Genomic DNA, 56,793 nt, shown 5'->3' with positions numbered 1-56,793 from the left:
CGGAACTGGCGGCAGGCTCTTGAGGCCGCCCATGATCCAGCGGCGCGTCTCGGCGGGATCGATGACATCATCCAGCTGTACGCCGCTGCCCTGGCTGAGCGCCTTGCCGCGGGCGTAGGCCTGGGCGACCATTTCGTCGAACTTCGCCTTGCGTTCAGCCGGGTCGGCGATGGCGGCCAGTTCATTGCGGTAGCCGAGCTTGACCGAGCCCTCCAGCCCCATGCCGCCGAACTCGCCGGTGGGCCAGGAGACGCAGAACATGGAGCCCTGATAGCTGCCGCCGGTCATGGCGATGGCGCCGAGGCCGTAGCTCTTGCGCAGCACCACCGAGAAGATCGGAATGGTCAGGTTGGCGCCGATGACGAACAGCCGTGAACAGTGGCGGATCAGGCCGGTCTTCTCGGCTTCCGGGCCCACCATGTTGCCGGGCGTGTCCGAGAGCGACACCACCGGAATGTCGAACGCCTCGCAAAGCTGCAGGAAGCGGGCGGCCTTGTCGGAGGCGTCACTGTCGATGGCGCCGCCCAGATGCATCGGGTTGTTGGCGAACACGCCCACCGGGCGGCCTTCGATCCGGATGAAGGCGGTGACCATGGCCAGGCCGAATTTCGGGCGCAGCTCCAGCACGCTGTCCTTGTCGGCGATCAGCTCGATGACCTTGCGGATATCGTAGACGCGCAGGCGGTTCTCCGGGATCGCGCGGCGCAGCAGGCGCTGGTCGGCGCAGGACCAGTCGCTGAGCGGACCCTGGAAATACGAGAGATACTTCTTCGCGACATGGACGGCCTCTTCCTCGTCTTCCACCAAAACGTCGATGGTGCCGTTTTCCTGCATCACCTTGATGGGACCGATTTCCTCGGGCCGGAACACGCCCAGGCCCCCGCCCTCCACCATTGCCGGACCGCCCATACCCAGCGCGGAGTCCTTCGTCGCGATGATCACATCACAACAGCCAAGGATCGCGGCGTTGCCCGCGAAACAGCGGCCGGAATTCACCCCCACCAGCGGCACCGCCCCTGACAGTCGCCCCCAGAATTCAAAGCCGCGCGTAAAGCCGCCGCCCTCGGTGTCCCCCGGCCGTCCGCCGCCGCCCTCGGTGAAGAACACCACCGGCAGCCGCCACTTCTCGGCCAGCTCGGCCATGCGATCGAGCTTCCAGTGGTTGTTGCCGCCCTGGGTGCCGGCCAGCACGGTATAGTCATAGCTCATCACGGCGCAGCGGGCCTTGTCCTCGGGGAACAGTGCGCCGTTGACCTGGGCCAGGCCCATGATCATGCCGTCAGCCGGGGTAGTGTCGATCAGCTCTTCCAGGGTGTTGCGCCGCCGTCGGGCCGCCACCACCAGCGGGCCGTACTCGACGAAGCTGCCGGGATCCACCAGATCGGCGACGTTCTCCCGCGCTGTCCGTTGCTTCGTCTTGCGACGCCGGGCCACCGCCTCGGGTCGCGCCTCATCCAGGGTGCGACGATGGCGGTCCAGCACCTCGGCCAGATCGGGCCGGATGAAATCGAGGTCGATCGCCTCGGCAGCGACCTCGTCGCCACCCTCGATCCCGGTTTCCTCGATGAAGGCCAGCGGATGGTCGTCAAACACGGTGTCGCCCGCCTCGACGCTGACCTGGCGGACAATCCCCGAAACCTCGGCTGTGATCACGTGCTCCATTTTCATGGCCTCCATGATCATCAGCGGCTGGCCCGCGCGGACGGTGTCGCCGACCGCGACCGAAACGCTGATCACCGTGCCCTGAAGAGGCGCGCGTAGCGGCCGGGTTCCTTCCGGGCCATCCGGCGCGTCGTCGATCTCGGCGACTTCGACGGTTTCCTTCCCCAGCGCCAGCACGGCTAGCGGATCGACCGCATCGATCTGATAGCCCGCCCGTTTCGGAGCGGCCCTGGCGCCTGAAGGCGCGGCGTCGAAGTAGAGGCGGCGGTGGGCGTCCGGCGTCACGGCCAGCTCGGCCATGTGCTCCTCGATGAAGCGGGTGTGGACCTCACCGGCAGACACCGCCGGATGGGCCAGCAGGGTCTGCAGGAAGCCGATGTTGCTGGCCGAACCCTCCAGGCGGAACTCCGACAGCGCGCGGTAGGCCTTGGCCACGGCGGCCGACAATCCGCCCATCCCCGCGTGAACGATCAGCTTGGCCAGCAGACTGTCAAAGCGGGCGCTGGTGCGATAGCCGGCGTAGCCGAACCCATCCACCCGAACCCCTGGACCGGCGGGCGGTTCGAAGGCGCTCAACTGGCCGCCGGCCGGCCTGGCCGATCCATCGGCGGCCATGGTTTCCAGATTGATGCGGACCTGTACGGCATGTCCGCGCGGCTTCGGCGTCTCGGCCTGCGTCAGGGCCAGGTCCGGCAGCGTGGCGCCGGACGCGATCCGGAGTTGCAGGGCCACCAGGTCCAGGCCGAGGATTTCCTCGGTGACGGTGTGTTCGACCTGTAGCCGCGCATTGCCCTCGATGAAGACCAGGTCTTCGCCATCGACCAGGAACTCCATGGTCCCCAGGCTGCGATAGCCCGCAGCCTGGCCCAGCGCGACGGCGTGATCGAACAGCCGCTGACGGACGGCGAGCGGCACCGTATCGGCGGGGGCGACCTCCACCACCTTCTGGCGTTGGCGCTGCAGCGAACACTCGCGGTCATAGAGATGGCTGACCATGGCGCCATCACCGATGATCTGCACCTCGATGTGGCGGGCGCGGGCCAGAAATCGTTCGACATAGAGGTCGCCGTTGCCGAAGGCCGAAAGCGCCTCGGACGCACACCGCTCAAAGGCCTGTTCCAACTCGGCCAGGGTGGTGGCTGGCCGCATGCCTCGCCCGCCACCGCCGGCCACCGCCTTGACCATCACGGGCCCATGGGCGGCGAGAAAGGCCTTCGCGGCCTCCAGAGTTGTCGGACCATCGGTCCCGGCCAGCACCGGAACCCGGCACTGCTGCGCCAGCGCCCGCGCCCTGCCCTTGTCGCCAAACAGTTCCAGCGTCTCGGGCGTGGGGCCGACGAAGGTGAGGCCGGCCACGGCGCAGGCTCGCGCAAACGCAGCGTTCTCGCTCAGGAAGCCATAGCCTGGATGCACCGCGTCGGCGCCGCTGGCCAGAGCCGCAGACACCACCTGATCAATATCGAGATAGGCCGCCGGACCGGAGCCCTTGAGGCCCACTGCAGTGTCGGTCTTGCGGGTATGTAGCGAGGCGGCGTCGTCCTCGGAATAGACCGCCATCGTGACGATCCCCAACTCGGCGGCGGTCCGCGCAATCCGCACGGCGATTTCGCCACGGTTGGCGATCAGAAGCGTCTTCACTGGTTTCATCCCCTCGGCCTCAAGGCGCCGTTGGGCCATCATGCGCATGCGGCGGCCGACGCCAAGCGCCTTTGGCGACAATTGCGCGCGGCCTGTCCAAGGGAAGCGTCTTCGGACCTGCAACAGAGCCGATGCCGGCGACGGCGCCACCATCGAAGATTCCAAACAGGCCACCGGAAAGCTGATGACAGCTTTCCGGCGCCCCCAGATCATCCTCTATCCGGGAGCCTGAACCCGGAGGTTCAGGCCTTCAGCATATCCGTTTGTATCGGCAGGCTGCGGATGCGCTTGCCGGTAGCCGCGAAGATGGCGTTGGTCAGGGCCGGAATCGCCGGCGGCAGGGCCGGTTCGCCCAGTCCCGTCGGCGGGAAGTCGGTGATCACGAACTTCACCTCCACGGGCGGCGCCTCGGAGATCCGCATCAGCTGATAGTCAGTGAAGTTGTTCTGCTCCACCCGACCGGCATCGATGGTGATCTGCTGGTGCAGCGCCTCGGACAGGCCGTCCAGCACCGAGCCCTGGACCTGGTTCAGCGCGCCGTGCGGATTGATGATCTGGCGGCCCACGTCGGCGGCCACCCAGACCTTCTTGACCTTGATGGCGCCATCCGGCGCCACAGCCACATGCGCCACCTCGGCGAAGTAGCCCATATGGCTGTAGTAACAGGCCACGCCCATGCCCTCGCCCTTGGGCAGCTTGCCGCGACCCGCCCAGCCGGACATTTCACCAACGGCCTTCAGAACGCCGACCATACGGCCCGCACCATAGGATGCCGGCGCCGTGCCGACCACGGGCTTGTCGCCCAGCAGCTTGATCTGGAAGGCGAGCGGATCGGCCTTGGCCGTATGGGCCAGCTCATCGATGAAGGACTGGAACACGAAGGCCAGCGCATTCGAGCCCGGCGCCCGCAGGGGACCGGTCGGAATGCCGGACGGCATCATGCTGATCTCGTAGCGCAGGTTGGGCACGAACTGGGCGGGATACTCCGCCGCCGCCATGCCCGCGCTGTTTGAGGCCGCTGTGCCGTTGCCGAAGGTCACGAAATGATCGTGCAGGGCCACTAGATTGCCCGACGCATCAACCCCGCCGCGGAAGGTGTGGAAGCCTGCCGGACGATAGTGGTCATGCTGCATGTCGTCTTCGCGGGTCCACAGGAGCTTGACCGGCGCGCCGGTCTCCCGCGCGATCCAGGCGGCCTCGACCATGTAGTCGTTGGCCAGGCGCCGACCGAAGCCGCCGCCGGCCCGCACCATGTGAACCGTAATGTCCTCGGGCTTCATGCCGAGCGTCCGCGCGCAGAGCTGGCGGCCCGGTTCCGGGTTCTGGGTTGGCGCCCAGATCTCGAGCTTGCCGTCCTTGAACTCGGCCGTGCAGTTCTGAGGCTCCATGTTTGCGTGGCTGAGATAGGGGTAGAAATAGGTCGCCTCGACGGTCTTGGCCGCACTGGCCAGGGCGGCGTCGACGTCACCATCGTTGCGGGTTGTACGCTGCCCCTTGCCCGCCGACAGCGCCTTCGCCTGGGCGGCAAAGCCCGTGCTGGACTGGCTGGAGGTCGGGTGATCGGCCCAGGTGATGTTGAGCTTGTTTCGACCCTTGTTGGCAGCCCACCAGGTGTCCGCCACAACCGCCACGCCGGGCAGCAGGCCCTGGCCAAGCGAACCGGGGGGCGACATGGCGTCGGCCGTCCCTTCCACCACGAAGGCCTTGCGCACGCCTTTCACCGCCAGGGCGCCGCTCACATCGGCGCTGGCCACCTTGGCGCCGAACACGCCGGCCTTCTGGTAGGTGGCGAACAGCATGCCGGGCCGCACCACATCGATGCCGAACAGCGGCTGACCGGTGACGATCTTCGCCACATCGTACTGCGGGGTCGCCTTGCCAATGATCCGGTAGGTCTTGGGATCCTTGAGCGTCAGCGACCTGGGGTCGGGCGGGGTGATCGTGGCGCAGGCCAGCGCCAGCGAGCCGTAGGTCCGCGACTTGCCGGACGCCTTGTGAAGCACGTTGCCCGGCGTTGTTGAGCATTCTCCGGGGGGGCAGTTCCAGGCTAGCGCCGCGGCCTGGATCAACATGGCGCGCGCCACAGCGCCGACCCGGCGCAGTTCTTCCCAATGCAGCGGCGTGGCCATGCTGCCGCCGGCGAACTGGCGGCCAAACGTCTTGGGATCGCTCAACGCCTGTTCGACCCGGACGTTCTCCCACGCCACGTCCAGTTCCTCGGCGATCAACATGGGCAGCATCGTCTTGACGCCCTGGCCGAGCTCGGGGTTCTTGGCCATGATGGTGACGACGCCACTGGGCGCCACCCGCACATAGGCATTGAGAGGCGTCACGCCCGCACCCTGGGCGCCGGCCTTGGGCGCCACAGCGAACGACAGGGTCAGGCCGGCGGCGCTGACCGAGGCCAGGATCTCGCGGCGGTTCGCCTTCACGTCATGATAGGTCATGGCTCAGGCCTCCTTCTGGCCGGAGGCGCGCTTGATGGCGGCGCGGATCCGCGTGTAGGTCGCACAACGACAGATGTTGCCGTTCATGGCCTCGTCGATCTGGGCGTCGGTGGGCTTTGGCGTCTTTGACAAGAGCGCCGTCGCCGACATGATCTGGCCTGGCTGGCAGTAACCGCACTGGGCCACGTCCAGCTCCATCCAGGCCGCCTGCACCCTCTTGCCAATGGCGTGGGTGCTCATCCCTTCGATGGTGCTGATCTTTGCCTTGCCGACGCTCTCGGTCGGGATCTGGCAGGAGCGCATCGGTTGGCCGTCAACGTGGACCGTACAGGCCCCGCAGGCGGCGACCCCGCATCCGAATTTCGGGCCCAGAATTCCCAGCGTGTCGCGCAGGGTCCACAGCAACGGCGTGTCACCGTCCACATCGGCGCTGAGCGCCTTGCCGTTGACGTTCAGAGTATAGGCCATGGCCCGTTCATCTCCCGATTTTGAGGAGATGGTAACGCGCGATCGGGGCGCCGCAAAGCGGCTCTGCGTGTCCAGTCGAAAAAGAACATGCGGTGCAGCGACAGCTAGGCCGGCGGCAACACCACAACCGCGTCAGAAAGCTCATTGGGGTTGTCATCAGGCCGCGCGGGGAAGCCATGCTGCAGGACGTCGGCGCACTGGCCGATGGCGGCGCGGAAGCCGCCGACGGCGTCGCCGCGCCTGAGCCCCTCGATCAGCGCCGCCATGGCGATGTCCCAGGTGCGCTCGGCGACCTGGGCGTGGATGGTCTCGTCGGCGATCAACTCCGCCATCCGCTCGGCGAAGGACACATAGATCAGAACGCCGGTGCGCTCGCGCGTGGTGTGCAGGTTCCTGGCGAGGAACTGCTCCTCGGCCCGCTGGCGCACCTGGCTTCGTTTCATACCGGGCGGGGTCAGGGCGCGGCGAATGGGCCGGATCGAGACCAGCAAGACGGTCGCGACAAACAGGAAGGCCTGGAGCACGAGGGTCCCGATCAGAGCGGCCCGGGCCGCAGCCTCGCCGACATCCTCGACCTGGGATGCGGTCCAGCCGCCCATGGAAAGCGTATCCGGCGCGCTGACCTGGAGGCCCATGGCCAGCAGGATCGCCGGCGCCAGCAACGCCACGCCCGCGCCCCAGGCGATGGGGGTGGCGTGATAGTCCGAGCTGTCCTCGGCGACGACGCAGTAGATCTCTCCGGACGTCCGGGTCTCGGCCTCGCGCACGGCCGCTTCAATCGCCGACAGATCCGCAGGTGTGAGACGATCAGTTTTCATCCTACCAGCGTCCCGACGCGCCGCCGCCGCCGCCCGATCCGCCGCGACCGGAGAACCCGCCGCCGCCGCCGCCACGTCCCGCGCTGGACATCAGGACCGAGGCCAGCCACCAGAGGCCTACGCCAGTCCGCCGCACGCCGAAGACGCGCATCAAGACGCTCAGGATCAGGAACACAACGACCATCGCGACGAGCAGGGCAATGCCCGAGCCCCGGGGCATTGCTTGCGATGCGCCCTGCGCAGCCGCCTGAGCGACAAGGGCCCGGGCTTCCGGGTCCGGAAGTTCCAGCTGCTTCACCAACGCCTCGGTCCCGGCGACGACGCCGTCCTCAAACCGGCCTTCGCGGAAAGCCGGCAACAGGGCGCGGTGGATGATCACGCTCGACAGTGCGTCCGTCAGCACCGGCTCGAGGCCATAGCCGACCTCTACGCGGACAGCCTTTTCATTGGGCGCCACGATCAGGATCACGCCATCGTTCTCGGCCTTTCGGCCGATGCCCCAGGTGCGGAGCAACTGATAGCCGTAGTCCTCGATCTCATAGCCCTGAAGGGTTGGCAGGGTGGCGACCACCAGCTGGCGGCCGGTCTTCTGTTCCAGGGCCGCAAGCTCGCCGGTCAGCTTCGCTTCGGTCTGTGGCGACAGGAGCTGGGCGTTGTCGACCACACGCCCGGTCAGCGGCGGGAAGGTCGGCGCGGCAAAGGAGATCGCCGGGAACAGAAGGATCAGGAACGCGAGGACCAGGCCCTGCGCGCCTGCCATCGCCGTCACGGCTTTGCGGGTTCAGGCGGCGCTGAGCCAGGCGCCGCGCCGGCCGGTGCGAAGTCTACGCCGGGCGCGGACTGGGCCGAGGCCGTGGCCTGGAACAGCTCCATGGGTTTCGACGAGGCGTACATGGTCTTGGCCCAGATCACCTGAGGGAACGTCCGCAGCGTGGTGTTCAGATCACGCACCGCCTCGTTGTAGTCACGGCGCGAGATGGCGATGCGGTTCTCGGTGCCTTCCAGCTGGCTTTGCAGCGCCATGAAGTTCGTGTTCGACTTCAGATCGGGATAATTCTCCTGCAGCACCCGCATCGGCGCCAGGGCCAGCGAAAGGCTGTTCTGCGCTGCTGCATAGCGCCGGAACGCCGCCGGATCGGTGGTGATGCTGGCGTCGGACTTCACCTGCATGGCGCCGGCGCGGGCTTCAGAAACCCCGATCAGGACCGAGCTCTCCTGGGCTGCGTAACCCTTCACGGTGGCGACAAGGTTGGGGATCAGATCGCTACGGCGCTGATACTGGTTCTGGACCTCGGCCCACTGGGCCTTGGCCTTCTCTTCCTTGGTGGGGATCGCGTTGATCCCGCAGGCGCCGAGCGCCAGCGGCAGCAGCATCACCAGCGCCAGGCGCTTGAGGTTCCGGGTCAGGTTGGTCATGGGCTCTCCCCTGTTAGTCTGGCGGATATGTGGACCCCGCATTGATCTGGCGCAACGGTGCGGGCACAAACAAACGATGGCGAAGACGAGGTCCTACTATGGCGACGGCGCGCTGAGCGCCGCCTACTACGACCTGATCACCGCCGCTGACCTGCGTCTGCGCGGCGACGAGGAGATCTATGCCGGCCTGGCTGAACCCGGCGCCACGATCCTTGAGCTGGGCGCAGGCACCGGGCGGCTGACCTGCAATCTGGCGCGACGGGGTTTCACGATCACCGGCGTGGATATCGCCGCCGCCATGCTGGCGCAGGCGAAGCGCCACGTCGAGGACCTGGAGCCCGAGGTGGCGGCCAGGATCTCGCTGCGTCTGGGCGACCTCACGTCTGTGGATCTGAAACAGACTTTCGATCTGGCAATCTGCCCCTATCACACGCTGGCGCATGTCCCTGCGGGCGCAGCCTGGCGAAACGGCTTTCGCAACGCGGCGCGCCATCTGGAGGGCGGCGGACTATTCGCCGTCCATCTGCCCAGGCTGGAGTTGATGCGCAGCCTCGGGCCCATTGACCCTCGCGCGATGGTGAAGGATCTGCCGCTGCAGGACGGACGCCGTCTGCGCCTCTATGTGCGGGAACGACAGTTCCGCGACGGCATCAACCGGCTGGATCAGGTGCTGGATTACACGGTGGCGGACGATTCGGGCGCGGAGCTGCAACGCTCCTCCGAGCGCCTGATCCTCTATATGCAGGACCCGGTCATCTTCGCCACGGAGGCGGGGTTCGTCCTGGATCGTCCCCCGATCGACCTGCACGGCGACGGCGACATCTGGGTGTTCCGGAAGGCCGACGCGCCAGCCGCGAGCGCGGGATAGTACCGGGGCGCGTTGGGGGCCGAAACCGAATATGGACGCAATACTGAACACCTGGCCGCTGGGCCTGATCGGCCTCCTGAGTTTTGCAGGTCTGATGGGGGCCTGGGAGTTCGGGGTCAGACTGGGCTCGCGATCAGCGGACGATCCGCATCGTGACGCGGCGCACGGATACATCCTCTCCGGCGTGTTCGGGCTGCTGGCTCTGCTGATCGGTTTCACCTTTGGCATGGCGCTGGACCGCTATGAGACGCGGCGCACTCTGGTGGTGTCGGAAGCCAATGCGATCGGCACCGCCGAGATGCGTGTCCAGTTGCTCGAGGCGCCGGCCGGGCCGGCGCTGTCCGCCCTGCTGCGCGACTATGCACGGACCCGTCTGCTCTACGGCCAGGCGGACGCCGCCCGGAAGCCGCAACTCGCCGCAAAGTCTGAAGTCCTGCGCGAACGGCTCCAGGCCGATGCCCTGGCCGGGGTGGCGCCGATACGGACCACACCCCTGGCGGCCCTGGTAGTCAGCGCCATCAACGAAACCATCGATATCGGCGGCGAGCGCGAAGCGGCCCATGCCGCCAGACTGCCGGCGACCGTCGCCGTTGTCCTGTTTGTCTATGCCGTCGTCGCGGCAGGGGTCGTGGGGTTTGCGCTGAGCGGCTCCAGTCGAAGCCATCGGCCGGTCTCGGCGCTGATGTTCCTGCTGCTCACCCTGGCGCTCACCCTCATTCTGGATCTGGATCGTCCGCGAGGGGGAACCATTCAGGTGAGCCAGGCGCCGATGGAAGGTCTCGTCGCCAGCTTCAGGCCGCCAGCGACGCCGGGGTCACCACCGTCACCGGCCACGCCGGTTTCGCCGGCCGGCGCCGCACCTTCTCGCCCTTGAGCCAGATCCAGAGCGCCTCCCAGTGGATGGCGCCCACCACGCCCAGCGTCATCAATGGATGGGTAAGCCAGGCGCGGGCCAGCGCCCGGTCGGTGAGCTCCTGTCGCGTCGCCACAAATCCCGTGGACAGCACCCGGCCCTCGGCGTCATCCACGTCCACCAAGACCTGCACCTGCTCGCCTGGCGGGCGCACCCGGAAGGCATAGCTCAAGTCCATGTCCATGAACGGCGAGACGTAGAAGCCCTTTTCGCAGGCCTGCTTCACCACCGGCGCGTCGTTCGCAGGGATCAGATAGCTGTGACGTTCGCCGAAGGTATTGTTGACCTCGTACAGGATCGCACTCAACGCCCCGTCCGGGCGGTGACAGAAGAACACCGTGATCGGGTTGAACCCCATCCCCAGAATGGTCGGCATGGCCAGCATCCGGATGCTTCCGCCATGCGGGATACCTGCCGCGGCCAGTTGCGCCTCGACCTGGGCCTTGAGCGGTGTGGACGAGCCATCGCCGTGCCGGGCGGGATTGAATCCCACCAGATTGAAGCGCCTCAGCGAAAACAGCTTCAGGCTCCGGTCCAGCGCTTCCAGTTCGTCCAGATCCAGCAGCAACATGAAGATGCGATAGCCTAGCGCGTGGCGTCGTGGCTTCAGCCGGGTATGGCTCACCACCCCGGCATAGAGCCCGGAAGCGAACATCAGGCCGCCGCCTCCGCCTGCGGGGGCGGCCGCACATGGATGCGGCTGCTTTCATTCTCGACGGTCCAGGGGCGACGCACGCCGCCAAGCTGTTCGGCCACCGCAAGGCCCGACTGCAGCGCATCCTCGTGGAAGCCGTGCCCCAGGTAGGAGCCGCAGAACCAGGTCCGCCGGGCGCCCTGGATATCCCAGAATTCCTGCTGGGCGGCGATGGCGCCGGCGTCAAACAGGGGATGCTCGTAAACCTCGGTCTTGATCAGCTTGTCGGCGGCGATTTCCTTGTTGGGGTTTAGAGTGGCGAACAGGTCCGGCGCACCCTGCAGGCTCTGCAAGCGCGTCATCCAGTAGGTCACCGACCCTTCGCCCGGCGCGCTGCGCATTCCGATGTGGTTCCAACTGGTCCAGGCCGCCCGGCGCCTGGGCATGAGTACGGTGTCCGTGTGCAGGGCGATCAGGTTGCGGCTGTATCTGAATGCGCTCAGCAGGCGTTTCTCGTCAGGTGTCGGATCATCCAGCAGGCCCAGCGCGGCGTCGCCATGGGTGGCGATCACCACATGGTCGAACCGTTCCCGCGAGCCGCCGGCCAGGCGCAACTCCACACCGTTGGCGTCGCGGTGGACGCCGGCCACGCGCACGCCCTTGCGCACCTCGCCCTGGAAGGCCTCCGCCAGCCGGGTCACATAGGCCCGCGAGCCGCCCGCCACCGTGCGCCACAGCCCGCGGCCGGTGATGGTCATCATGCCGTGGTTCTGGAAAAACCGGATCAACGACGCGGCGGGGTAACTGCCGATCTGGTCAAGCGGGGTCGACCAGATGGCGGCGGCTTGCGGCAGCAGATGGTCGTCCCGGAACGCCGGGCCATAGCCCTTGGCCTTCAGATAGTCGTCCAGCGGCGTGGCGTTGCGCTCCAGTTCGGCGACGTCGCGCGGCGCCGTACGGAAGAACCGCGAGATATCCAGCAGGAGCCGCCAGAACCGGGGCGACAGCAGATTGCGTTTCTGGGCGAAGACGCCGCCAAGACCAAAGCTGGAGTACTCGAACGCCCCGTCATCCAGCGAGACGCTGAGGGACATGTCAGCGTTGAGGCTGGGCACGTCCAGATGATCCAGCAGGGCTGTGAAATTGGGGTAGTTGCCCTCGTTGTAGACGATGAACCCGGTGTCGACCGGCACAGTTCCATGGTGGCCGGGCGCATCGGCGGTGTGCGCGTGGCCGCCCAGGCGTGGATCTGCCTCGAAGAGCGTCACCTGATGTTGGCCAGACAGCAGCCAGGCGGTGGAGAGACCGGCAATTCCCGCGCCAATGACGGCCACATTCAACCGCAGGTTCGAACTCGTTTCCACGCCAGGTAATCCCTATCTGTGAGAGCGCAAAGTACGTGCGATCCCCACGCGCTTCTGCTTAGCAAAGCCTACGGCCGGATCACAGTCCTGGATGCGTCCGCACCCGGGACGTGGTCGTATGGCTGCAACAGGAGTGTCCGATGCTGTTGGTGATGGTTCCGGGTGTGCTGGCGGCGATGCTGGGTGTGATGCTGTCGGCGTGGGCTTTCGGAATGGCGCGGCGCAATGGCGGCTGGACGGACGTGTTCTGGACCTGGGGCACCGGCTCCGTCCTGGCCGCGGCGGCGCTCTTTCCTGTCGGCGACGCGGCGCCGGAACCTCGCCAGTGGCTGGTGGCGGCGTTCATGCTGATCTGGGGTGTCAGGCTGGGGCTTTATCTGACGCCGCGTGTCGCGGGCCACCCTGAGGATATTCGCTATGCCGCGTTCCGCGACGGCGACCCCAGGACCTACCCGTTCCGGATGCTGTTCGTGACCCTGCCGCAGGCGCCGGCGACGGCCCTGCTGGCGATCTCCGTGGTGCTGGCCGCCCACCGGCCCGAGGCGGCGCTTGGCCTGCGCGATGCGCTCGGCGTCGCGATCTTTCTGATCGCGATTGTCGGTGAGACGGTTTCCGACAACCAGATGAAGGGATTTCGCGCCAGCCCCGACAACAAGGGCCAGGTGATGGATCGCGGCCTGTGGGCCTGGTCGCGGCATCCGAACTACTTTTTCCAGTGGCTGGGCTGGATGGCCTATCCAGCCATGGCTCTGGTCCCGACGCAGCCTGTCACCTGGCTCAGCCTGACCGCGCCGATCGTCATGTACGGCCTGCTGCGGTACGTGTCGGGTGTACCGCTGCTGGAGCAGACGATGCTGAAATCACGGGGTGACCTGTTCCGCGCGTATCAGCAGCGCGTGAGTGTGTTCTTCCCCTTCCCGCCCAAGGCGCGCTAAGCGCGAGCCTCAACCCGAGTTGTCGAGTCTTCTCCCGCATGAGCCTGATCGCCGCCACCATCGACGCCTTTGAGGGCGCGCCGCTTCCCGATGTCATTCGCAGGACCGCCATCACCCTGCTGGTCGCCAATGCGCGCCGCCAGCTGGTCGGGGCCGGCCCAGGCACGGAGGCGGCCTTTGCGCGCGAAATGGCCGAGCGGCCGATCGCCGAGCACGCTGACGCCGCCAACGCCCAGCACTACGAACTGCCAGCCGAGTTCTTCCTGAACTGCCTGGGCCCGCAACTGAAGTATTCCAGCGCCCTGTACCTCAATCCCGGCGACACCCTGGCCCAGGCCGAGGAGCAGGGCCTGCGCGAGACCGCCGAACATGCCGACCTGCAAGACGGCCAGCAGATCCTGGAGTTGGGCTGCGGCTGGGGCTCATTGTCGCTCTGGATGGCCAAGACCTATCCCAAGGCCCGCATCACCGGTGTTTCCAATTCCGCCAGCCAGCGCGAATTCATCCTGGCGCGCGCCGCCGAACGGGGCCTGACGAACCTCGAGATCATCACCTGCGACATGAACGACTTCGAGGCGCCCGGCGCCTTCGACCGCGTGGTTTCGGTGGAAATGTTCGAGCACATGGCCAACTGGCGTGCCCTGCTGAGCCGGGTGAAGACCTGGCTCAAGCCGGATGGGCGGCTGTTCATCCACGTGTTCACCCACAAGACCGCGCCGTATCGCTTCGACCTGAACGATGAGGCCGACTGGATCGGCAAGTACTTCTTCTCCGGCGGGGTGATGCCCAGCCACGGATTGATCGCCCAGTTCCCGGACCTCTTTGTGCTGGAGCAGGACTGGCGCTGGAGCGGCAGCCATTATCAGAAGACAGCGCTCCACTGGCTTGAACTCTACGACAGCAATCTCGCGAAGATCCGCCCGGTTCTGGAGACCGTCTACGGCAAGGACGCCACGCTCTGGCATCGACGCTGGCGGCTGTTCTTCCTGGCGACCGCGGGACTGTTCGGCCACCGCGGCGGCACAGAATGGGGCGTCAGCCACTATCGGCTGCGCCCAGCCTGACGACGGGGCGACGAGGCCGTTCGTCAGGTCGTCGCCTGGCGTCTCTGAACAAAGGCCTCAAGCCCATCCAGCACGCGCTGCAGACCGAACTCGAATCTTTCCGTTCGCTCGTCGGGTGAGCGCCTTTGTTCGCGGCGCCCTTCGCTGATCTGGCTGATGGTATGCAGGTGCTGCTGGTCCAGGTTTTTCTCCAGCGCCGGCCAGACGATGGAAAACCACTGTTCATCAGTGAGCCCGGTTACTTGTTCGGCCTCGCGCGCCTCCCGCGCTGAACGCAGGGCGCCGGTGATGTAGTCCTGCAACAGATCGGCGGCCAGGCCCGTCTCCTGAGGCGTCAAACCCATGGTCACCACTGCGCTCAGCATCGCCAGCGCCTTTTGCATCATGTTGGGCCCGAGCGGCGGCCTGTGGGTCGCCAGATCCAGCAGCCAGGGATGGCGCTCACTGAGCGTCCATCTTTCGCGCGCCATGAACGCCAGTTGCTGACGCCACCCGATCACCGTTTCGTCGGGGTCTGCGGTGTCGCCCAGCACTCGGTCGAACATCAGGTCCAGAAGCTCGGCCTTGGAGGGCACGTAGGTATAGAGAGACATGGGGGACACCCCCACGGCTTCGGCCACCTTGCGCATGGACAGGGCCTGCACGCCCTGTTTGTCCGCCAGCGCGATAGCCGTATCGACGACCTCGGCGGTCGACAGGCTTTGCTTCGGCCCGCGCCGTCCCGGCTCCTGCCGGCCCCAGAGCCGTTCAAGACTCCGTTGGGGGTCGCCGCGGTCGGTGGAATCCGAAGTCATGTCACCTCTGAACATCACATATAAAACACTTTACATCATACGGAGTTTCCGGCAAATGCCGATTTGCAAGGGTCCGAAGAGACCCTGTGGGGATACGCACAGAATGCGCGATGCACCGGCGCTTTGCGCGCCGCTCTCTGTTGACCAGCCGCGTGAACGATAACCGAATGCGACTTGCCACTATCGCCTCTGTGTCGCTGGCCGCCCTGGCGCTGGCCGGGTGCGTGACGCCGCGCAAGGCTGATCTGGCCCTGCCGACGGCTTACGAAACGCCCGCCGCGCCGGCGGGATCCATCGCGCTCGACACCTGGTGGACCGCCTTCAACGATCCCGAGCTGACCACCCTGATCGAGCAGGCCCTGGTCCGCAATCCGGACATCCGCACGGCGAGATCCCGCCTGGACGAAGTGAAGGCCCAGCGGACCAGCGCTATCCTGCAGTACCTGCCCACGGGCAGCGCCACGGCCGGCGGTCGCGAGACCACGACCGAGCAATTGTCCGGCACACGGGCCAACATCCCCGGGTTCACGAACGATGGCACGTCGGAGAACTATTCGGCGAACTTCAACGTCAGCTGGGAAATCGATCCCTTCGGCCGCGCCTTTGCGGCCGGCAAGTCGGCCAACGCCGAGGTCGACACGGTCCGGTTTGCCTATGAGGCCGCCCGCGCCGGAATCGCGGCCCAGACCGCTGACGCCTATTTCCAGGCGCGCGGCCTGGCGATCCAGCTGGCCGACGCGCAGGAAACCGCGCGAATCCAGACGCAGCTTTACGAGGTGGCCAGCAAACGCGCAGCCGTCGGGCTGGCAGCCTCGACAGAGCCAGATCGGGTCGCCGGAGACCTGGCCCAGGCGCAGGCCCAGGTGGCGGGCCTGGAAGCCCAGCTCCAGATCCAGAAGCGCGCCATCCTGATCCTTGCCGGGCGAACGGTCGAGCCGACGGTGAACGTGGCCGCCCCTCCCGTCGTCGGCGAGGCGCCGGCTGTCCCGGTCCTGATCCCCAGCGACCTGCTCCAGCGACGTCCGGATGTCCGCCAGGCCCAGCAGCGCCTCCGGTCGGCGGTCGGCCAGGAGCAACTGGCCGCGCTCGCGTTCTTCCCGACCTTCACCCTGTCCCCGGGAATCGGGTGGTCGAAGATCGTCCAGCCCAATTTCTCGTCCGAATCCCAGAACTGGTCGATCGGCGGCTCCATCTCCCAGCCGGTTCTGTCCATTCCGCGTCTGATGACCGAACTGAAGGTTAGCAACGCGCGTACGGAACAGGCCGTAACCGCCTACGAAAAGTCCGTGCAGACAGCGTTTCAGGAGTCCGAGAGCGCCCTGGTCAGCCTCGAGGCCGACCGCCGGCGCGTCGTCCTGCTGACCGACGGTGAAACCCGCGCGGCGCGCGCCTATCAGGCCTCCGCCGCCGGCTACAGCCGCGGTCTCACAGACCTTTCCACCACACTGTCGGCTGAACGTTCCTGGCGCGCCGTCCGCGCCCAGCTGACCGCCGCCCAGGTCCAGGCGCTCCGGCGCTCCGTGCAAGCCTACAAGGCGCTGGGCGGAGGCTGGGCGCCCCAGTCCTACGCCAGGGCCCGATGAGACAAAGCCGCATGCATCCCATCAGAACCTCTCTATCGATCCTGGCCCTGCTGGCGCTCGCCGCCTGCCAGAAAGCCGAGCCCGCCAAGCAGACCGAGGCCGATCAGGCGCGCGCGGTCCGTATCGTGACGGTCGAGGCTCGACCGATCACGGGCGCCCTGGCGGCCTCAGGCGACATGATCGCCCGCGAGGAGGCCGCCGTTTTGCCGGAGGTCAACGGCTACCGGGTCGCACGGGTCCTGGCCGATGTGGGTGACTATGTTCGCGCGGGGCAAACCCTGGTGCAACTCGACCCGACCTTGATCTCCTCCCAGGTGGCGCAGGCGGAAGCCATCGCCGCCCAAGCCGAGGCCAACGCCCTGCAGGCCGAGGATCAGGCCAATCGCGTCCGCGATCTGGACGGACAGGGCGTGCTGTCGCAGGAACAGATCGAGCAACGCCGTCTGCAGGCCCGGGCGGCCCGCGCACAGGCCCGCGCACAGGCCGCCAATTTCAGCGACCTGAAGACACGCTCGGCCAAACTTGCTGTCACGGCGCCTGTGTCAGGATTGATCCTCGAACGGAATGTGCGACCCGGCGACCTTTCTGCCGGCGGCGCCAACCCCTGGTTCCGGATGGCGCGCGACGGTCAGGTCGAACTGGCCGCTGACCTCAGCGAAGACGACCTGGCCCGTGTTCGCCCGGGGCAGTCCGCCACGGTAACCCTGCCCAGCGGCGCCAATGTGCAGGGTCAGGTGCGGCTGATCAGCCCGCAGATCAACCCGCAGACCCGGTTGGGTCGGGTGCGGGTGCTGCTGCCAGTACGCCAGGACGTTCGGGTCGGCGGCTTTGCTCGCGCCGTGTTCACGGATGCCAGCAGCGTGGTCCTGACCGTGCCCGAGACGGCGATCCGCTACGACGCTGACGGGGCCAGTCTGATGGTGCTGGGCGCCAACAATCGTGTGAAGCGGGTGCTGATCCAGGCCGGCCAGCGCGGCTCCGGTCTGGTGCAGATCGTCAAGGGGCCGCCCGCCGGATCGCGGGTGGTGGCCAATGCCGCCGCCCTGATGCTCGACGGCGATCTGGTCAAGCCGGTTGAAGGCGCCGCCCCCGGGCCCGCACCCAAGGCTGCGGCGGCCAAACAATGAGCGACCAGGGCTTCCCGATATCAGCCTGGTCGATCCGGAATCCGATTCCGGTCACGGTGCTGTTCATCGGCCTCGTACTGGCCGGGCTGATCGCCTACAGCGGCCTGCCGGTGAAGCAATACCCGAACATCCAGTTCCCGGTCGTCGCCGTCACCATCACCCAGAACGGCGCAGCGCCGGGCGAGATGGAAACCCAGATCACGCGTCCGGTCGAGGATGCGGTGGCCAGCGTCTCCGGCATCAAGACCATCCAGTCCAGCGTCACCCAGGGCGTCTCCACCACGTCCATGCAGTTCGACCTGGGCGAGGACCTGCAGAAGAAGACCGACGAGATCCGCTCCAAGATCGACCAGGCGCGCGCCGTGCTGCCGCGCGACATCGACGAGCCGACCGTCAATCAGCTGGAAATTGATGAGTCCGCACCCATCCTGACCTACGCGGTCTCGGCGCCCAACATGGGCGATGACGAACTCTCATGGTTCGTGGACGACACCCTGAGCCGCGGGCTGCAGGCTGCCAAAGGCGTGGCCCAGGTCAGCCGCGTGGGCGGTTCGGCGCGCGAGATCAACGTCGTGATCAACCCCGACAAGCTGGCGGCCAATGGCCTGACGGCGGCCCAGGTGAACAACGCCCTGCGCAGTTTCCAGGTTGACGCCCCGGGCGGCCGGGTCGCGGTGGGCGGGCGCGAGCAAACGCTTCGGGTCCTCGGATCTGTCAAGACCGTCGCCCAGCTTCGCGAGATCACCGTGCCGACCGGCGGCGGGCGTTTCGTGAAGCTGTCCGACGTGGCCGATATCGGCGACGGCGCCTCGGAGGCGCGTGGCTTCGCCCGTCTCAACGGCCGGCCGGTGGTTGGATTCCAGGTGTCCAAGACCAAGGAAGCCAGCGACGTCGACACCGAAGATGCGGTGATCAAGAAGCTGGCCGAGATCGAAAAAGCCAACCCCGGCGTCAAGTTCTCGAAGATCTTCTCTGCGGTAGAAGAAACCCGGGCCAGCTTCCAGGCGACCAAGAATGTCCTGCTGGAAGGCATGATTCTGGCGGCGCTGGTGGTGTTGTTTTTCCTCAGGGACTGGCGCGCGACCCTGATCACGGCGGTCGCGATGCCGATTTCGCTGATCCCCACCTTCCTGATCATGGGCCTTGCCGGGTTCTCGCTGAACATCGTGACGCTGCTGGCGCTGACGCTTGTGGTGGGCATTCTGGTCGACGACGCCATCGTCGAGATCGAGAATATCGAGAAACGCGTCGTTCGCGGCGCCCGACCCTATGACGCGGCGATCCAGGGCGCGGACTCCATCGGGCTGGCGGTGGTGGCGACCACCATGGCGATCGTGGTGGTGTTCACGCCGGTCAGCTTCATGCCGGGCATCCCGGGCCAGTTCTTCAAGGAGTTCGGGCTGACTGTGTCGGTCGCCGTGCTCTTCTCGCTATTGGTGGCGCGCCTGGTGACCCCGCCCATGGCGGCCTATTTCCTGAAGGCGGGCGCTGTCGCACAGCCGAGGAAGCCGTTCGAGGGCTTCTATCGCAACGCCCTGGAGTGGTGTCTGGCGCACCGGATTCTGGCGTCGATCTTCGGGGGCGTGATCTTCTTTGGCTCGGTGGCCCTGGTGCCATTGCTGCCCCAGGGCTTCCAGCCCGCCGGCGACCCGGACTTTGCCTATGTGAACATCCAGGGGCCGCCGGGCGCGACCGTGGACGACATGAATGAAATCGCCGCAGAGCTGAACGCGCTGTTCCGCAAGCAGCCTGAAGTCAACGACGTCTTCATCCAGATCGGCTCGACGGTCTCCAACTTTGGGCCCGGCTCCTTCGGCGGCGGCGGCGGCGACCTGCGCACCGGAACGGCAACCATCCTGCTGAGGTCCGACCGCAAGACAACGGGAGACGAGATGCGGGCGCGCCTGCGCAAGCAATTGCGCGCGATTCCCGACGCCCGGCTCACCTTCCTGAGTGCCGAGGGTGGATCCGGTTACCAGCAGATTCTGACCGGCTCCAATCCCGATAACCTGCTGGCGGCCAGTCTCCAGCTTGAGCGGCAGATGCGTGGCCTCAGCGAACTGGCCGATCCGCGCCCGACCCGCCCGCCGATCGGTCCCGAAATCATCATCCGCCCCAAGGCCGATGAGGCCGCGCGCCTGGGTGTCTCCTCCGATGTGATCGCCAATATCGCCCGTGTCGCCACGGTCGGCGACATCGACGCCAACGTGGCCAAGTTCAATGACGGAGAGCGGCGCATCCCGATCCGTATCCGGCTGCCGGAATCCGCACGCGCCGATATCGAACGGATCCGTTCATTGCGGGTGCCGACAGCGAACGGCGGATCGACAACCCTGGAAAGCGTCGCGGACATCACCTTCCAGGCGGGTCCGGCCCGGATCGACCGGCTGAACCGCGAGCGGCAGGTCACCATCCGCGCGGAACTGAACGGCGTGGAAGCAGGCGAAGCGCAGAAGGCCGTCAACAACCTGCCCATCATGAAGAACCTGCCCGAGGGCGTGCGGCCCGCCGCCATCGGCAACCAGGAGGCCATGGCCGAACTGTTTAGCGGCTTCGGTGTGGCGATCTTCAGCGGCGTATCGATGATCTACGCCGTGCTGGTGCTGCTGTTCCGCAGCTTCTTCAAGCCGGTGGTGATACTCTCGGCGCTGCCGTTGTCGGTGGGCGGGGCCTTCCTGGGCCTGCTGGCCTTCAATCTGTCACTGTCGATCCCGTCGCTGATTGGCTTCCTTATGCTGCTGGGTCTGGCCGCCAAGAACTCGATCCTGCTGGTGGAATACGCCATCGAGCGTGAGCGCGAAGGCATGAGTCAGCACGACGCCCTGATCGACGCCTGCCGCGAGCGGGCGCGACCGATCATCATGACCACCCTGGCCATGGCCGCCGGGATGTTGCCGACAGCGTTCGCCCTGGAGGCCGGCGCGGAGTTCCGCCAGCCGATGGCGGTCGCCGTGATCGGCGGACTGATCACCTCGACGGTGCTGTCGCTGGTGCTGGTGCCGGTGGTCTACAGCTTCGTGGACGACTTCGAGAACTGGCTGAAGCCCAAGCTGGCTCGCCTGGTCACACCGCGGGAAGCGCCAGATCCGGTGACCGTGAGCGACCGGACCTGACGACGCGGCTCAGGGTTGGAGCGCTCCCGCCGGGGCCGGCGCCGTCGCCGTGCGCAGGATGAAGGCGATGATGATCGCCATGGCCGCATAGAGCGCCTCGGGGATTTCGCTGTCCAGTTCGACCGTAGCCAGAGCGGCGGCGAGGGCGGGATTCTGTTCGATCGGCACGCCGTGCTCACGGGCGGTATCGATGATCCGCTGGCCCAGCTCTCCACGGCCGATGGCGACCACGCGCGGCGCGTCCGGGGCGTCGTAGCGCACGGCGACGGCCAGCGGCGGGGCCTGGGGCTGGCTCATGAGGTGATGCTAACGAACTGACCGCTCGGCGGCGGCCTGGCGGGCGGCGCGCCGGAGCGGAAGGTCACCGGCGCGGGAAATGCGCCTGCAAGCTCGGCAATGTGGTCACGCAGCTGGCTCAGACCTGCCTCGCGTTCCGCCCAGATTGTCGCCGAGGCGACGCCGTCTTTCAGGAGCAACTCGGCATGAACCGGACCCAGCGGGTCGATATCCAGCGAGACGCGGGCGCGCCAGGGACGGGTCGCCTCGGCCGATTGCGACCCGCCATGATCCTGTTCAATCTCGAATTGCGCAATGGCGACGCCTTGATGTGTCACCAGCGGAAACTCGAACATCCAGGCGGACTTCGCCCCCTCGGGGAGCGAGGCCATCTGGTGCAGTACCTGGCGCGCCAGGGCCTGCTCCACGTCCCGACCAAGGATTTGCAGCGCGGGCTGGCGTTCTGTCTCGCGCGTGATCTCCGCGTCGACCGCCGGCTGCCCGGCAAGCGCGGCGTCCCGCGTGGGCGGCGGCGCGATGGCGGGCCGTGGCGGCAGTCGGGGCTGCGGCGCGATGTTCTCACCCAAAGCCTGCTTCAGGATCAGCAGCGCGGCCTTGAGATCCGGGGTCGGCGCCTCCTCGGCCAATCGCACTTCATGAAACAGGCCGGAGCGCAGGAATGCCTGGCGGACGGTTTGCGCGCTCCAGTCCGCAGTCGCCGGGGCCGGAAACGCCAGCAGCTGCTGGATCGCGGCCCTGACCTCGACTGGCAAACCCGCAATGGCGCGGGCCTGGGTCAGGTTGGCGAACAGCGGCGCCAGGCCGCCTTGCCGGACGGCAGCCTGGACTCTTGCGGTGTCCAGCAGGGCCTTCGCCGGATCAATGGCCTGAGGCGAAGATGGGGGTGCGCTGCGTTCTGCGGCCGCGGCGACCGCTGCCTGAGCCTCGACCTGCGTCACGTTCGAGACCAACGCACGCAGTGCGTTGTCCAGCGAGGAGGTCCGCGATATGGGAGCGTCGCTCATGGTCGGTCTGAAACCCGGCGATTGATTCGCTTCAGGCTAGGCTCAGGCCATGAAGAGCGACTTAAGCCGCTGTCAAAGCTCGCCGCGCAGCACGCGGGCAAACAGGTCCGGGTCGACGTTGCCGCCCGACAGCACCAGACCCACCGTCTTGCCGCTGTAGCCGCCGATCTTGCCGGCCAGCAAGGCGGCCAGGCCGACCGAGCCGCCCGGCTCCACCACCAGCTTCAGGACGCTGAAGGCATAGCGCATGGCCTCGGCCACCTCGGCGTCGGTGACGACGGCGACATCCGCCACCGTCTTCTGCAGGATCGGGAAGGTGAGTTCGCCCGGGCACGGCGTCTCAAGCGCATCGCAGAGGGTGCGATGGGTGGGTTTCATGGGCGTACGCTGGCCGGCCTGCAGCGATTTCAATGTATCGTCATAGCCCGCCGGCTCGACCCCGATCACCGCCGTACGGGGCGAGAGCGCCTTCACCGCCGTGGCGATCCCGGACAACAGGCCGCCACCGCTGCACGGCGCGATGACGGCGTCGATAGGTGCGCCGAGGGCCTCGGCCTGCTGGACCATTTCGAGGCCCGCCGTGCCCTGGCCAGCCATGATGTGCACATCGTCAAAGGCCGGGACCATGACCGCGCCGCGCGCGGCGGCGATGGCGGCCGAGATCGCCTTGCGGCTCTCGGTCAGGCGGTCATGGAAAACCACCTCGGCGCCATAGCCTCGCGTGGCCTCGGCTTTCACCGTGGGTGCGTCGCTGGGCATCACAATGACGGCGGGCATTCCCAGCAGCTTCGCCGCCAGCGCCACGCCCTGGGCGTGATTGCCGGACGAGAACGCCACAACGCCGCGAACCCGTTCCGCCGCGTTGAGCTGAACCAGCCGGTTATAGGCGCCACGAAACTTGAACGCCCCCACCCGCTGCAAGGTCTCGGGCTTGATCAGGACCCGCAGGCCGAGCCGTTCGTTGAGCGCCGTACTCTCGATCAGCGGGGTTCTGACGGCATGGCCCTCCAGGCGGGCGGCGGCGGCCTCGATATCGGCAAGCGTGATCGTCATTTCGCAAACACCTGCGCGTCATCGGCAAAGGCCTTGAACTCCAGCGCGTTGCCGGAGGGGTCCAGGAAGAACATCGTGGCCTGCTCGCCCGGCGCGCCGGGAAAGCGGATGTGCGGTTCGATGATGAAGCTGGTCCCGGCCGACTTCAGCCGCGCGGCCAGCGCCTCCCATTCCGGCAAGGTCAGCAGCAGGCCAAAATGGCGCACGGGCACCTGGTGGCCATCGACCGCATTGGTCGCAGCCCCGCCTGCCTCGCCCGGCGACAGATGCGCCACGATCTGGTGACCGTGGAAGTCGAAATCCACCCACTCGGGACTGGAGCGCCCCTCGGGGCATCCCAGCAATTCGCCATAGAAAGCGCGGGCCTCGGCAAGATCGCGCACCGGGAAGGCGAGATGAAAACGCGGAATGTCCATGATCGCCTGATAGCGCGGCAAACGCTTGAGGACGAGGTCCAGCTGGTCTAAACCGGCTCCCGAATTGATCTCCGCCCGCTTGCCGAGCACCTGTCGAAGGGCTTGCGGGTTTTTTCCGGGCAGGTCGGGAGATCGTATCCAAAATGGCCAATGTCACGGTAATCGGCGCCCAGTGGGGCGACGAGGGCAAGGGCAAGCTTGTCGACTGGCTGTCCAACCGCGCCGATTTGGTCGTTCGTTTCCAGGGCGGTCACAACGCCGGCCATACCCTCGTCGTCGGGAACCAGACCTACAAGCTGTCGCTGCTCCCCTCCGGCGTGGTGCAGGGCAAGCTGTCGATCATCGGCAATGGCGTGGTGGTGGACCCCTGGCATCTGCTGAAGGAGATCGCGACACTGGGCGGACAGGGCGTGGCGATCACTCCCGATCTGCTGGTCGTGGCCGATAACGCCTGCCTGATCCTGCCGATCCATCGGGATCTGGACCAGGCGCGGGAAGCCGCTGCGCTGAACAAGATCGGCACCACCGGACGGGGAATCGGCCCGGCCTATGAGGACAAGGTAGGCCGCCGCGCGATCCGCGTCGCCGATCTGGCCGACCGTGAGGCCCTGGAGGCCAAGATCGACCGCTTGCTGGCGCACCATGCGCCCCTCCGCCGGGGGCTGGGCCTGCCGGATGTAGATCCTGCCGCCCTGCTGGCCGAGCTGGAGGCGATCGCGCCCAAAGTGCTGGTCTATGCCCGTCCGGCCTGGCTGTTGCTCGACGAGCTGGTGAAGGCGGGCAAGCGCGTGCTGTTCGAGGGCGCGCAGGGCGCTCTGCTGGACGTGGACCACGGCACCTATCCCTATGTCACTTCGTCCAACACCGTGGCCGGGCAGGCCGCCGCCGGATCGGGGCTTGGCCCCAAGGGGCCGGGCTATGTACTGGGTATCGTCAAGGCCTATACCACCCGGGTTGGCGAGGGGCCGTTCCCCACCGAGTTGTTCGACGCCGTGGGCCAACACCTGGGCACGGTCGGACGCGAGGTCGGCACTGTAACCGGGCGTTCGCGCCGCTGTGGCTGGTTCGACGCGGCGCTGGTGCGACAGTCGGTGGCGCTGAACGGGATTGCCGGTATCGCGCTCACCAAGCTGGACGTGCTGGACGGCCTGCCTACCCTGAAGATCTGCACCGGCTACCGCCTCGGCGATCAGGAAATCAGCTACCTGCCCGCAGGCCTCAAGGCCCAGAGCCAGCTTGTTCCGGTATACGAGGAGATGGAGGGCTGGAGCGGCACGACCCAGGGCGCGCGCTCCTGGAAGGACCTGCCGTCCAGTGCGGTGAAGTACGTCCGCCGTATCGAGGAATTGATCGGCGCACCGGTGGCCCTGCTGTCCACCAGCCCCCAACGGGACGACACCATCCTGATGCGGGATCCCTTCCACGACTGACGGCCCGCTGCATGAAGGCGGAATTTACTGTTTCTGCGGTATGAGCCCGACGCCAACGTGGGAGCCGCATCTTGTTCGACGGTGAGAAACGTAGCTACGCGAAGATGCAGCCGTTGCTGAAACGCGTGCTGATCGTAGACCCGCAGCCAGCCGGTGCGCGGCTGCTGGTGGATCTGATGCGTGATTTCGCGCGGTCCTACTGCTGGGTTGCGACCGACACCGAGCGCGCGCTGAAGATTGCCCAAACCTACGACCCACAACTTTTGGTGGTGGAGGTCGGAGACCCCAGGGTTGATGGGTTGGCCATCACGCGCGCCCTTCGCCGCAGCACCTGGAGCGCGCGTCAGGCGCCGGTCATCGCCATCGCGGGCTTGGCCACCGCCGCCTCGATCCTGGCGGCGCGCGACGCCGGCGTGCATGAATTCCTGCGCAAGCCCTACAGCCTGAAGGACCTGGTACGCCGCCTCGAGGCGGTGACGCTGCGAGAGCGGGATTGGGTTGAGGGCATACGTTACATCGGCCCCGACCGGCGTCGCTTCAACTCGGGTGAGTATTCCGGCTCGCTCAAGCGCCGCGACGATGGATCCGAGACTCCCTATCAGCAGAAAATCAATCAGGCGCTGAAGATCATCCAGGCAGCGGTGGCCGCGTCCGAGACGGATCCACAACAGGCCTTGCGCGCTATGCTGGCGCAGGCGAACTTCCTGCAAACCACTGCAATCGATTTCAGGATTACTCTGGCTGCGTCAGAGATCTACCAGAAACTGACTCGCGCCGTCCAATCGGGCGAACGACTGAGCCGCGCCGACGCCGAGCGGTGGGCCGCCCCACTTCTGGCCTGCCTGAAGGAAGACGCCGGCCTCGCCGACGACGCCGAGGCGGCGTAAGGCCCCCTACTCGCCGGCCTCCGCCGCCGCCTTGTTCAGGTCCGGCGCGTTGGGGGAGTTCATCGCCGCGCCCGTCTGCATGCCGGCCTTCAGCGCCGCTGCGGCGCCCTCGTGCGACATGATCTTGCTGAGCACCGCCTGCCCCGCGCGGTCGAACCACTCGCGGTTTTCGATAACGTACTGGCGTGAGGTGCGATAGCCTTCCAGCAGGCCCTGGACCTCGGGGATCACGTAGCGCGCCACCAGGTCCCAGCTCTTCGCGGTGTTCTCACGGTTGGCCCAGTCGTGGGCGAAGCCCAGCACCGTGCCGAAGCCGCCGGCGGACGCCGAAAGTTTACGGATCGCGGCCACCAGATCATCCGGTGTGCCGATCACCGAGGCGGCGCCATCGACAAACGCGGTCTGGTCGACCGCTTCGCCGGGCGACTTGAAGGGCAAGGCGCCCGGCCGCATCAGGGTGCCGACGGTGTATTCGTTGTGCCAGTGCATCAGGCCCTTGCCGGCCTGGGCGCGAGCTTCCTCGCGGGTTTCGGCGATGTGCCAGCTCATCAGCACCCGCCAGTTGGCGCGATCCACGGTCTTGCCCGACCTGGCCGCCGCCTGCTCGGCGAAGCCCCACTGGGTCGGCAGCGCGGCCAGGCCCGCGTCGGAGTTGGAGCCGATGGACAGCACGCCCATGCCGTACTTTCCGGCCAGGGTCATGCCCGACGGGCTGATGGACGAGGCGGTCACCATGGGCATCTCTTCCTGCAAGGGGAAAAGCTGCAGGCGCGCGTCCTGCAGGGTGAACCAGTCGCTCTTGTGGCTGACCCGCTCGCCTGCGAACAGGCGCTTGATCACGCCGATGGCCTCATCCTGGCGGTCGCGCTGGGTCATCGGGTCGATCCCCAGCATGTGGGCGTCCGACGGCAGGGCGCCGGGGCCGGTGCCGAAGATCACCCGCCCGCCGGTCATGTGATCCAGCTGCACCATGCGCTGGGCGATGGTGAAGGGGTGGTGATAGGGCAGCGAGACCACGCCGGTGCCCAGCCGGATGCGGTGGGTGTGTTCCCCCACCGCGGCCAGGAACATCTCGGGCGAGGCGATCATCTCCCAGCCGGTGGAGTGGTGCTCGCCGACCCAGAACTCGTCGTAGCCGAGGGCGTCGAGTTGGGCGGCAAACTTGATGTCATTGCGCATCTGCAGCATCGGGTGCTCGCCGATCGGGTGATGCGGGGCGAGGAATGCGCCGAACTTCATGCGGGCCATCTGGGGTCTCCGGAGTGAACGATCTCTTCTTGCACGCTGAGCGGCATAGCCCAATGACCCCACGGCGCCGCCACAGTTTTTCTGAAAGGTTGGCTGCCGACTTCCCGCCGGGCCGAGGCTCCTACGCTGGTGACAGCGCAGGCTCCGGCGTTCTCGCCTCATCACCCCGGCTGATCAGCCAGTAGGTCACCGGCGTCGCCACCCGCGACAGGAACGTTGACGTCACCAGCCCGCCCATGATCGCAATGGCCAGCGGCGAGTAGAGGCCGGATCGTTCCAGCGCGAGCGGCAACAACCCGAGGATCGCCGTCACCGAGGTCAGCAATACCGGCAGGAATCGCACCTCGCCGGCCTTCTCGATGGCCTCACGCAAAGGCACACCCTCGCGGCGCAACTGCTCGGTGAAGTCCACCAGCAGGATCGAGTTCTTTACCTCGATCCCGATCAGCGCGATCAGGCCGATGGTGGCGGTGAACGACAGCGAATTGCCGGTCAGCCACAGCGCCGCCACCGCGCCGAACAGGCCCAGCGGGATCACGCCCGCTACCACCAGCGCGGTTCTGAACTTGCCGAACTCCAGAACCAGCACCGCCAGGATGCCAAAGATCGCGATCAGGATCGCCGCGCCCAGACCCGAGAAACTCTCCGACTGCGCCTCGGCCTGGCCGCCCAGGCTCAGCGCATAGCCGGGGGGCAGGTCCAGCGCCTTGTCCAGGCGCGCCTTCGCGTCCGCGGTGACGGCGGAGGTCAGAAAGCCCGTCCCGACCTCACTGGTGACCGTTACGGTTCGCACGCGGTCATACCGGGTGATCCGCGCCGGGCTGGACTGGAAGCGCGGGGTGGCGATGGCGCCCAGCTGCGCCGCCTCACCGCCCGTCGTGGGCACAAATATGTCTTCCAGCGCCGAGAGCTCGTTCCGTTCGCCCATGGGCAGGCGCACGCGCACGGCATAGTCGTCGCCGTCGGGATCACGGAAGCGGGCGGTCTCCTCGCCGGAGAGCGCCAGTCGGGCCAGTCGGCGCGGGGCGCCGGCGGCCACGCCCATGGCGGCGGCCTTGCCCTCGTCCACCCCCAGATTGAGGTCCGTGCGCTCGACGCTCAGTGGATTGTTCACATCGCGGGCGCCGGGTGTGGCCTTCAGGGTCTGTTCGGCGCGCGCCGCCAGCGCCTTGAGCACGCCCATATCCTCGCCGCTGATGCGCACGGCGATCGGGGCCTCGACCGGCGGACCGTTGACGAAGGTGATCAGGCTGATCCGGATGCCGGGGTAGAGTGCGAACTCCTCGCGCAACCGATCAAAGAGCGCCGGGGTCTCGTCCGGCTTCCAGGCGTCGAGCGAGGCGAATACCTCCGCATAGCTTGACCGGGGCTGGCCCTGGCTCTGGTTGTAGAAGATCTGCGGATTGCCGCGCCCCAGGTTGGCGGCCGTCCAGCGCACATCCGGCTCGCGCGCCAGCCGGGACTCGACATAGCGCAGCGCCCCGTCGGTGCGGGACATCGATGTACCTTCCGGGGTCTCGATGCGGACCAGGAACTGCGGCGTCTCGGCGGGCGGGAACAGGCTGGACCCGATCGCCCCCAGCATCGGCACGGTCGTTGCGCAGATGACGGTGATTATCCCCATGGCCAGCCATGGCCGGGCCAGCGCGCGATGCAGGATCGGGCTGTAGATCCGGTGGATGGCCCCGCTCACGGCGCGCAGGATGACGTTCCCCTCCGGGTCCTCGTGGCGTGACAGCATCCGGCTGGCGAGGAATGGAATGATCGTCAGGGACACCAGCAACGAGGCGCCCACGGTGCAGAGGACGGTCACAGGCAGTGAGCGGATATAGGACCCGGCTCCACCCGGCAGCGCCAGCAGCGGCAGGAAGGCCAGCATCAGCGTCGCCGTGCAGCCGATCACCGCCAGCGAGATCTGCCGCGTCGCCTGGATCGCGGCGGTCGTTCGATCGAGGCCCATCCGCAGGTGACGCGCGATGTTCTCGGTGACCACGATGGAGTCGTCGACCAGCAGACCAAGGGACAGCACGAACCCGGCGATCGAGAGCTGGTTCACGGTAAAGCCGAGGATCTGGAGCGTGGCCAGTCCGATCAACAGCGACAGCGGGATCGAGACCATCACCACTGCTGATGCTCGCAGTCCCAGCGGCAACAAGGTGATCAGCACAAGCCCGAGCGCGATGCCGAAATCCCGGAACAGATTGCCCAGCCGATGCTCGACGTTGCGCGACTGGAAGAAGCCACGCTCCAGCTTCACGCCCCCCGGCAGCGTCTTTTCGAACTCGGCCAGCTGGGCCTCGACGCCCCTGGTGATCTTGCCGACGTCGGCGCCGTCCTTCTGCGCGACGGTGACGAAGACCGCGCGACGGCCGTTGAAGCGGGTCACATGCTGGGATTCCTGTTCGGCCCACTGAACCTGGGCTACATTACGAACCCGCACCACCTGGCCGCCAACCTCGCGCACCGGTGTGGCGGCGACATCCTCCACCTCGCGAAAGGCGCCGCCGGACTTGACGTTGAAGCGCCGCTCACCCGCATGGACTGCGCCGATGGGGGCGTCCGCGCCGGCCGCTCTCAGCGCGTCGGCGACCGCCGTGGCGGGCAGCCTCAGTTCGGCCAGTCGCGCCAGATCCAGCGAGACGCGGAGCTCCGACGGCGCCGCCCCCCAGTACTCCGCCTTGCGGACACCCGGCACCCGGTCCAGCCGTTCCCGTAACCGGTCGGCGACCTTCTCGAGGCGGCGCATGGGCATGCTGTCGCTGACCAGGGCCACCTGGATCACCGCCACTTCGGTGGTGCGCGCGCGCTGGACCTGAAGCTGGGTCAGGCCCTGGGGCAGGGCGCCGCGCAGGGCGTTCACCTCACGCACGACCTCGTCATATTTCCGGTCGACGTCCACGTCCCAGGTGAAGTCGACACTGATGATCACCGCGCCGTCGGTGCTGGTGGAGGCGATGGTGTCCACATCATCAAGGCCGGACAAGGCGTCCTCGATGGGATCGGCGACCAACTGTTCCAGTTCCGCCGGTTCGGCGCCAGGCAGGACGGCGCGCACGATCATGGTCGGGATCGGAAAGTGCGGATCTTCCGAACGTGGCGTGGTCAGGAACGCGCTCACGCCCAGCATCGTCAGCAGGGCGAACGCCACCAGGGTGAATTGCCAGCGGCGGACCGAGAACGTGGCGATGTCGAAGGTCATTTCGTGGGCGCCGCAGCGGTCATCAGCCGGGTAGGATCAACTACCCTCACCTTCTCGCCGTCGCCTACGAAGCCGGCCCCGGCGGTGATCACCTGTGCGCCCGGCGGCAGGCCGCCCACCAGGGCGAAGTCGCCTTCAAAGCCGTTGAAGGTCACGCTGCGGCGACGGGCAGTCGAGGTTCCGGGTTCGACAATCAGCACTGTGGCCTCGCGGCCCCGGGCCTCCAGGATCGCCTCCGCCGGCAGCCGGACAAGGCCCGTCGCCGCCGCCGTCGTCGCGCTCCCCGCCTCAATGCGAGCGGTCGCGATCTGGCCGCTGCGGAGCGCGGCCGAAGTCGGCAGTTCGATCTCGATGTCGACAGCGCCGGTCCGTGCGCCGGCGCTCTGACCCACCCGCGTCACCCGCCCCGTCAGATCTGACGGCGCGCCCTCCAGCTGCACCTGGGCCCGGGCGCCCACCCGGATGCGCGCGGCGTCGCGATCCGGCATCGGCGCGCGCAGAACAAACGGGCTGGCCTCATCGGCCACTCGAACCACGGCCTGACCGGGCTGAACCACCTCGCCGCCCTGACCGTTGCGCGCCAGCACCACGCCGCTCACCGGCGACACCAGCCTGGCCCATCGCCGATCAAAGGCGGTGGCGTTGTAGGCCGCCTGGGCCGACTTCACCGCACTGGCCCGATCGTCCAGCCGCGCCCGGCTGACAAACCCTTGGTCGAACAGTTTCTGGTCGCGGGCCAGATCACGCCGCACGCGTTCCAGGTCGGCGGCCGCACGCTGTTCGGACGCGGTCACGGTGGCGGGATCCAGTGTGGCCAGCACCTGCCCGGCCCGGACCCTGTCGCCAGCCTCGACGTTCACCCGCGTCATTACCCCGGGGATCCGGAACGACAGATCCATTTCACGTCGCCGTTCGATCCGCCCTGTGGACTGGACCGTTCCGTCCAGACGCGCAGCGCCCACAGTGACGGCCTCAACGGCAGGTGCCGGGACAGTCTGGACCGACGCCTTCGGCCCGCCGCATCCCGCGATCAGCAGAACCGCCAGGAGACTTGTCAGTAGTACAGGGCGGGGTCTGGTCACGGGCTTGCCGATTGTCTATCATTGATAAGTGATCGATGATCGGTAATCTGTCGGAATTGTCAAGCCGTCCCGGATCGTGAAAGGAGCTCGGCATGCCAGGAACGCTCCATCGTTCACCGCGCAAGGCCAAGGGCGCTGGCGCCGAGCGTCGCGAGGAGATCCTTGCCGCGGCGCTGCGGCTGTTTGGCGAGTACGGGCTCTACGGCGTCTCCACGCGCCAGATCGCCCAGGCCGTGGGCGTGTCGCAGCCCACGCTCTATGCCTACTTCACCTCGAAGGACGAGATCGCCGCAGAGCTCCACGCCCGCGCGTTTCGCGAACTCGAGGCGCGGCTGAAGCTGGGCGTACGGGATGTCGACACTCTGGAGGCGGTCGCAGCTAGCCTTCGCATCTACATCGACTTCGGCCTTGAGAATCCGGATGCCTATCGGGTGGCCTTCATGATCGAGGGGCCGCACGGGCGCGTGGCTGTTGAGGGGCCAGCGGATGAGTCGGACGTCTCGGTCCCCGGTCATACAGCGTTCGACATTCTTCGCCGGATGATCGCCGACCTGCACAGGCGCGGGCTGGGCGCGGGAGATGACCCCGAACGCATGGCTCAATCGATCTGGGCCGGTATGCATGGGCTGGTGTCGCTGCTGATCGCGCGCCCGGGATTCCCCTGGGTAGAGCGCGAGGCCCTGGTGGCGGGACACGTGCGGATGCTGGCCGCCATGGCCATGCGGCGGGACGGATAGGGCCAAACCGCTTTACGCCGCCTTCGAAGTGTAAGAAGCGATCCTGAACCGACCCACCAGGATCTGCCCGATGACCACCCTGATCGCCCCGGCTTCGGAAGCCGCCATCACCCGGCTGGAGATCCGCCGCCCCGACGACTGGCATTTGCACCTGCGCGATGGTGAGGTGCTGGCTTCGGTGGTCGACCACACGGCCCGCCAGTTCGCCCGCGCCATCGTCATGCCCAATCTGGTCCCGCCGGTGACGACCGTGGCCGCCGCAGAAGCCTACCGCGCCCGCATCCTGGCCGCCGTCTCGCCGGGGCTGGATTTCACCCCGCTGATGACCTGCTACCTCACCGACGGCATGGATCCGCAGGAGGTCGAGACCGGCTTCGCCGCCGGGGTCTTCACCGCCTGCAAGCTCTATCCGGCGCACGCCACCACCAATTCGAGCCACGGCGTCACCGACATCCGCAACATCTACCGCGTGCTTGAGACGATGCAGCGGATCGGCATGCCCCTGCTGATTCACGGTGAGGTGACCGATGTCCACGTCGACATCTTTGACCGCGAGGCGGTGTTCATCGAACGCATCCTGACCCAGGTGGTGGCCGACTTCCCGGGGCTGAAGATCGTCTTCGAGCACATCACCACGGCCGAGGCGGTAGATTTCGTCAAGGCCAGCGGTCCCAACATCGCCGCCACCATCACGCCGCACCACCTGGCCATCAACCGCAACGCCATGTTCCAGGGCGGCATCCGCCCGCACCTCTACTGCCTGCCCATCGTCAAGCGCGAACGCCACCAGCTGGCGCTGCGGGCCGCGGCCACCTCGGGATCACCGAAGTTCTTTCTGGGCACCGATTCCGCCCCTCACGCCGTTCAGGACAAGGAAGCCGCCTGCGGCTGCGCCGGCATCTTCAACGCCCCCTTCGCCCTCGAAAGCTATGCCGTGACCTTCGAGGAGGAAGGCGCGCTCCACCACCTCGAAGGCTTCGCCTCCGAGCACGGCCCGCGCTTCTACGGCCTGCCCCTCAATGACGGGAAGGTGGCTCTGGATCGCATTGATTGCGTCGTGCCGGACGAGGTCCGGGCAGGCCCCAACGCCGTGGTCCCGTTCCACGCCGGCGAGACGCTGCCGTGGCGGTTTGCGGGTATCGTTGCAGACTGATCTCGCGCAGGAGAAAGGCGGCCGGGAGGCCCCGACCGCCTGATTCATTCGGCAGAACGCTGCCCCTACGCCTCGATCAGGTGCTTCTCCAGCGCCGCTGCCCGCATCGACTTCTGCAGCTTTTCAAACGCCCGCACCTCGATCTGGCGGACCCGTTCGCGGCTGACGCCGTAGTGGCCGGCGAGGTCTTCCAGGGTGGTGGGTTCGTCCTTCAGGCGGCGTTCGGTCAGGATGTGGCGTTCGCGGTCGGTGAGCTCGGTCATGGCGGCGCCCAGCAGATCCATGCGCACGCTGTTTTCCTGGGCGTCGGCGACCACGGTTTCCTGGCTCGGCGTCTTGTCGTCGACCAGCCAGTCCTGCCACTCGCTCTCGCTGTCGGCGCGCATCGGCGAGTTCAGCGAGGCGTCGCCGCCCGCCAGCCGCCGGTTCATCGAGATCACTTCCTCGTCCAGCACGCCCAGCTTGGTGGCGATGGTCGTCACCTGATCCGGGCGCAGGTCGCCCTCCTGCAGGGCGGCGATCTCGCTCTTCACCTTGCGCAGGTTGAAGAACAGCTTCTTCTGCGCCGCCGTCGTGCCCATCTTCACCAGCGACCACGAGCGCAGGATGTATTCCTGGATCGAGGCGCGGATCCACCACATGGCGTAGGTCGCCAGGCGGAAGCCCTTGTCCGGGTCGAACTTCTTGACGGCCTGCATCAGGCCGACGTTGCCCTCGGAGATCACCTCGCCGATCGGCAGGCCGTAGCCGCGATAGCCCATGGCGATCTTGGCCACGAGACGCAGGTGGCTCGTCACCATGCGGTGAGCGGCCTTCGGGTCCTCGTGCTCCTGCCAGGCCTTGGCGAGCATGAACTCCTCGTCCTTGGCCAGCATCGGAAACTTCCGGATCTCGGTCAGATACCGGCTCAGTCCGCCTTCCGGCGACATCACGGCGATCGCATTTGCGGCCATGGTCTTATCCCCTCGTTTTGTCGGACATACGGGCCGATGCGCGGTCTGCGCGCTTCGACGTCTCGCCCCCTCTAACCCCTATGTAGGCATCGGGTTGCGCGGGCGGAAGGTCGCGGGGAGGAACGACCCGAAAGTCCGACTTCTGAAGTCAGGAATATCCCCGGAAATGGGGCGCCTTCAAGGCAGGCTTTCTTGGGGTGACGATAGGGAAGCTGAGGGCGGATTTTCACAAGGCCTCCAGAAGTTGCTCCAGCTGCGCCATGTCCGCCGGCAGCGGGCTTTCGAACCGCAGCGTCTCGCCGGTCACCGGGTGCACAAACCCCAGCACGGCGGCGTGCAGGGCCTGGCGCGTCAGGCCCACCGCCTCCATAGCCGCCCGCACCGTGGCCGAAGGTCCGCCGGAGCCATAGACCGGGTCGCCCAGGCAGGGCGTGCCGCGCGAGGCCAGATGGACGCGGATCTGGTGGGTGCGACCGGTCTCGAGCCGGCATTCCAGCCGGGCGGCCAGCGGCTTGTCCGGCGGCCCGAATGTACTCACTACCTTGTAATGCGTGATAGCGTGGCGCCCGCCGGATTTCACCAGCGCCATCTTCTTGCGATCATGGGAGGACCGCGCGATGGACCCCTCGATCGTCCCCTTGTGGGGCCAGGGCGCACCCCGGGTAAACGCAACATAGACACGCTCGATATTGTGAATAGCAAACAGACTGGAAAGTCCCTGGTGGGCCGCATCGGTCTTGGCCGCGACCACGACGCCCGAGGTCTCCTTGTCGATACGGTGGACAATGCCCGGCCGCGCCACCCCGCCGATGCCGGAAAGGCTGGCACCGCAATGGTGCAGCAGGGCGTTGACGACGGTGCCGGTCTCGCTGCCGGGCGCGGGGTGCATGGCGATGCCCGGCGGCTTGTCGATGACGATCAGGTAGGCGTCTTCGTAGAGGACGGTGAGCGGAATGGCCTCTGGCAGCGGGATGGCCGAGGTGGGCGGCGGGATCTCGAGGCGATAGGTTCCCGCCTGGGCCTTCGCCGAGCCGTCCGTCACCGGAACCCCGTCGCAGGTGACCCGGCCTTCGGCGATCAGCGCCTGGATGCGGCCGCGCGACAGATCCGCAAGGCCCGCCGCCAGCAGCTTGTCGACCCGCCCGTTGGCGTGGCCCTGGCTGACGTCCAGCAGCCGCAGGCCCGGGGGCTCATCGTCGGGGTCCGGCTCACCGCTCATGGCCCGGCGTAGCGCGGAGCGACCCGCCCTGGCAATGCCACGGGGATTTCAGAGTTGGGCAAGGGCTGTCGCAAGCCTGTGTTATGGCTCTGCCATAAGAGGCGGCTGAAAATGGGGAGAACCGTCCATGAAGATCGATCGTCGTACAGCGCTGGGCCTGATCGGCCTGGGCGCCACATCACCGGCCGCAGGGCAGACCGCCGCCGGCAAGGTCAGTTTCAAACACGGCGTCGCGTCGGGCGACCCGTTGCAGGACAGGGTGGTGCTCTGGACCCGGATCACGCCGGCGACGCCTGGCGGCCAGATCAGCTATCGCTGGGCCCTCAAGCCGGTTGGCGCCGGCGCCACGAAGACCGGAACCGGCGTTACCGGCCCCGAGCGGGACTATACCGCAAAAGTTGATGCGACGGGCCTGGACGCCGGGCGCGCCTACACCTTCACCTTCGAGGCCGAGGGCGTCACGTCGCCGACCGGTCGTACGATGACGCTGCCGGCCGGGCCGACTAAGGATGTGGTGTTCGCCGTGGCGTCCTGCTCGCTCTATCCGCAGGGCTATTTCAACGCCTACCGCGCCATGGCCGACCTGCCGCGCCTGGATCTGGTGCTGCACATGGGCGACTACATCTATGAGTACGGCGGCCCGGGCACCTATGGCATGGATTCCGCTGTGGCCAAGGAGCGGGCGCACGCGCCCGCGCACGAGATCCTGAGCCTCGCCGACTATCGCCAGCGTCACGGTCAGTACAAGTCCGACCCGGACCTGCAGGCCGCTCATGCCCGCGCCGCCTGGATCGTCGCCTGGGATGACCATGAGACCACGAACGACAGCTACGCCACGGGGGCCCAGAACCACCAGCCGACCACCGAAGGCGACTGGACGGCGCGCAAGGCCGTGGCGCTCAAGGCCTACTACGAGTGGATGCCGATCCGCGAGCCGAAGCCCGGTCAGTCCCTCGCCGAAGCCGCAGCCCGCAGCTTCAAGGTGGGCGATCTGGCCCAGATCATCATGCTGGAAACCCGCCTGACGGCCCGCGACAAGCAGCTGACCTATGACAACGACATGCCGATGGCCGACGGCAAGCCTGACCTCGCCGCCTTCCGGACCAAGCTTTACGACCCCACCCGTCGCATGATGGGGCCGGCGCAGGAGGCCTGGCTGGCCGGAGAGTTGGCCGGCTCGGTCAAGGCCGGGCACGCCTGGCAAGTCATCGGCACCGGCGTGTTCATGGCGCGGGTCAAGATCCCGGACCCGGCAAAGGATTTCCCCGCCGATGCCCTGACCTCTCTGGACGAGGCGGCAAGGGGCCGCTTGCGTCGCTGGGGCGCCCTGGCGGGCCAGCCCTATGGCCTGGACATGTGGGACGGCTACCCCCTCGACCGCGAGCGGGTCTACGACATGATCAAGCAGGCTGGCGCGCGCCCCATCGTGGTCTCCGGCGACAGCCACGCGTTCTGGGCCAATGAACTGGCCGACGCCTCTGGCAAGCGCGTGGCCTGCGAGTTCGCGGGCACCTCCATCACCAGTCCGGGCGGCGGCGACGCCTTCAAGACTTTTGATATCGGCGCGGTGTTCGCCAAGGCGAGCGACGAGGTGATCTACAACGACCAGTCCTCGAAGGGCTTTGTGCTGGTGACCCTGTCACGGGACGCCGCGCGGGGCGATCTGGTGGCGGTCTCGACCATCGTCGACAAGGCGTTCACTGTCCGGACCGCCAAGAGCTTCCAGGCCACGCCTGAGGGGAAGGGGATATCCGGGCTGAAGGAAATCTGACCGCGACGACCCTCGCCCGGCTCTCTGGCGATGTCGGCCGGGCGATGGTTCGGCCGACAGCCAGATGGCTTCAGCGCGCGCGGCGAATCTGGGCCAGCTCCTCGGCCAGACTGCGGATTTCCTCGATCGCGTTTTCGGCGGGTCCCCTCATCGCCGTCAAGGTCGACTCGTTCATGGGGCCGGCTGTCAGATTGAGACGGGTTGTGCGGGCGCCGGGATGTATCTCGAACGTAGCGGAAAAGGCGTCGCCCTCGGCCGGGCCGTACTGATCATAGTCGAACTGCAGCAGCCGGTCCGGCTCAAAGGCCGCGATCCGGCCCGACGCCCGCACCGTGCCGTTGGAGGTCTTCCAGGTGAACTTGTCTCCGGCTTTCCACGTGGTCTGGATCGACAACCCGTCCATGTACGCTGCCGCCCATTCCTTGACGATCTCATTGGTGGTCAGGATGCGCCACACCTCGTGGGCCGGGGCGGCGATCTCTCGGGAGCATCTGAGCGTCGGCATGATGTTTCTTTATCTGCACATACCCAATGATCGAGCGACCTGGAGGTTCCGCCATACGGATGCGCTCCGGTTAATGCGAGGTTGAGCCCGGACTGCCGACCGCTGCCGATCAACCCGCTCAGCCCACCGCCGCGCGTTTCGGCATCACGCCATTGGCCTCGCGCAGTATGGCTTCCATCTCATCGGCCGGCATCGGGCGTGCGAAGAAGTAACCCTGCATCCGGTCGCAACCGGCGGAACGCAGGAACAGTGCCTGCGCCTCGTGTTCAACACCCTCGGCGATGATGCGGACACCCAGCGACCGGGCGGCATGCAGCATGGAGGCGACCAGTTTGGAGACGCGTGGGTCGCGGCCCACATCGTCGATAAGCGAGCGATCCAGCTTCACCGTCTGGATAGGCAGGTGCATCAGGGCGCGCAGGTTCGAATAGCCAGTGCCAAAGTCGTCAAGGGCCACGTTCACCCCTCTGGACGCGAGCCTTTCGATGTGGCGTCGCGCCAGGGCCATGTCCTGCAGCAGGAAGGTCTCTGTGATCTCGACGGTGAGCGCAGTGGCCGGCAGGGCCGTCTGTCCAAGCCGCTGGATGAGCTTTCGCGAGAACGCCGGATCCAGCAAATCTCGCGGCGAGACGTTGCACGACACCACCTCGATCAGGTTGTCGGCGACCCAGGGTGCGGCGCGGGCGCAGGCGGCCTCGAAGATGGCTTCATCGATGGCCTTGATCAGGCCCAGTTCCTCCGCCATCGGTACAAAGGCGGCGGGCGAAAGCAGTCCCTGGTCCGGGTGCCGCCAGCGGGCGAGCACCTCGACGCCGACCATGCGGCCGGTCATGGAATCAATGATCGGCTGGAACCAGGGCTCGATTTCACCGGCCGGTATGGCGCGCCGCAGCTCAGCCTCCAGAGTACGGCGACGCAGGCTCTCGTTGCGCAGGTCGGCGTCGAAAACCGAGCATCGACGGCCGCCCAGGGTCTTTGCGCGATAGAGCGCCATATCGGCGAACCGTTGAAGGTCGCCCGCATCCTGAGCGTCCCGGGGATAGAGCGCCACGCCGACGGAGCCACTCGGCGTGACCGGCCGCCCATAGATCGTATGGGGCAAGGTCAAAAGGGAGATCAACCGGGCTGCCCGTACCGAGATATCGGTATCGTTGGTGATCAGGGCGAACTCGTCTCCGCCCAGCCGCGCCACCAGATCGCCGGGCCGGGCCTCGGCGCGAAGGCGCTCGCCCAGTTCGGCCAGCAGCTGGTCGCCGGCATGGTGCCCCAGGGTGTCGTTGAGGTTCTTGAAGTGATCCAGATCAATGATGAACAGGGCGACCTGCGCCCCACTTTCACGGGCCGCCTCGAGACGCTCGCAGAGCCCGGATGTAAAGGCGCCCCGGTTTACCAGGCCCGTAAGCGAGTCGGTCTGCGCCAGCCTCAGCGTCAGCTCACGCTCGGCTTCCAGCTCCGCTACGCGGGCGGCGAATTCAGTCAGGCGATCGGCAAGTCGCGGCACAGGAATCGATCTGGGGTCCAGCAAAGGATCCCAGCTTCGCTGATCGAAGCGAATGTCGGGTTTAGCGACAAGGTTTACGCGCGTTAGGCTACCGGGCCTGCCGTCAGGTCTTGGCCGGGCCCTCCTCCGGATCCTGGATCTGGCCTTCCCACTTGGCCACCACCGCCGAAGCGACCGTGTTTCCGATCACATTGGTGGCGGATCTGCCCATGTCGAGGATGTGGTCCACGGTCAGGATCAACAGCAACCCCGCCTCCGGCAGATCGAAATAGGCGAGGGTCGCGGCGATGACGACCAGCGACGCCCGGGGCACGCCAGCCATGCCCTTGGACGTGACCATCAACAAGCCCAGCATGGTCACCTGCTGGGCGACGGACATCTCGATTCCGTACACCTGAGCGATGAACAGGGTCGCGAAGGTGCAGTACATCATCGACCCGTCGAGATTGAACGAATAGCCCAGCGGCAGCACGAAGCTGGCCACCTTGCGCGAGACACCCCATTGCTGGAGCGCATCGAGGGTGCGGGGATAGGCGGCCTCCGACGATGCGGTGGAGAAGGCGAGCAGAGTTGGCTGGCGCACCGCGGCGATAAGTTTCAGCGCCCTTGGGCCGATAATAATCACGGCGGCGCCGATCAACAGCGCCCAGAGAATGCCCAGCGACAGGTAGAAGCCGCCGATGAACTTCACATAGGTCCAGAGCACCTCGATCCCCTGGGTGGAGATCGTTGCCGCCAGGGCGGCGAAGATCGCAAGCGGCGCCGTCGTCATGACGTAGCCGGTGACCTTCAGCATGATCTGGGCGACCTGTTCGACCAGGGCCAGCACTGCCGGCGCCTTGTCGTCGATGGCTGCGACGGCGGTGCCCACGAACACAGAGAACACCACGATCTGCAGGATCTCGTTGTTGGCCATCGCCTCGACGATGGATTTCGGCACCAGATGGGTGATGAAGTCGCGCAGGGTGAACTTTGCCGTATCGACGGCCGCACCGGTAGTGCCCGCATCCGGCAGGGTGAGGTTGAGGCCGGTGCCCGGCTTCAGGATGTGAACCATGATGAGGCCGATGGTCAGCGAGACGATGGAGGCGGTGATGAACCAGCCCATGGTCTTGACGCCGATCCGTCCGACCGCGCCGGCGTCTTCCATGTGAGCGATCCCGGCCACCAGGGTGGCGAACACCAGGGGCGCAATGATCATCTTGATCAGGCGCAGGAACACATCGGTGATGATGGTCAGGTTGTCCGCGACGGCGGCGGCGCCCTCGGTCGGCATCGTGACGTTGACGATCCAGCCGACCAGCACCCCAAGGATCATGGATCCGACGACAAAGTAGGTGAACAGGCGGTTCATTTGGCCCCCAGGGAAACGCGCTCCTCCCTTTGTCGCCAAGATTGGAGGCCTCGTCCAGCAGGACGCGCTCGCAAGCGTCACACAGAGACGCTATATTGCTCCGGATGAACAAGACAGAAGCAGCCGACATCGTTGATCGGCTAGAGACTGAATATCGCCAAAGCGTCGAGTCTCTCAGCACCGCCCTCAAGACTTTCCTGGCCGGGGGTCCCGCGCCGGACCCCTCGGCCCGCCGTGCAGGAGCCTGGGTGTACCCGGAGTTGCGCCTGAAATGGCCGCCCGGGAAGCCTTTCCCCCGGATCAGCCGCGCCTATGCCCGGATCGCAGCGCCCGGTCGTTATGCGATCACCGTCACCCGGCCGGAACTCTATCGCGACTATCTGATCGAACAGCTGTCGCTGTTGCAGGAGGATTTCGAGGTCGAGCTGGACGTAGGTCGTTCCACCCAGGAGATACCGTTTCCCTACGTTCTGGATCCGGCGGACATCGCCAAGGCCGACGTCAGCTCCGTAGAGATCGGCCAGCACTTTCCGACCACGGAACTGGCGTTCATCGGCGACGAGATCGCTGACGGGGCCTGGATCGGCGCGGAAGACGAGGCCCGTCCGCTGGCGCTATTTGGCGGCCTGCGGACCGATTTCTCTCTGGCGCGCCTGGCCCACTACACCGGTACGCCAGCCGAACACGCCCAGCAGTACATCCTGTTCACCAACTACCACCGCTACGTGGACGAGTTCGTGAGCTGGGCCGCCGCCCAGTTGAAGACGGGCGGCCCCTATACCGCCTTGTCGGCGGCAGGCCACGTGATGATCACCGCCGATACTCCGGACCCTGAAGCCACCGTTGCGGCAGGAACCTGGCGCAAACATCAGATGCCGGCCTATCACCTGATGGCGCCCGGCCGGACGGGCATTACCCTGGTCAACATCGGCGTCGGCCCCTCCAACGCCAAGACCGTGTGTGACCATCTGGCCGTCCTCCGGCCCCAGGCCTGGCTGATGATCGGCCACTGCGGCGGCCTGCGCGGCTCGCAGAAGATCGGTGACTACGTCCTTGCCCACGCCTACCTGCGCGACGACCATGTGCTTGACAAGGTGCTCCCGCCGGAGATTCCGATACCGCCGCTGGCCGAAGTCCAGGTGGCGCTCAACGGCGCGGCCGAGCGGGTCACCGGGGAGACCGGCGATGTGCTGAAGCGCCGCCTGCGCACCGGCACGGTGGTCTCAACCGACGACCGCAACTGGGAACTCAAGTATTCCTCCAGTGCGCTGCGCTTCAACCAGAGCCGCGCTGTGGCCATCGACATGGAAAGCGCCACAATCGCCGCCCAGGGCTATCGCTTCCGGGTGCCGTACGGGACCTTGCTGTGCGTGTCGGACAAACCGCTGCACGGCGAGATCAAGCTCCCCGGCCAGGCCAACGCCTTCTATGACCGCGCCATCGCCCAGCATCTGCAGATCGGCCTTGAGGCCATCGATCTGTTACGGGCCGAGGGTTCAAGACTGCACTCTCGCAAACTGCGCAGCTTCGATGAACCGCCATTCCGGTAGGTCCAGCACAGCAGTAGTGTATCGAAACTGTCGCCCAACCGGGATACCGACCTGCCCATGACCCGACACATCCCCTTTGACGGAATCGATAACTTCCGCGACTTCGGCGACTATGCCGCTGGCGCGCGTCGGCTGCGCTCGGGCGTGCTTTACCGGGCGGCTCACCAGGCCCGGGCCACCGACGCGGACCTCGCGAAGCTGGCGGAGATGGGCCTGTCGGTGATCGTCGACCTGCGGCGGTCCAATGAACGCGAGCGCGAGCCCAGTCGGCGGTGGGACGGGTTCTCCGCCCAGGTCATCGAAAATGATATCGGGCAGGAAGCAGCCGATGAGTGGTCTACCTTCATTGCGTCGTCTGACCTGAGCGTCGCTTCGTTTCACGCCTACATGCGCGACTACTATCGCGCCGCGCCCGGCCAGCGTCGCCACATTGATCTGTACACCCGCTACTTCCGGGCTTTGGCCGAAACCACCGGCCCGATCCTGGTGCATTGTGCGGCAGGCAAGGATCGCACAGGCATCATCTGCGCGCTGACCCACCATGTGGCCGGCGTCCACGACGACGATATCATCCACGACTACCTGCTCACCAACAATCACGAGCGCATGGTGGCGCGCCTGCCTGTCATGCGCGAGCACGTTACCCAGGCATCCGGTGGACGGGAGCCTTCCGACGAGGCCTTGCTGACCGCCATGCGCGTCGAGGCGGAATATCTGGAGGAAGCGTTCCGTGTGATGCGTCGCGACCACGGCTCGCTGGATGGCTATCTGGACCAGGCGCTGGGGCTGACGCCGGCCCTGCGCGAACGTATCCACGACCGCTTGCTGGCCTGATCCGGTTGCCATCGGGGGCCTTGACGTCCTAAGCACCCGGCCTCTGAGTTAACGGGGAGCCGCCATGCAATCCTTCCAGCCACCGCGCCGGGTCCTGATGGGGCCGGGCCCCTCCGATGTAAGCCCGCGGGTGCTGGCCGCTCTGGCGCGGCCGACCATCGGCCATCTGGACCCCGAGTTCCAGACTCTGATGGAGGAGATCAAGGCGGCGTTGCAGCGGGTGTTCAATGCGCCGGATCACGCCTGCGTGCCGCTGCCCGCCCCCGGAACCGCCGGCATGGAAGCCGCCATGATGAACCTGCTGGAGCCCGGTGACCGCTGTGTGGTCGCGATCAACGGGGTTTTCGGCGGTCGCATGGCTGACATGGCCGGACGCGCGGGCGCCACGGTGGTCACGATAGAACATGAATGGGGCCAGCCGGTCGATCCGGCGCGCGTCGAAGTCGCCCTGGCCGAAGCTCCGACCAAGGTCCTGGCGTTTGTGCATGCCGAAACCTCCACCGGGGTCCGCAGCGATGCGTCGGTTCTGTGTGGTCTGGCGCGCAGGCACGGCGCGCTGTCTGTCGTTGACTGCGTGACCTCGCTGGCCGGGATCGCGGTGGACGCCGCCGCCTGGGATGCCGACATTCTCTATTCGGGAACCCAGAAATGCCTTTCGGCGCCTCCGGGCCTCTCACCCATCGCTATCAGCAAGCGCGCCCAGGCCGCGATCACCGGGCGCAGGGAAAAGGTCCGGAACTGGCTGCTCGATTTCAACCTGCTGATGGCCTACTGGGGCGGCGAGGGTGGCCGGACCTATCACCATACCGCACCGATCAATGCGCTCTATGGGCTGCATGAGTCGCTAGTGGTGCTGTTCGAGGAGGGCCTGCAGGCCTCCACCGTACGACATGCCCGCACTCATGAGGCTTTGGCGGCCGGTCTGGAGGCCGCAGGTCTGAAACTTCTGGTCGATCCGAAGTGGCGGTTGCCGCAACTGAATACGGTGCTGGTGCCCGAGGGTGTCGACGAGGCTGCGGTTCGCGCCCATGTGCTGAACACCTGGGATCTGGAAATCGGTGCCGGTCTCGGTCCACTCAAGGGCAAGGTCTGGCGGATCGGGCTGATGGGCGCCTCGGCGACCCCCTGGCATGTGCGCCTTTGCCTGACGGCGCTCAGCGAGGCATTGGCGGCCCAGGGTGTGAAAGTGGATCGTGCAGCCGTTCTGGCGGCCATGGACGCAAGTCTCGCGGCATAGTCGACCGGGCGGCGCTGTCCCGTTCCTTATCCCCCTCGACAGACGAGGGCTGCCCGCTACGGTGAGCCTCATGGTCGCCGCAGCGTGAAGCGGCGCCGGGGGAAATCCAGTGACAGACACCGCCGCCGCGCCTGACCGGAGCCCGGACACGAATCTCAATCGCGGGGGCGTCTCCTGGGCCATCTTCGAGGGCGGACAAAGCCCGTTCGTCATCCTGATTATCATCTACATTTTCATGCCCTACGTCGCAGGCGCCATGGTCGGCGACGCGGTGCGCGGCCAGGAGATCATCTCGCAGTGGCAGCAGTGGTCGGGGTGGGCGGTGATGGCCACGGCGCCGTTCCTCGGCGCATCCATCGACAAGCTGGGACAACGCAAGGGGATGCTGGGCGTGATCGTCGCCCTGATGATTCCCCTGACCGCTGCGCTTTGGTGGGCCAAGCCGGACGGCACAGGCCTGACTGTGGCCATGACGATGCTGATCGCCATGACGGTGCAGGTGCTCTTCAACTATGCCGGGATCCTGCAGAATTCGCTGTTGATCCGGGCAGCGGGTCTGAACAACGCGCACAAGGCCTCGGGACTGGCCCTGTCGCTGGGCAACCTGTTTTCGGTCCTGGCGCTCGCGTTCACCGCCTGGGCGTTCGCCCTTCCCGGGGTGGTAGACTGGCCCTGGGTACCAGCGGCCCCGCTTTTCGGACTGGATCCTGCGACCAATGAACCCCAGCGGGTCGTAGCGCTGATGTCGGCGGGCCTGATGTTACTGGGCGCGATCCCGCTCTTCCTGTTCACGCCGGACGCGCCGCCGACAGGTATCCGACCCGTGCGGGCGGTCATGGAAGGGGCCGTAGAGCTCTGGAAGATGCTGACGGCGATCACCCACTACCGTGACGCGGCCATCTACATCGGCTCGCGAATGTTCTTCGTGGACGGCATGAATGGGGTGCTGGTCTATGCCGGGGTCTATGCTGTGGGCGTCATGAAATGGGGCGCCCTGGAGATGTTGGGCTACGGCATCCTTCTGAGCATCGCGGCGGTACTGGGCGGCTATGTCAGTCGCTGGCTGGACGCCGGCATCGGGCCCAAGAACGCGCTGAGGATCGAGATTTCGATGTCGATGTTGGGGCTGGCTGCCATGCTGGGAATGCGACCCGACCTGATCCTCTTCTTCTGGCCCTACGATCCGTCGGCCCATGGACCGCTCTGGAACGGACCCGTCTTCACCCATATACCCGACGTGGTGTTCATCCTGATCGGCTTCGTGAATGCCATTTTCATCACCGCACAGTACGCCTCCAGCCGCACACTGCTTACGCGCCTGACACCACCCGAGCAAACGGGGACCTTCTTCGGCGTCTATGCCCTCTCCGGCGTGGCTACAGCCTGGCTGGCGCCAACGATGGTCAACCTTGGCACGCGCGTCACCGGCACCCAGCAAGGGGGATTCGCCATGCTTCTGATCTTGCTGATGATCGGTCTGGCGGGTTTGTCGTTCGTGCGAGGTGGCGGACGGGGCCATCAATTTCACGCATGAACGGCTATTGCCCGGGATCTGAATTCGATCCGTGGTTGACCGAATTTCATAATGAATTCCTGATCATCATCTACAGAATTTAGGGATGTGACTTTATCTCGATTTAAGTCTGGCGGCGCAATCTGTGCGTGTTCTTAGGGGCGAGCAGGCAATCGCTTGAAGCCCCAACCACCTGCTCGCAAAATAGGAGATAGAGCCAATGTCGAACTTCATGAACCGCTTCCTGAAAGACGAATCCGGAGCCACCGCCATTGAGTATGGCCTGATCGCCGCCCTGATCGCCGTTGTGCTGGTCGGTTCTCTGGGCGCAGTCGGCACGAGCCTGAAGGGCAACTTCGAGAAAGTCGCCCTTGCGGTCAAGGTCTAAGCGCGGCGCAGTCGCCTTAACCGGGCCCCGGCGGAAACGCCGGGGCCCTTTCTTTTTGAACCGTGGCTGCAACGCTCCGTTCATCGACGGCGCGTAAAAGAGGTCGAAACAGGCCCACAGGAAATGTTCCCGACCCTCGCCGCCCTCCCCGCCCTGGTGTTTCTCGGCCTCGTCCTCACGGCGGCGGTCGAGGATGCCCTGTCGTTCACGATCCCCAACTGGATTTCCCTGGCGCTGCTGGCGGCGTTTCCGCTCGCGGCCCTGACCGTCGGCATGCCGCTTGCGTCCGCGGCGATGAACCTCGGGGTCGGCGCAGCGGCGTTGGCAGCCGGGATGGGGATGTTCGCGCTACGCTGGGTGGGCGGCGGCGACGCCAAGCTGCTGGCGGCGGTGTGCCTCTGGCTGGGCCTGCCAGCCCTCGGTCTGTTCCTGCTGGCCACGGCGCTGGCCGGCGGCGCGCTGGCCATCCTGCTGTTGACCCTCAGGTCGGATCAACTGCGTCCGCTGATTCTGCTCGGCCCCCGCTGGATCTCCAGGCTCGCCGATCCAGGCGAGAGCGTGCCCTACGGCGTGGCGATCGCCATCGGCGCGCTGGTGGCTTTCCCGCAGACCCTGTTCGGTGCCGGTCTCGGGTTCTAGGGTGTCAGCATGAGCGACGTGATCCTTGAAACCTTTGACGGCCCGACCGTCCCGATCCATGCCCTGACCGAGGCCGAGACGACGGCGGCTCTGGCGACCGATGCGTTTGCCGCCGCCCTGGCCCGCACCGCCGACTTCAAGGGCAAGACCGGCCAGTTGCTGCTGGTTCCCGATGCGCAAGGCGCACTCGACCGCGTACTGTTCGGCGCCGGCGACGCCCAGCACCCCACGGTCTACCGGACGCTGCCGGCGAAGCTGCCGCCTGGCGTCTACCAGATCGCCGCCCGGCCGCAGGGCGTCACCCCCGACCAGATTGCGCTCCATTTCGCTCTCGGGAGCTATCGGTTCGACCGCTACAAGACACCTGCCGCAGAGCAACCCAGGCTGGTGGCCGAGGGCGCCGACGCGGCTGAAGTCCGACAGGTCGCCCACGCCTGCGCGCTGGCCCGCGACATGATCAACACGCCCGCCAATGACATGGGTCCGCGCCAGATCGAAACCATCGCCCGCGAGATTGCCGAGCAACACGGCGCCCGGATCAGCGTGGTCGAGGGCGACGCCCTTCTCACCGAAAACTATCCCGCTGTGCATGCTGTGGGCCGGGCCGCCGATTCATCCCGCGCGCCCAGGATGATCGAAATCAGCTGGGGTGAGGGTGACAAACCTCTCGTCTGCCTCGTGGGCAAGGGCGTGGTGTTCGATACTGGCGGGTTGGACATCAAGCCATCGGTCGGCATGCGCAACATGAAGAAGGACATGGGCGGCGCCGCCCACGTACTGGCGCTGGGCCGGATGATCATGACCGCGAACCTGCCGGTGCGCCTGTCGATCCTGGTTCCGGTGGTGGAGAACGCCATCTCGGGCGACGCCATGCGCCCGGGCGACATTCTGGCCTCCCGCAAGGGTCTGTCGATCGAGGTGGGGAACACCGACGCCGAGGGCCGCCTGATCCTGGCCGACGCCCTGACGCGGGCTTGCGAGCTGGAGCCGGCGCTGACCATCGACATGGCCACCCTCACCGGCGCCGCCCGCGTGGCGCTGGGCCCGCAACTGCCGCCCTACTTCACTGACGACGAGGGCCTGGCCACCGATATCGAGGCCGCCGCCCGGGCGGAGTGGGATCCATTGTGGCGCATGCCGCTCTGGAAAGCCTATTCTGATGCGCTCGATTCCGACGTCGCCGGGATCAAGAATGATCCCGACGCCTGGGCCCAGGCCGGTGCGGTGACAGCCGCGCTCTTCCTGCAGCGATTTGCGCCGACGGGCGCCTGGGTGCATCTGGACGTGTTCGCCTGGAACCCCCGTGCCCGGCCGGGCTATGCGACCGGAGGCGAGGCCCAGACGATCCGGGGCCTCTACCGAATGATCCGGGAACGTTTTGTGTGAAGCACGACCCCCGCATCACCCCCTGTCGCGACGGTATCGCAGCACGCCGGCTGGAAGGCGTGCTGGAGGCCGAGGTCTATCTCGACACCCGGGTCATGACCTGTACCGCGCCGGCGGCTTCCATCCGCGCCGCGCCCGACGCCGAGAGCGAACAGATGGATAAGCTTCTGTTCGGCGAGCGGTTCGAGGTTCTGGAGGAAGAAGGCGTCTGGCGTCTGGGTCAGTCGCTGCGTGACGGATATGTGGGCTTTGTAGAAGCCGCCCTGCTGGCGCCGGCTGGATCTTGGCCCACCCATCGGGTCGCTGCCATCCGCACCTACGCCTTCTCCGGACCCAGCATCAAGTCACGTGCATCTGGCCCCTATTCGATCAATGCATTGGTGACCGTCGAGGCTATCGAGGGTCGTCTGGCCAAGGTTTCGGGCGCCGGCTGGATGACCGCTGACCACCTTCAACCCATTGGCGTGGGCGACGACGACTGGGCGGCTGTGGCCGAGCGTTTCCTCGGAGCTCCCTATCTGTGGGGTGGCCGCGAGAGTTTGGGGCTGGATTGTTCGGGACTAGTCCAGCAAGCCCTGTTTGCCTGCGGCCGCGCCTGCCCGCGGGATGCGGATCAGCAAGAGGAGTTGGGATCTGCCATCCCGGCGGATGCTTTCGGACGTGGCGACCTGGTCTTCTGGAAAGGCCACGTGGCCATCGGTCTGGGCGACGGCCTGATCATCCACGCCAATGGGCATCACATGGCGGTAGCCGTTGAGCCGCTCGCCGAGGCGATCGGACGGATCGGCGACACAGGGTCTCAACCGACCAGTTATCGGCGTCTCTGAAGGAGAAGCCGGCCCGGGCGTTTCGGAGCCGGCGCCCTTACTTCTTGGCGGGAACCGCGGGAGCCGCTGCCGCCGGAGCTTCGGCTGCCGCAGGTGCGCCGGCGCTTGCCGGTGCTGCGGCGTCTGTCGCTGCCGGAGCCGTCGTCGCAGGCGCGGCAGCCGCTGCGGCTGCGCCTGGCGCGCGCGACGGGTCGGGCGCCGGGATCGGTAGCGTACCACCCTGGCTCTTCATGTAGGCGATGACGTTGACACGGTCTTCGGGCTTCTTGAGACCGACAAAGGTCATCTTGGTCCCGGGCATGTATTTCGCCGGCGCCTTGATGAACTCATAGAGGCTGTCGTAGTCCCAGATCGCCTGCTTCGCGCCGAATTCGGCCATGCCCTTCGAGTACGCAAAGCCCGCATGCGAGCCGGGTTTGCGCCCCTCGACGCCCCAGATAGCCGGTCCGGTTCCGTTCGCTCCGCCTTGTGCAATCGTATGGCAAGACGAGCACTTGGCGAAAACGGCCTTGCCGGCCTCGATGTCGGCGGTCGGGAGCACCGTGCCCCAGTCGGGCAGCATCTCGACCACAGCGCCGCCGCCACCCTCTTCGGCGACCTCGACCAGATACCCCGGCTTGGCCGGTTTCTCGGGCCCGAATACGCCCGCGGAGAGTTGCCCGAGGCCAATGATGGCCAGACCCGTGGCCAGCGCAGCGCCGGCGATCTTGTTGAACGTAAGTTCGCTCATAGTCCCCTGGTCACGCCTCTCATAGGCCGTAGGTCATCACCCACGAACACGCGGGAATCCCGCCCCTTATTGCGTGCGGCTCTCTTACACGCTACCGGCGCTCGCGCAACAGGCCTCGCGCGACATTACCCAACGGCATGAACCCGATTGTCATCATCCCCGCGCGCATGGCCGCGACCCGACTGCCCGGGAAACCTCTGGCCGATATCGGAGGTTTGTCGATGATCGTGCGGGTGATGCGTCAGGCCCAGGCTGCAGACATCGGTCCCGTCGTCGTCGCAGCGGGTGATCGCGAGATCGTCGACGCCATCCAGCTGGCCGGCGGCCGCGCCGTCCTGACCGATCCGAATCTGCCCTCGGGCTCGGACCGGATCCAGGCCGCCCTGGCGATCCTCGACCCGACCGGCTCCCACGACGCCGTGATCAATCTGCAGGGCGACATGCCGTTCGTGGCGCCCCGGATCCTATCGGCGTGTGTGGGCCTGCTGGCGGACGAGCCATTGTGCGATATCTCCACCGTCGTCGCGCCCGAAGTCTCTCCCGCCGACCGTTCGAATGAAGACGTGGTCAAGGCCGTGCTGGCGATGCTGCCGGACGGCCGCACGGGCCGGGCCCTGTACTTCACCCGCTCCACGCTCTACGGCGACGCGCCGGTCTGGCGACATGTCGGCATCTACGGCTACCGTCGCGCCGCGCTCGAACGATTCAACGCTGCGCCACCGTCGCCACTGGAAACCCGCGAGAAGCTCGAACAACTTCGCGCCATGGAACTGGGCCTCTCGATCTGGGCAGTGGTGGCGCCGGACGCGCCGATTTCCGTCGACAATCCCGCCGATCTCGAGCGGGCCCGCGATTACGCAAGGACGCTGTCATGACCAAGGGGCGAATCGCCTTCCAGGGCGAACTGGGCGCCAACAGCCATGAGGCCTGCATGGCCGCCTTCCCTGATATGGCGCCTGTACCACACCCAACTTTCGAAGATGCATTCGAGGCGGTGAAGGCGGGTGACTGCCAGCTGGGCATGATCCCGGTTGAGAACTCCATCGCCGGAAGGGTCGCCGACGTGCACCACCTGCTGCCATCGTCAGGCCTGAAAATCATCGGCGAGCGGTTCAAGGCGATTCATTTCCAGCTCATGGCCAATCCGGGGACGCGGCGCGAGGATCTCAAGACCGTCGTCTCCATGCCCTTCGCCTGGGGCCAATGCCGCAAGGTGCTCCGGACTCTGGGCGTGACCTTGGAGGCCGCGAGCGACACGGCGGCCTCCGCGCGGATCGTCGCTGAGCGGCCGGATCCCACGCGCGCGGCGATCGCCCCAGCCCTGGCCGCCGACATCTACGGCCTCGATATCCTGGCCCGCGACATTGAGGACACCCACAACAACACCACGCGGTTCCTGATCATGACCGCAGACCCTGAGCCTGCCCCGCCGCCGCCGGGCGCGACGTGCGTCACCAGCTTCGTGTTCCGGGTGCGCAACCTGCCAGCCGCGCTCTACAAGGCCCTCGGCGGCTTCGCCACTAACGGCATCAACATGACCAAGCTTGAGAGCTACATGGAGGGGGGCGCCTTCAGGGCCACCTTCTTTTATGGCGAGGTCGACGGGCGCCCCGAAGACCGTGCCTTGACGCTGGCCTTCGAGGAACTCGCCTTCTTCACGGACAGGTTCGAAATACTGGGAACCTATCCGGCTGATCCGTTCCGGAGCCGCTGAGGGGGCAGGCTACGCCACCCCCTCTGTCACGGCGTGAAGCCGAGCGTAGGCCCCGCCCTTCTCCACCAGCTCGCCATGGCGGCCTTCCTCGACGATCCGACCCTCGTCGAACACCAGGATCCGGTCCGCCCCCCGGATGGTCGAGAGCCGGTGGGCGATGACGATGGTGGTGCGCCCCACCATCAACTCCTCCATCGCCGCCTGCACCTGACGCTCCGTTTCCACGTCCAGCGACGAGGTGGCCTCGTCCAGCACCAGGATCGGCGCATCGGCCAGGAAGGCGCGCGCAATGGCCACCCGCTGACGCTCGCCGCCTGACAGCTTCACCCCGCGCTCGCCCACCAGGGTGTCGTAGCCCGCAGGAAGTCGCGCGATGAAGTCGGCCGCCCTCGCCCGCCTGGCGGCCAGCGCGATCTCCTCAGGCGTTGCGTCCGGCCGCGCGTACCTGATGTTGTCGGAAAGCGTGCGGTGGAACAGGGCCGGGTCCTGCGGCACCACGGCGATGGCGCGCCGAAGCGAACCCTGACTGACTTTCGATACATCCTGACCGTCGATGACGATCGCGCCGCTCTCAAGATCGTAGAGACGCTGCACCAGCTTCACGAACGTGGACTTGCCCGAGCCCGTGGGGCCGACCAGCGCCACCCGCTCGCCCGGCGCGATGCGGAGCGTGAACCGGTCATAGAGCGGCCGATCGGCCGACTTGTAGCGGAACACCACCCGGTCGAAGACAATCTCGCCGGCCTCCGAACGGAAGGCGGGCGCCTGGGCGGCGTCGGCTACCTGCGGCTCGGTGATCGCGAAACGGGCCACGTCCTCCGTATCATCCAGGCCGCGCTGCGCCATGCGGATGTTCTCGCCGATATTGCGCAGGTAGCTGGTCATCAGCATGAACGACGTGATCGCAAAAGCGATGTCGCCGGTGGTCGCCAGACCCTTTTGCCACTGCATCAGCAACAGCCCGGTCAACCCCGCCTGCAGAGCCACCAGGATCAGGTTGTGGAACAGCCACAGGTCCGTGAACCGGTTCCAGGTCTTGATGGTGACGGTCCGCCACATTTCGGTGACGCTGGCGATCCGCGCCTCCTCCCGGGCCTCGGCGCCGAAGGATTTGACAGTAGCGTTGGACGAGATCGAGTCCGCGATGGCGCCGCCGATCCGCGAGTCCATAGCCACCGACTTCAGGTTGGAGGGCCGAGCGTAGAGGGCCGTGAGGAAGATGTTGGACGCGACGTAGAGCACCACGATGACAAAGGCGAAAAGGCCCACCACCGGCCAACGCATCGCCATCATGCCGCACAGGCCGAACAGCACGATGATCGCCGGGCCGAACCAGATCAGCGCCGCGTCGGTCACCACGTCATAGCCCCACATCGCGCGGCTCAGCCGCCGCACCGTAGCGCCGGCGAAGCTGTCGGCGTGCCAGTCTGCCGAGAAGCCCTGCACCCGCTTGAAGGCCTCATCGGTCATGCGCTTCATGTTGTTGGCCGACATCGGGATCAGGAACCGCATCGAGGTGTTGCGGATCACCGAGAACGCCAGGTAGACGCCCACGAACACGGCCCAGGCGCGCCAGACCGGGTCATGATTGGCCGGGCCGGCGGTGACGGCGTCGACCAGCCGGCCGGCCGCCCAGGGCAGAGCCAGGTCAAAGCCAATGGCGATCAGCGTCAGCACTATGGTGCCGGTCAGCAACCAGGGCGTACGTAACCAGTAGCGGGAAATGAATCCCAGCACCTGCTTGTTGGAGAGCACCCGCTGGCGGTTCTCGTCCTCGTCTTCGTAGTGGTCAGTCATGGGTCAAGTCCCGGGATGGCGGCGACGGACGGGGACGCCCTCAAGCGGGAGTCCCCACAGTTCCGTGTTGGAAAGGTAAGGAGATTTGGCGGAGCGTTGGAGAAAGGGGCCCAGAGGGCCTTGGGCGCGCAGCGTGACTTCAAAGACCGGCCGAAGAAGGCCGTTCAGCGAAGCGGTTTGATCGACCTAAAGGTGCGGCGGCCCGAGGCGCGTGCGGGGAAACGTCTTTGTGACAGCTGGCATTCTGACGAACCTCCCTGCTCAAACCTCGAAGGTCGGAAAGCTAGGCGGGGTTTGGGGAGGGGTCAAGGAACGGGGTTCACACTTTGGCTGGTGGCGATTGATGGTGGCGGTTTGGCCACACCGGGGATCTTCCTCCGGATCTGGCCAGGCGCAGTTCGACCAGGCAAGAGGGCGTTCCCACAACAGCGAGCCGCTGCCGATCCACGAGACATACGCTCACGAAGCCGTCACTGGCGCCGCATTCCTCCCTGCGAACGATCTCGCCGTCCAAGGGATCCGCCCGTGCGGCGCGGCAAGATCAGTAGACTCGCTAAGGGCTGGGATGAGAACCTGGGGCTGGATGCCACACAGAGTGAGAAGGCGATGACGAAGGTCAGGACATATACCGGCGGATGTCTTTGCGGCGATCTGCGTTTTGAAGCGACTGGCCCGGCGGCGAAGCCGCACACCTGTTCCTGCCGGATGTGTCAGCGGCACAGCGGGGCGCTGACCACTGCCTGGGTCGAGTTCCCGCGCGAGGCCGTCCGGTGGACGGGACCTGGCGGCGCGCCGTCGCTCTATCGCTCGTCAGACTATTCGAGCCGGGCGTTCTGTCCGACGTGCGGCAGCACGCTGGGCGCGGTGGATGACGCTCCGGTTGTCGCTCTGGTGCTGGGCGTTTTCGACAAGCCGGGCGCCAAAGAACTGATGCCTACATCACATTCCTTTCGCGGCGCGAGGCCGCGATGGTGGCATGTGGAGGTCGGCGGCTCACCACCGGCAGGATGACAGCAAAACGGCGGCCGTCCCTGGGGCGGCCGCCGTCCTGAATTCGCTGACGCACGAAGGCGCCTCAGGTCACCCCATGCGGTGAAGCGCGCAAAGCTTGTTTCCATCAGGATCGCGCAGGTAGGCCAGGTACATCTTGCCCATGCCGCCTTCACGGACGCCGGGGGGATCCTCACAGGTGGTTCCGCCGTTGGCGACACCTGCCGCGTGCCAGGCGTCAGCCTGTTCGGAGGTGGCGCAGGCGAAGCCGATAGTGGCGCCGTTGCCGTAGGTGGCCGGCGCGCCGTCGATCGGTTGGGACACCGAGAAGATGCCGGTGGGGGTGATGTAGAAAATCCGATGGCCGTCGACCATCGCCGGACCGGCGCCCAGCGTGCCGAGCACGGCGTCGTAGAATTTCTTGGAGCGCTCGAGGTCGTTACCGCCGACCATAATGTGCGAGAACATGCTTGAATTCCTTCCCTTGGAGAGGGGCGCACATGAGCGAAGAATCGTAACCGCGACAATCCCGGCGAGACGATTCAGCCAGAATAAATTGTGCTGGCATGTTCCCGCAGCCTAACCTGTCCGAAAAGAAGGAAGCGCACCATGAACCTGCCACCGGAGCTTGTCGAACTCGCCGGCGGCGCCGTCGATACCGACGCCCTCCATGCCCGATACCTTTCCGAGCGCGACAAGCGCCTGCGCGAAGACGGCAACGCCCAGTACACCGAGGCGAAGGCCGAGTTCTCGCGCTATGTGGAGGACCCCTATGTCGAGCCGGGCTTGACGCGCGCGCCCGTGACCGACGAGGTGGAGTTCACCATCATTGGCGGCGGGTTCGGCGGGCTGATGATGGGCGCCCGGCTGCGGGAAGCCGGCTTCGAGGATATCCGGCTGGTGGAGGCCGCCGGCGACGTCGGCGGCACCTGGTACTGGAACCGCTATCCCGGCGCCATGTGCGACGTGGAGAGCTATTGCTACCTGCCGCTGCTGGAAGAGCTCGGCTACATGCCGAAGCACAAGTATTCCTTCGCGCCCGAGATCCTGGAGCACAGCCGCAACATCGCCCGGCACTACCGTCTCTATGACAATGCGCTGCTGCAGACCTCCATCACGGGTATGGAGTGGGATGAGGCCACCCAGCACTGGATGATCAGCACCAACCGCGGCGACCGGTTCGCCACCCGCTATGTGGCCATGGCAAACGGCCCGCTCAGCCGCCCGAAGCTGCCGGGCATTCCGGGGATCAATGACTTCCGGGGCCATACCTTCCACACCAGCCGTTGGGACTACGCCTATACCGGCGGCGATAATGCCGGCGGCCTGACAGGCCTGAAGGACAAGCGCGTGGGCATCATCGGCACCGGGGCCACGGCGGTGCAGTGCATCCCGCATCTGGGCGAAGGGGCCAGGGAGCTCTACGTCTTCCAGCGGACGCCTTCGTCGGTCGACGTACGCAACAACGGACCGACCGATCCGGTCTGGGCCGCTTCCCTGGAGCCTGGCTGGCAGGCGAAGCGGATGGAGAATTTCAACATCCTGGTGAGCGGCGGCGATACTGACGAGGACCTGGTCCACGATGGCTGGACCGACATCTACCGGCGTCTCACCGGCAATGCGGCCAAGGAGGCGTCACGCCGCCTGGGCCGACGGCTGACGCGGGAAGAGCGCGGCGAGCTGATGGCTCTGGCCGACTACAACAAGATGAACCAGGTGCGCGCCCGTGTGGACGAAATCGTCAAAGACCCGGTGACGGCGGCGGCGCTGAAGCCCTGGTATCGCCAGTTCTGCAAGCGGCCCTGTTTCCACGACGAGTATCTGCCCACCTACAACCGCCCGAACGTGACCTTGGTGGACACCCACGGCCAGGGCGTGGAGCGGATGACCGAGCGCGGCGTGGTCGTGGACGGCAAAGAATACGAACTGGACTGCCTGATCTTCGCCACCGGCTTTGAAGTCGGCACGTCTTATACCCGGCGCGCGGGCTACGACATCGTCGGGCGCGGCGGCAAGACCCTGTCGGAACACTGGGGCGAGGGCCTGCGGACCCTCCACGGCCTGACCACGCACGGCTTCCCGAACTGCTTCTTCCTGGGCTTCACCCAGACCGCGATCACCATCAGCGTGCCGCAGGCCCTGAACGAGCAGGCCAACCATGTGGCCTACATCGTAAGCCAGGTGCGGGATCGCGGTGCGGCCGTTCTGGAGCCTACGGAGGAGGCCGAGGCGGCCTATGTTCAGGAGGTCCGCAGCCTCGCCCGCATGGGCCGGCGGTTCTACGAGGAGTGCACCCCGGGGTACTACAACAGCGAAGGCGCCAAGGATAACCGCGCGGGCTTCTTCTCCGACATGTACGGCGCCGGACCGCTGAAGTTTTTCCAGGTGCTGGAGGGTTGGCGGGCGACGGGGGAGATGCCGGGACTTGAGGTCCGCTAGACGACTACGCCATCGCCCGCTTTGTCGTAGCCTGCACGGCGTCGGTGGGGATCAGGCGGATGGTTGAGCTCGCCTTGGCGATCACGTCGCCGGCGG

48 protein-coding genes (1 of these 48 only partly in view) are annotated in these 56,793 nt (G+C 66.5%); 24 read left to right on the top strand and 24 right to left on the bottom strand.

Translation table 11 applies throughout. The features are described 5' to 3' along the window. The 6 genes from ACIQ3B_RS05515 to ACIQ3B_RS05490 all read right to left on the bottom strand — a co-directional run. Positions 1–3,309, bottom strand: the 5' portion of a protein-coding gene (locus ACIQ3B_RS05515) for a carboxyl transferase domain-containing protein (protein ID WP_397400420.1). The gene continues 42 nt to the left of window position 1, outside the view; only the first 3,309 of its 3,351 coding nucleotides appear in the window; the start codon lies at positions 3,307–3,309; its stop codon lies beyond the left edge, outside the window. 233 nt (positions 3,310–3,542) lie between these two features. Then, positions 3,543–5,747, bottom strand: a complete 2,205-nt coding sequence (locus ACIQ3B_RS05510) for a molybdopterin cofactor-binding domain-containing protein (protein ID WP_397400418.1) — start codon at positions 5,745–5,747, stop codon at positions 3,543–3,545. Between the two features lie 3 nt (positions 5,748–5,750). After that, positions 5,751–6,215, bottom strand: coding sequence for a (2Fe-2S)-binding protein (locus ACIQ3B_RS05505; RefSeq protein ID WP_397400416.1), 465 nt, complete (start codon positions 6,213–6,215; stop codon positions 5,751–5,753). 104 nt (positions 6,216–6,319) lie between these two features. Continuing rightward, on the bottom strand, positions 6,320–7,033 hold the full coding sequence (locus ACIQ3B_RS05500) for a TPM domain-containing protein (protein ID WP_397400414.1): 714 nt from the start codon (positions 7,031–7,033) through the stop codon (positions 6,320–6,322). A gap of 1 nt (position 7,034) precedes the next feature. Then, on the bottom strand, positions 7,035–7,793 hold the full coding sequence (locus ACIQ3B_RS05495) for a TPM domain-containing protein (RefSeq protein WP_397400440.1): 759 nt from the start codon (positions 7,791–7,793) through the stop codon (positions 7,035–7,037). 5 nt (positions 7,794–7,798) lie between these two features. Beyond that, positions 7,799–8,449 (bottom strand): LemA family protein, encoded by a 651-nt coding sequence (locus ACIQ3B_RS05490; RefSeq protein WP_397400412.1) that lies wholly within the window; start codon positions 8,447–8,449, stop codon positions 7,799–7,801. A 76-nt stretch (positions 8,450–8,525) separates the two neighbouring features. Between ACIQ3B_RS05490 and ACIQ3B_RS05485 the strand changes: the two genes are divergently transcribed. Together ACIQ3B_RS05485 and ACIQ3B_RS05480 are read left to right on the top strand one after the other, a co-directional pair. Next, positions 8,526–9,317 (top strand): class I SAM-dependent methyltransferase, encoded by a 792-nt coding sequence (locus ACIQ3B_RS05485; RefSeq protein ID WP_397400410.1) that lies wholly within the window; start codon positions 8,526–8,528, stop codon positions 9,315–9,317. Positions 9,318–9,348: 31 nt separating this feature from the next. Next, positions 9,349–10,191: a hypothetical protein gene (locus tag ACIQ3B_RS05480; protein ID WP_397400408.1), complete on the top strand. Its 843-nt coding sequence runs from the start codon at positions 9,349–9,351 to the stop codon at positions 10,189–10,191. Here ACIQ3B_RS05480 and ACIQ3B_RS05475 read toward each other — a convergent pair. After that, positions 10,109–10,885 (bottom strand): DUF1365 domain-containing protein, encoded by a 777-nt coding sequence (locus ACIQ3B_RS05475; RefSeq protein WP_397400406.1) that lies wholly within the window; start codon positions 10,883–10,885, stop codon positions 10,109–10,111. The two genes, ACIQ3B_RS05480 and ACIQ3B_RS05475, sit on opposite strands and share 83 nt — an antisense overlap. Beyond that, positions 10,885–12,228 (bottom strand): NAD(P)/FAD-dependent oxidoreductase, encoded by a 1,344-nt coding sequence (locus ACIQ3B_RS05470; protein ID WP_397400404.1) that lies wholly within the window; start codon positions 12,226–12,228, stop codon positions 10,885–10,887. Before ACIQ3B_RS05470 ends, ACIQ3B_RS05475 begins: the two co-directional genes overlap by 1 nt. 140 nt (positions 12,229–12,368) lie before the next feature. Between ACIQ3B_RS05470 and ACIQ3B_RS05465 the strand changes: the two genes are divergently transcribed. Then, entirely contained in the window at positions 12,369–13,163 is a 795-nt protein-coding gene (locus ACIQ3B_RS05465) for a DUF1295 domain-containing protein (RefSeq protein WP_397400402.1), read from the top strand. A gap of 38 nt (positions 13,164–13,201) precedes the next feature. Continuing rightward, positions 13,202–14,227 (top strand): SAM-dependent methyltransferase, encoded by a 1,026-nt coding sequence (locus ACIQ3B_RS05460; protein WP_397400401.1) that lies wholly within the window; start codon positions 13,202–13,204, stop codon positions 14,225–14,227. A 23-nt stretch (positions 14,228–14,250) separates the two neighbouring features. On the opposite strand, the gene ACIQ3B_RS05455 is transcribed toward ACIQ3B_RS05460, so the two are convergent. Further along, positions 14,251–15,021, bottom strand: a complete 771-nt coding sequence (locus ACIQ3B_RS05455; RefSeq protein WP_397400399.1) for a TetR/AcrR family transcriptional regulator — start codon at positions 15,019–15,021, stop codon at positions 14,251–14,253. A 167-nt stretch (positions 15,022–15,188) separates the two neighbouring features. On the opposite strand from ACIQ3B_RS05455, the gene ACIQ3B_RS05450 reads away from it, so the two are divergent. From ACIQ3B_RS05450 to ACIQ3B_RS05440, 3 genes are read left to right on the top strand one after another with little or no spacing between them, the layout of a single operon-like run. Then, entirely contained in the window at positions 15,189–16,604 is a 1,416-nt protein-coding gene (locus ACIQ3B_RS05450; protein WP_397400397.1) for an efflux transporter outer membrane subunit, read from the top strand. 11 nt (positions 16,605–16,615) lie between these two features. Further along, positions 16,616–17,731, top strand: a complete 1,116-nt coding sequence (locus tag ACIQ3B_RS05445) for an efflux RND transporter periplasmic adaptor subunit (protein WP_397400395.1) — start codon at positions 16,616–16,618, stop codon at positions 17,729–17,731. Continuing rightward, the gene (locus tag ACIQ3B_RS05440; protein ID WP_397400393.1) at positions 17,728–20,844 is read left to right on the top strand and encodes an efflux RND transporter permease subunit; all 3,117 of its coding nucleotides are present in this window, start codon (positions 17,728–17,730) and stop codon (positions 20,842–20,844) included. The genes ACIQ3B_RS05445 and ACIQ3B_RS05440 overlap by 4 nt, the downstream gene beginning before the upstream one ends. A gap of 9 nt (positions 20,845–20,853) precedes the next feature. On the opposite strand, the gene ACIQ3B_RS05435 is transcribed toward ACIQ3B_RS05440, so the two are convergent. The 4 genes from ACIQ3B_RS05435 to ACIQ3B_RS05420 form a co-directional block, all read right to left on the bottom strand. Beyond that, positions 20,854–21,141: an EscU/YscU/HrcU family type III secretion system export apparatus switch protein gene (locus ACIQ3B_RS05435; protein ID WP_397400391.1), complete on the bottom strand. Its 288-nt coding sequence runs from the start codon at positions 21,139–21,141 to the stop codon at positions 20,854–20,856. Then, positions 21,138–22,145 (bottom strand): flagellar hook-length control protein FliK, encoded by a 1,008-nt coding sequence (locus tag ACIQ3B_RS05430; protein ID WP_397400389.1) that lies wholly within the window; start codon positions 22,143–22,145, stop codon positions 21,138–21,140. The genes ACIQ3B_RS05435 and ACIQ3B_RS05430 overlap by 4 nt, the downstream gene beginning before the upstream one ends. 72 nt (positions 22,146–22,217) lie before the next feature. Continuing rightward, positions 22,218–23,198, bottom strand: a complete 981-nt coding sequence (locus ACIQ3B_RS05425; protein ID WP_397400387.1) for a threonine/serine dehydratase — start codon at positions 23,196–23,198, stop codon at positions 22,218–22,220. Beyond that, positions 23,195–23,614 carry a VOC family protein gene (locus ACIQ3B_RS05420; protein WP_397400385.1) on the bottom strand — a complete coding sequence of 140 codons (420 nt, stop codon included), beginning with the start codon at positions 23,612–23,614 and terminating at the stop codon, positions 23,195–23,197. Before ACIQ3B_RS05420 ends, ACIQ3B_RS05425 begins: the two co-directional genes overlap by 4 nt. 143 nt (positions 23,615–23,757) lie before the next feature. Here ACIQ3B_RS05420 and ACIQ3B_RS05415 point away from each other — a divergent pair, with 143 nt between their 5' ends. Both ACIQ3B_RS05415 and ACIQ3B_RS05410 read left to right on the top strand, forming a co-directional pair. After that, a complete protein-coding gene (locus ACIQ3B_RS05415) occupies positions 23,758–25,044 on the top strand; it encodes an adenylosuccinate synthase (protein WP_397400383.1) in 1,287 nt (428 codons plus the stop codon). A 71-nt stretch (positions 25,045–25,115) separates the two neighbouring features. Then, entirely contained in the window at positions 25,116–25,931 is an 816-nt protein-coding gene (locus ACIQ3B_RS05410) for a response regulator transcription factor (RefSeq protein WP_397400381.1), read from the top strand. Positions 25,932–25,937: 6 nt separating this feature from the next. On the opposite strand, the gene ACIQ3B_RS05405 is transcribed toward ACIQ3B_RS05410, so the two are convergent. From ACIQ3B_RS05405 to ACIQ3B_RS05395, 3 genes are all read right to left on the bottom strand, one after another. Then, complete coding sequence (locus ACIQ3B_RS05405) at positions 25,938–27,179, bottom strand: LLM class flavin-dependent oxidoreductase (protein WP_397400379.1); 1,242 nt, start codon at positions 27,177–27,179, stop codon at positions 25,938–25,940. A gap of 121 nt (positions 27,180–27,300) precedes the next feature. After that, entirely contained in the window at positions 27,301–30,378 is a 3,078-nt protein-coding gene (locus ACIQ3B_RS05400) for an efflux RND transporter permease subunit (protein ID WP_397400378.1), read from the bottom strand. After that, positions 30,375–31,460: an efflux RND transporter periplasmic adaptor subunit gene (locus ACIQ3B_RS05395; protein WP_397400376.1), complete on the bottom strand. Its 1,086-nt coding sequence runs from the start codon at positions 31,458–31,460 to the stop codon at positions 30,375–30,377. Before ACIQ3B_RS05395 ends, ACIQ3B_RS05400 begins: the two co-directional genes overlap by 4 nt. A 92-nt stretch (positions 31,461–31,552) precedes the next feature. On the opposite strand from ACIQ3B_RS05395, the gene ACIQ3B_RS05390 reads away from it, so the two are divergent. After that, positions 31,553–32,197 (top strand): TetR/AcrR family transcriptional regulator, encoded by a 645-nt coding sequence (locus tag ACIQ3B_RS05390; protein ID WP_397400374.1) that lies wholly within the window; start codon positions 31,553–31,555, stop codon positions 32,195–32,197. 70 nt (positions 32,198–32,267) lie between these two features. Further along, positions 32,268–33,350, top strand: coding sequence for a dihydroorotase (gene pyrC / locus ACIQ3B_RS05385; protein ID WP_397400372.1), 1,083 nt, complete (start codon positions 32,268–32,270; stop codon positions 33,348–33,350). Between the two features lie 65 nt (positions 33,351–33,415). On the opposite strand, the gene rpoH is transcribed toward pyrC, so the two are convergent. Together rpoH and ACIQ3B_RS05375 are read right to left on the bottom strand one after the other, a co-directional pair. Then, positions 33,416–34,303: an RNA polymerase sigma factor RpoH gene (gene rpoH / locus ACIQ3B_RS05380; RefSeq protein WP_397400370.1), complete on the bottom strand. Its 888-nt coding sequence runs from the start codon at positions 34,301–34,303 to the stop codon at positions 33,416–33,418. 226 nt (positions 34,304–34,529) lie between these two features. Further along, a complete protein-coding gene (locus ACIQ3B_RS05375) occupies positions 34,530–35,522 on the bottom strand; it encodes an RluA family pseudouridine synthase (RefSeq protein ID WP_397400368.1) in 993 nt (330 codons plus the stop codon). 127 nt (positions 35,523–35,649) lie between these two features. Here ACIQ3B_RS05375 and ACIQ3B_RS05370 point away from each other — a divergent pair, with 127 nt between their 5' ends. After that, positions 35,650–37,293: an alkaline phosphatase D family protein gene (locus tag ACIQ3B_RS05370; RefSeq protein WP_397400366.1), complete on the top strand. Its 1,644-nt coding sequence runs from the start codon at positions 35,650–35,652 to the stop codon at positions 37,291–37,293. Positions 37,294–37,363: 70 nt separating this feature from the next. Here ACIQ3B_RS05370 and ACIQ3B_RS05365 read toward each other — a convergent pair whose 3' ends face one another. The 3 genes from ACIQ3B_RS05365 to ACIQ3B_RS05355 form a co-directional block, all read right to left on the bottom strand. Then, positions 37,364–37,798, bottom strand: a complete 435-nt coding sequence (locus tag ACIQ3B_RS05365; RefSeq protein ID WP_397400364.1) for an SRPBCC domain-containing protein — start codon at positions 37,796–37,798, stop codon at positions 37,364–37,366. A gap of 118 nt (positions 37,799–37,916) precedes the next feature. Next, positions 37,917–39,299 (bottom strand): putative bifunctional diguanylate cyclase/phosphodiesterase, encoded by a 1,383-nt coding sequence (locus ACIQ3B_RS05360; RefSeq protein ID WP_397400362.1) that lies wholly within the window; start codon positions 39,297–39,299, stop codon positions 37,917–37,919. A gap of 103 nt (positions 39,300–39,402) precedes the next feature. Beyond that, positions 39,403–40,653 (bottom strand): dicarboxylate/amino acid:cation symporter, encoded by a 1,251-nt coding sequence (locus ACIQ3B_RS05355; protein WP_397400360.1) that lies wholly within the window; start codon positions 40,651–40,653, stop codon positions 39,403–39,405. Positions 40,654–40,757: 104 nt separating this feature from the next. Here ACIQ3B_RS05355 and ACIQ3B_RS05350 point away from each other — a divergent pair, with 104 nt between their 5' ends. From ACIQ3B_RS05350 to ACIQ3B_RS05315, 8 genes are all read left to right on the top strand, one after another. Next, positions 40,758–42,203: an AMP nucleosidase gene (locus ACIQ3B_RS05350; RefSeq protein ID WP_397400359.1), complete on the top strand. Its 1,446-nt coding sequence runs from the start codon at positions 40,758–40,760 to the stop codon at positions 42,201–42,203. Between the two features lie 57 nt (positions 42,204–42,260). Continuing rightward, entirely contained in the window at positions 42,261–43,037 is a 777-nt protein-coding gene (locus ACIQ3B_RS05345) for a tyrosine-protein phosphatase (protein WP_397400357.1), read from the top strand. A gap of 64 nt (positions 43,038–43,101) precedes the next feature. Further along, on the top strand, positions 43,102–44,274 hold the full coding sequence (locus tag ACIQ3B_RS05340) for a pyridoxal-phosphate-dependent aminotransferase family protein (RefSeq protein ID WP_397400355.1): 1,173 nt from the start codon (positions 43,102–43,104) through the stop codon (positions 44,272–44,274). 109 nt (positions 44,275–44,383) lie between these two features. Further along, the gene (locus ACIQ3B_RS05335; protein WP_397400353.1) at positions 44,384–45,808 is read left to right on the top strand and encodes an MFS transporter; all 1,425 of its coding nucleotides are present in this window, start codon (positions 44,384–44,386) and stop codon (positions 45,806–45,808) included. A gap of 199 nt (positions 45,809–46,007) precedes the next feature. Next, positions 46,008–46,175 (top strand): Flp family type IVb pilin, encoded by a 168-nt coding sequence (locus ACIQ3B_RS05330; protein ID WP_397400352.1) that lies wholly within the window; start codon positions 46,008–46,010, stop codon positions 46,173–46,175. A gap of 123 nt (positions 46,176–46,298) precedes the next feature. Next, entirely contained in the window at positions 46,299–46,814 is a 516-nt protein-coding gene (locus ACIQ3B_RS05325) for a prepilin peptidase (RefSeq protein WP_397400350.1), read from the top strand. A gap of 9 nt (positions 46,815–46,823) precedes the next feature. Beyond that, positions 46,824–48,200 (top strand): leucyl aminopeptidase family protein, encoded by a 1,377-nt coding sequence (locus tag ACIQ3B_RS05320; protein WP_397400349.1) that lies wholly within the window; start codon positions 46,824–46,826, stop codon positions 48,198–48,200. Beyond that, positions 48,197–49,027 carry a C40 family peptidase gene (locus tag ACIQ3B_RS05315; protein ID WP_397400347.1) on the top strand — a complete coding sequence of 277 codons (831 nt, stop codon included), beginning with the start codon at positions 48,197–48,199 and terminating at the stop codon, positions 49,025–49,027. Before ACIQ3B_RS05320 ends, ACIQ3B_RS05315 begins: the two co-directional genes overlap by 4 nt. A gap of 37 nt (positions 49,028–49,064) precedes the next feature. Here ACIQ3B_RS05315 and ACIQ3B_RS05310 read toward each other — a convergent pair whose 3' ends face one another. Then, a complete protein-coding gene (locus ACIQ3B_RS05310) occupies positions 49,065–49,757 on the bottom strand; it encodes a c-type cytochrome (protein ID WP_397400345.1) in 693 nt (230 codons plus the stop codon). A gap of 137 nt (positions 49,758–49,894) precedes the next feature. Between ACIQ3B_RS05310 and ACIQ3B_RS05305 the strand changes: the two genes are divergently transcribed. Continuing rightward, positions 49,895–50,632 carry a 3-deoxy-manno-octulosonate cytidylyltransferase gene (locus ACIQ3B_RS05305; protein ID WP_397400343.1) on the top strand — a complete coding sequence of 246 codons (738 nt, stop codon included), beginning with the start codon at positions 49,895–49,897 and terminating at the stop codon, positions 50,630–50,632. Continuing rightward, a complete protein-coding gene (locus ACIQ3B_RS05300; RefSeq protein WP_397400342.1) occupies positions 50,629–51,471 on the top strand; it encodes a prephenate dehydratase in 843 nt (280 codons plus the stop codon). Before ACIQ3B_RS05305 ends, ACIQ3B_RS05300 begins: the two co-directional genes overlap by 4 nt. A gap of 9 nt (positions 51,472–51,480) precedes the next feature. On the opposite strand, the gene ACIQ3B_RS05295 is transcribed toward ACIQ3B_RS05300, so the two are convergent. After that, entirely contained in the window at positions 51,481–53,268 is a 1,788-nt protein-coding gene (locus ACIQ3B_RS05295) for an ABC transporter ATP-binding protein (protein WP_397400340.1), read from the bottom strand. 606 nt (positions 53,269–53,874) lie between these two features. Between ACIQ3B_RS05295 and ACIQ3B_RS05290 the strand changes: the two genes are divergently transcribed. Further along, a complete protein-coding gene (locus tag ACIQ3B_RS05290) occupies positions 53,875–54,279 on the top strand; it encodes a GFA family protein (protein ID WP_397400338.1) in 405 nt (134 codons plus the stop codon). A gap of 69 nt (positions 54,280–54,348) precedes the next feature. Here the strand turns inward: ACIQ3B_RS05290 and ACIQ3B_RS05285 are convergent, their stop codons facing one another. Further along, a complete protein-coding gene (locus tag ACIQ3B_RS05285; RefSeq protein ID WP_397400336.1) occupies positions 54,349–54,726 on the bottom strand; it encodes a VOC family protein in 378 nt (125 codons plus the stop codon). 141 nt (positions 54,727–54,867) lie between these two features. Here ACIQ3B_RS05285 and ACIQ3B_RS05280 point away from each other — a divergent pair, with 141 nt between their 5' ends. Beyond that, positions 54,868–56,697, top strand: coding sequence for a flavin-containing monooxygenase (locus ACIQ3B_RS05280; RefSeq protein ID WP_397400334.1), 1,830 nt, complete (start codon positions 54,868–54,870; stop codon positions 56,695–56,697). The last annotated feature ends 96 nt before the right edge of the window (positions 56,698–56,793 follow it).

Origin of the sequence: Phenylobacterium sp. (genome assembly GCF_044358365.1) — a bacterium.
Lineage (GTDB): Bacteria > Pseudomonadota > Alphaproteobacteria > Caulobacterales > Caulobacteraceae > Phenylobacterium.
This window is presented reverse-complemented; position numbering and strand designations above follow the sequence as displayed.

Bases quoted from the DNA above. Each gene is read 5' to 3' on its own strand.
- ACIQ3B_RS05510 (WP_397400418.1), bottom strand. From the start codon at position 5,747: ATGACCTATCATGACGTGAAGGCGAACCGCCGCGAGATCCTGGCCTCG.
- ACIQ3B_RS05505 (WP_397400416.1), bottom strand. From the start codon at position 6,215: ATGGCCTATACTCTGAACGTCAACGGCAAGGCGCTCAGCGCCGATGTG.
- ACIQ3B_RS05500 (WP_397400414.1), bottom strand. From the start codon at position 7,033: ATGAAAACTGATCGTCTCACACCTGCGGATCTGTCGGCGATTGAAGCG.
- ACIQ3B_RS05495 (WP_397400440.1), bottom strand. From the start codon at position 7,793: ATGGCAGGCGCGCAGGGCCTGGTCCTCGCGTTCCTGATCCTTCTGTTC.
- ACIQ3B_RS05490 (WP_397400412.1), bottom strand. From the start codon at position 8,449: ATGACCAACCTGACCCGGAACCTCAAGCGCCTGGCGCTGGTGATGCTG.
- ACIQ3B_RS05485 (WP_397400410.1), top strand. From the start codon at position 8,526: ATGGCGAAGACGAGGTCCTACTATGGCGACGGCGCGCTGAGCGCCGCC.
- ACIQ3B_RS05480 (WP_397400408.1), top strand. From the start codon at position 9,349: ATGGACGCAATACTGAACACCTGGCCGCTGGGCCTGATCGGCCTCCTG.
- ACIQ3B_RS05475 (WP_397400406.1), bottom strand. From the start codon at position 10,885: ATGTTCGCTTCCGGGCTCTATGCCGGGGTGGTGAGCCATACCCGGCTG.
- ACIQ3B_RS05465 (WP_397400402.1), top strand. From the start codon at position 12,369: ATGCTGTTGGTGATGGTTCCGGGTGTGCTGGCGGCGATGCTGGGTGTG.
- ACIQ3B_RS05460 (WP_397400401.1), top strand. From the start codon at position 13,202: ATGAGCCTGATCGCCGCCACCATCGACGCCTTTGAGGGCGCGCCGCTT.
- ACIQ3B_RS05455 (WP_397400399.1), bottom strand. From the start codon at position 15,021: ATGACTTCGGATTCCACCGACCGCGGCGACCCCCAACGGAGTCTTGAA.
- ACIQ3B_RS05450 (WP_397400397.1), top strand. From the start codon at position 15,189: ATGCGACTTGCCACTATCGCCTCTGTGTCGCTGGCCGCCCTGGCGCTG.
- ACIQ3B_RS05445 (WP_397400395.1), top strand. From the start codon at position 16,616: ATGCATCCCATCAGAACCTCTCTATCGATCCTGGCCCTGCTGGCGCTC.
- ACIQ3B_RS05440 (WP_397400393.1), top strand. From the start codon at position 17,728: ATGAGCGACCAGGGCTTCCCGATATCAGCCTGGTCGATCCGGAATCCG.
- ACIQ3B_RS05435 (WP_397400391.1), bottom strand. From the start codon at position 21,141: ATGAGCCAGCCCCAGGCCCCGCCGCTGGCCGTCGCCGTGCGCTACGAC.
- ACIQ3B_RS05430 (WP_397400389.1), bottom strand. From the start codon at position 22,145: ATGAGCGACGCTCCCATATCGCGGACCTCCTCGCTGGACAACGCACTG.
- ACIQ3B_RS05425 (WP_397400387.1), bottom strand. From the start codon at position 23,198: ATGACGATCACGCTTGCCGATATCGAGGCCGCCGCCGCCCGCCTGGAG.
- ACIQ3B_RS05420 (WP_397400385.1), bottom strand. From the start codon at position 23,614: ATGGACATTCCGCGTTTTCATCTCGCCTTCCCGGTGCGCGATCTTGCC.
- ACIQ3B_RS05415 (WP_397400383.1), top strand. From the start codon at position 23,758: ATGGCCAATGTCACGGTAATCGGCGCCCAGTGGGGCGACGAGGGCAAG.
- ACIQ3B_RS05405 (WP_397400379.1), bottom strand. From the start codon at position 27,179: ATGGCCCGCATGAAGTTCGGCGCATTCCTCGCCCCGCATCACCCGATC.
- ACIQ3B_RS05400 (WP_397400378.1), bottom strand. From the start codon at position 30,378: ATGACCTTCGACATCGCCACGTTCTCGGTCCGCCGCTGGCAATTCACC.
- ACIQ3B_RS05390 (WP_397400374.1), top strand. From the start codon at position 31,553: ATGCCAGGAACGCTCCATCGTTCACCGCGCAAGGCCAAGGGCGCTGGC.
- pyrC (WP_397400372.1), top strand. From the start codon at position 32,268: ATGACCACCCTGATCGCCCCGGCTTCGGAAGCCGCCATCACCCGGCTG.
- rpoH (WP_397400370.1), bottom strand. From the start codon at position 34,303: ATGGCCGCAAATGCGATCGCCGTGATGTCGCCGGAAGGCGGACTGAGC.
- ACIQ3B_RS05375 (WP_397400368.1), bottom strand. From the start codon at position 35,522: ATGAGCGGTGAGCCGGACCCCGACGATGAGCCCCCGGGCCTGCGGCTG.
- ACIQ3B_RS05370 (WP_397400366.1), top strand. From the start codon at position 35,650: ATGAAGATCGATCGTCGTACAGCGCTGGGCCTGATCGGCCTGGGCGCC.
- ACIQ3B_RS05365 (WP_397400364.1), bottom strand. From the start codon at position 37,798: ATGCCGACGCTCAGATGCTCCCGAGAGATCGCCGCCCCGGCCCACGAG.
- ACIQ3B_RS05355 (WP_397400360.1), bottom strand. From the start codon at position 40,653: ATGAACCGCCTGTTCACCTACTTTGTCGTCGGATCCATGATCCTTGGG.
- ACIQ3B_RS05350 (WP_397400359.1), top strand. From the start codon at position 40,758: ATGAACAAGACAGAAGCAGCCGACATCGTTGATCGGCTAGAGACTGAA.
- ACIQ3B_RS05345 (WP_397400357.1), top strand. From the start codon at position 42,261: ATGACCCGACACATCCCCTTTGACGGAATCGATAACTTCCGCGACTTC.
- ACIQ3B_RS05340 (WP_397400355.1), top strand. From the start codon at position 43,102: ATGCAATCCTTCCAGCCACCGCGCCGGGTCCTGATGGGGCCGGGCCCC.
- ACIQ3B_RS05330 (WP_397400352.1), top strand. From the start codon at position 46,008: ATGTCGAACTTCATGAACCGCTTCCTGAAAGACGAATCCGGAGCCACC.
- ACIQ3B_RS05325 (WP_397400350.1), top strand. From the start codon at position 46,299: ATGTTCCCGACCCTCGCCGCCCTCCCCGCCCTGGTGTTTCTCGGCCTC.
- ACIQ3B_RS05320 (WP_397400349.1), top strand. From the start codon at position 46,824: ATGAGCGACGTGATCCTTGAAACCTTTGACGGCCCGACCGTCCCGATC.
- ACIQ3B_RS05310 (WP_397400345.1), bottom strand. From the start codon at position 49,757: ATGAGCGAACTTACGTTCAACAAGATCGCCGGCGCTGCGCTGGCCACG.
- ACIQ3B_RS05305 (WP_397400343.1), top strand. From the start codon at position 49,895: ATGAACCCGATTGTCATCATCCCCGCGCGCATGGCCGCGACCCGACTG.
- ACIQ3B_RS05300 (WP_397400342.1), top strand. From the start codon at position 50,629: ATGACCAAGGGGCGAATCGCCTTCCAGGGCGAACTGGGCGCCAACAGC.
- ACIQ3B_RS05295 (WP_397400340.1), bottom strand. From the start codon at position 53,268: ATGACTGACCACTACGAAGACGAGGACGAGAACCGCCAGCGGGTGCTC.
- ACIQ3B_RS05290 (WP_397400338.1), top strand. From the start codon at position 53,875: ATGACGAAGGTCAGGACATATACCGGCGGATGTCTTTGCGGCGATCTG.
- ACIQ3B_RS05285 (WP_397400336.1), bottom strand. From the start codon at position 54,726: ATGTTCTCGCACATTATGGTCGGCGGTAACGACCTCGAGCGCTCCAAG.
- ACIQ3B_RS05280 (WP_397400334.1), top strand. From the start codon at position 54,868: ATGAACCTGCCACCGGAGCTTGTCGAACTCGCCGGCGGCGCCGTCGAT.